47 protein-coding genes (1 of these 47 running past the window's edge) are annotated in these 57,671 nt (G+C 58.7%); 23 read left to right on the top strand and 24 right to left on the bottom strand.

Going from position 1 to position 57,671, the window contains the following annotated elements; translation table 11 throughout:
* The 7 genes from ADB02_RS10305 to glf all read right to left on the bottom strand — a co-directional run.
* Positions 1 to 473, bottom strand: partial view of an alpha/beta hydrolase gene (locus ADB02_RS10305; RefSeq protein WP_049190964.1) — the 5' portion only. 571 nt of this gene lie to the left of the window's left edge; only the first 473 of its 1,044 coding nucleotides appear in the window; the start codon lies at positions 471 to 473; its stop codon lies off the left edge, out of view.
* Positions 474 to 934: 461 nt separating this feature from the next.
* The gene (locus ADB02_RS10300) at positions 935 to 1,954 is read right to left on the bottom strand and encodes a decaprenyl-phosphate phosphoribosyltransferase (protein ID WP_048734319.1); all 1,020 of its coding nucleotides are present in this window, start codon (positions 1,952 to 1,954) and stop codon (positions 935 to 937) included.
* 29 nt (positions 1,955 to 1,983) lie between these two features.
* Positions 1,984 to 2,574, bottom strand: coding sequence for a phosphatase PAP2 family protein (locus ADB02_RS10295; RefSeq protein WP_049190962.1), 591 nt, complete (start codon positions 2,572 to 2,574; stop codon positions 1,984 to 1,986).
* Positions 2,558 to 4,618 carry a glycosyltransferase gene (locus ADB02_RS10290; protein ID WP_049190959.1) on the bottom strand — a complete coding sequence of 687 codons (2,061 nt, stop codon included), beginning with the start codon at positions 4,616 to 4,618 and terminating at the stop codon, positions 2,558 to 2,560. The genes ADB02_RS10295 and ADB02_RS10290 overlap by 17 nt, the downstream gene beginning before the upstream one ends.
* 199 nt (positions 4,619 to 4,817) lie before the next feature.
* A complete protein-coding gene (locus ADB02_RS10285; protein WP_049171829.1) occupies positions 4,818 to 5,831 on the bottom strand; it encodes an alpha/beta hydrolase in 1,014 nt (337 codons plus the stop codon).
* A gap of 182 nt (positions 5,832 to 6,013) precedes the next feature.
* On the bottom strand, positions 6,014 to 6,943 hold the full coding sequence (locus ADB02_RS10280; protein WP_241482469.1) for an EamA family transporter: 930 nt from the start codon (positions 6,941 to 6,943) through the stop codon (positions 6,014 to 6,016).
* 36 nt (positions 6,944 to 6,979) lie between these two features.
* On the bottom strand, positions 6,980 to 8,176 hold the full coding sequence (gene glf, locus ADB02_RS10275) for a UDP-galactopyranose mutase (RefSeq protein ID WP_042388989.1): 1,197 nt from the start codon (positions 8,174 to 8,176) through the stop codon (positions 6,980 to 6,982).
* 329 nt (positions 8,177 to 8,505) lie between these two features.
* On the opposite strand from glf, the gene ADB02_RS10270 reads away from it, so the two are divergent.
* Both ADB02_RS10270 and ADB02_RS10265 read left to right on the top strand, forming a co-directional pair.
* Positions 8,506 to 10,011 carry an N-acetylmuramoyl-L-alanine amidase gene (locus tag ADB02_RS10270; RefSeq protein ID WP_049190956.1) on the top strand — a complete coding sequence of 502 codons (1,506 nt, stop codon included), beginning with the start codon at positions 8,506 to 8,508 and terminating at the stop codon, positions 10,009 to 10,011.
* A gap of 85 nt (positions 10,012 to 10,096) precedes the next feature.
* Entirely contained in the window at positions 10,097 to 12,502 is a 2,406-nt protein-coding gene (locus ADB02_RS10265; RefSeq protein WP_049190953.1) for an N-acetylmuramoyl-L-alanine amidase, read from the top strand.
* Between the two features lie 53 nt (positions 12,503 to 12,555).
* On the opposite strand, the gene ADB02_RS10260 is transcribed toward ADB02_RS10265, so the two are convergent.
* Both ADB02_RS10260 and ADB02_RS10255 read right to left on the bottom strand, forming a co-directional pair.
* Positions 12,556 to 13,389, bottom strand: coding sequence for an HAD family hydrolase (locus ADB02_RS10260; protein ID WP_049190951.1), 834 nt, complete (start codon positions 13,387 to 13,389; stop codon positions 12,556 to 12,558).
* A gap of 6 nt (positions 13,390 to 13,395) precedes the next feature.
* The gene (locus ADB02_RS10255; RefSeq protein ID WP_049190949.1) at positions 13,396 to 15,045 is read right to left on the bottom strand and encodes a 1-acyl-sn-glycerol-3-phosphate acyltransferase; all 1,650 of its coding nucleotides are present in this window, start codon (positions 15,043 to 15,045) and stop codon (positions 13,396 to 13,398) included.
* Between the two features lie 429 nt (positions 15,046 to 15,474).
* Here ADB02_RS10255 and ADB02_RS10250 point away from each other — a divergent pair, with 429 nt between their 5' ends.
* From ADB02_RS10250 to ADB02_RS10225, 6 genes are all read left to right on the top strand, one after another.
* Positions 15,475 to 17,211 carry a glycerol-3-phosphate dehydrogenase/oxidase gene (locus tag ADB02_RS10250; protein ID WP_049190947.1) on the top strand — a complete coding sequence of 579 codons (1,737 nt, stop codon included), beginning with the start codon at positions 15,475 to 15,477 and terminating at the stop codon, positions 17,209 to 17,211.
* Positions 17,212 to 17,456: 245 nt separating this feature from the next.
* Positions 17,457 to 18,206, top strand: coding sequence for an MIP/aquaporin family protein (locus ADB02_RS10245; protein ID WP_193388755.1), 750 nt, complete (start codon positions 17,457 to 17,459; stop codon positions 18,204 to 18,206).
* 84 nt (positions 18,207 to 18,290) lie between these two features.
* A complete protein-coding gene (gene glpK, locus ADB02_RS10240; protein ID WP_048732791.1) occupies positions 18,291 to 19,847 on the top strand; it encodes a glycerol kinase GlpK in 1,557 nt (518 codons plus the stop codon).
* 142 nt (positions 19,848 to 19,989) lie between these two features.
* Positions 19,990 to 21,162 (top strand): alpha/beta hydrolase, encoded by a 1,173-nt coding sequence (locus ADB02_RS10235; protein WP_048732793.1) that lies wholly within the window; start codon positions 19,990 to 19,992, stop codon positions 21,160 to 21,162.
* Between the two features lie 258 nt (positions 21,163 to 21,420).
* Positions 21,421 to 21,756 (top strand): PadR family transcriptional regulator, encoded by a 336-nt coding sequence (locus ADB02_RS10230; protein ID WP_049190945.1) that lies wholly within the window; start codon positions 21,421 to 21,423, stop codon positions 21,754 to 21,756.
* Positions 21,753 to 22,595 (top strand): DUF5808 domain-containing protein, encoded by an 843-nt coding sequence (locus ADB02_RS10225; RefSeq protein WP_049190944.1) that lies wholly within the window; start codon positions 21,753 to 21,755, stop codon positions 22,593 to 22,595. The genes ADB02_RS10230 and ADB02_RS10225 overlap by 4 nt, the downstream gene beginning before the upstream one ends.
* Positions 22,596 to 22,914: 319 nt before the next feature.
* On the opposite strand, the gene serS is transcribed toward ADB02_RS10225, so the two are convergent.
* On the bottom strand, positions 22,915 to 24,186 hold the full coding sequence (gene serS / locus ADB02_RS10220) for a serine--tRNA ligase (RefSeq protein WP_048731242.1): 1,272 nt from the start codon (positions 24,184 to 24,186) through the stop codon (positions 22,915 to 22,917).
* Positions 24,187 to 24,233: 47 nt separating this feature from the next.
* On the bottom strand, positions 24,234 to 24,884 hold the full coding sequence (locus ADB02_RS10215; RefSeq protein WP_049171671.1) for a LysE family translocator: 651 nt from the start codon (positions 24,882 to 24,884) through the stop codon (positions 24,234 to 24,236).
* 121 nt (positions 24,885 to 25,005) lie between these two features.
* Between ADB02_RS10215 and ADB02_RS10210 the strand changes: the two genes are divergently transcribed.
* The 3 genes from ADB02_RS10210 (at position 25,006) to ADB02_RS10200 (ending at position 27,250) form a co-directional block, all read left to right on the top strand.
* The gene (locus tag ADB02_RS10210; RefSeq protein ID WP_241482467.1) at positions 25,006 to 26,253 is read left to right on the top strand and encodes a septum formation family protein; all 1,248 of its coding nucleotides are present in this window, start codon (positions 25,006 to 25,008) and stop codon (positions 26,251 to 26,253) included.
* A gap of 31 nt (positions 26,254 to 26,284) precedes the next feature.
* Positions 26,285 to 26,629, top strand: a complete 345-nt coding sequence (locus ADB02_RS10205) for a metallopeptidase family protein (RefSeq protein ID WP_016421667.1) — start codon at positions 26,285 to 26,287, stop codon at positions 26,627 to 26,629.
* A gap of 75 nt (positions 26,630 to 26,704) precedes the next feature.
* Complete coding sequence (locus tag ADB02_RS10200; RefSeq protein WP_049190941.1) at positions 26,705 to 27,250, top strand: DUF1707 SHOCT-like domain-containing protein; 546 nt, start codon at positions 26,705 to 26,707, stop codon at positions 27,248 to 27,250.
* Positions 27,251 to 27,284: 34 nt separating this feature from the next.
* Here ADB02_RS10200 and ADB02_RS10195 read toward each other — a convergent pair whose 3' ends face one another.
* Positions 27,285 to 28,076, bottom strand: a complete 792-nt coding sequence (locus ADB02_RS10195) for a histidine phosphatase family protein (RefSeq protein ID WP_049190940.1) — start codon at positions 28,074 to 28,076, stop codon at positions 27,285 to 27,287.
* Between the two features lie 3 nt (positions 28,077 to 28,079).
* Positions 28,080 to 29,015, bottom strand: a complete 936-nt coding sequence (pheA, locus tag ADB02_RS10190; protein ID WP_049190938.1) for a prephenate dehydratase — start codon at positions 29,013 to 29,015, stop codon at positions 28,080 to 28,082.
* A gap of 33 nt (positions 29,016 to 29,048) precedes the next feature.
* Here pheA and ADB02_RS10185 point away from each other — a divergent pair, with 33 nt between their 5' ends.
* Complete coding sequence (locus ADB02_RS10185; RefSeq protein WP_049190935.1) at positions 29,049 to 30,437, top strand: amidase; 1,389 nt, start codon at positions 29,049 to 29,051, stop codon at positions 30,435 to 30,437.
* On the opposite strand, the gene ADB02_RS10180 is transcribed toward ADB02_RS10185, so the two are convergent.
* Positions 30,434 to 31,243 carry a fructosamine kinase family protein gene (locus tag ADB02_RS10180; RefSeq protein ID WP_049190932.1) on the bottom strand — a complete coding sequence of 270 codons (810 nt, stop codon included), beginning with the start codon at positions 31,241 to 31,243 and terminating at the stop codon, positions 30,434 to 30,436. The genes ADB02_RS10185 and ADB02_RS10180 overlap by 4 nt on opposite strands.
* A 47-nt stretch (positions 31,244 to 31,290) precedes the next feature.
* Between ADB02_RS10180 and ADB02_RS10175 the strand changes: the two genes are divergently transcribed.
* Complete coding sequence (locus tag ADB02_RS10175; protein ID WP_049190931.1) at positions 31,291 to 32,778, top strand: LCP family protein; 1,488 nt, start codon at positions 31,291 to 31,293, stop codon at positions 32,776 to 32,778.
* Positions 32,779 to 32,882: 104 nt separating this feature from the next.
* On the opposite strand, the gene ADB02_RS10170 is transcribed toward ADB02_RS10175, so the two are convergent.
* From ADB02_RS10170 to ADB02_RS10155, 4 genes are all read right to left on the bottom strand, one after another.
* Complete coding sequence (locus ADB02_RS10170; protein WP_049190930.1) at positions 32,883 to 33,800, bottom strand: DUF5926 family protein; 918 nt, start codon at positions 33,798 to 33,800, stop codon at positions 32,883 to 32,885.
* A 48-nt stretch (positions 33,801 to 33,848) separates the two neighbouring features.
* Positions 33,849 to 34,727: a hypothetical protein gene (locus ADB02_RS10165; protein ID WP_049190927.1), complete on the bottom strand. Its 879-nt coding sequence runs from the start codon at positions 34,725 to 34,727 to the stop codon at positions 33,849 to 33,851.
* Positions 34,728 to 34,845: 118 nt separating this feature from the next.
* Complete coding sequence (locus ADB02_RS10160) at positions 34,846 to 36,807, bottom strand: pyruvate kinase (protein WP_049171694.1); 1,962 nt, start codon at positions 36,805 to 36,807, stop codon at positions 34,846 to 34,848.
* 138 nt (positions 36,808 to 36,945) lie between these two features.
* Complete coding sequence (locus ADB02_RS10155; protein ID WP_038627019.1) at positions 36,946 to 37,893, bottom strand: L-lactate dehydrogenase; 948 nt, start codon at positions 37,891 to 37,893, stop codon at positions 36,946 to 36,948.
* Between the two features lie 123 nt (positions 37,894 to 38,016).
* On the opposite strand from ADB02_RS10155, the gene ADB02_RS10150 reads away from it, so the two are divergent.
* The 3 genes from ADB02_RS10150 (at position 38,017) to ADB02_RS10140 (ending at position 41,730) form a co-directional block, all read left to right on the top strand.
* Positions 38,017 to 39,981, top strand: a complete 1,965-nt coding sequence (locus tag ADB02_RS10150; RefSeq protein WP_241482463.1) for an alpha/beta-hydrolase family protein — start codon at positions 38,017 to 38,019, stop codon at positions 39,979 to 39,981.
* Positions 39,982 to 40,117: 136 nt separating this feature from the next.
* Entirely contained in the window at positions 40,118 to 40,714 is a 597-nt protein-coding gene (locus tag ADB02_RS10145; RefSeq protein WP_049190924.1) for a superoxide dismutase, read from the top strand.
* A gap of 170 nt (positions 40,715 to 40,884) precedes the next feature.
* Positions 40,885 to 41,730 carry a crotonase/enoyl-CoA hydratase family protein gene (locus ADB02_RS10140; protein WP_049190921.1) on the top strand — a complete coding sequence of 282 codons (846 nt, stop codon included), beginning with the start codon at positions 40,885 to 40,887 and terminating at the stop codon, positions 41,728 to 41,730.
* A 4-nt stretch (positions 41,731 to 41,734) separates the two neighbouring features.
* Here the strand turns inward: ADB02_RS10140 and ADB02_RS10135 are convergent, their stop codons facing one another.
* Entirely contained in the window at positions 41,735 to 43,555 is a 1,821-nt protein-coding gene (locus ADB02_RS10135; RefSeq protein ID WP_049190920.1) for a ribonuclease H-like domain-containing protein, read from the bottom strand.
* Positions 43,556 to 43,728: 173 nt separating this feature from the next.
* Between ADB02_RS10135 and ADB02_RS10130 the strand changes: the two genes are divergently transcribed.
* The 4 genes from ADB02_RS10130 (at position 43,729) to yidC (ending at position 48,683) form a co-directional block, all read left to right on the top strand.
* Positions 43,729 to 44,508, top strand: a complete 780-nt coding sequence (locus tag ADB02_RS10130; RefSeq protein ID WP_049190917.1) for a DUF6474 family protein — start codon at positions 43,729 to 43,731, stop codon at positions 44,506 to 44,508.
* Positions 44,509 to 44,668: 160 nt separating this feature from the next.
* Positions 44,669 to 46,426: an alkaline phosphatase D family protein gene (locus ADB02_RS10125; protein WP_241482462.1), complete on the top strand. Its 1,758-nt coding sequence runs from the start codon at positions 44,669 to 44,671 to the stop codon at positions 46,424 to 46,426.
* A gap of 348 nt (positions 46,427 to 46,774) precedes the next feature.
* Positions 46,775 to 47,128, top strand: coding sequence for a histone-like nucleoid-structuring protein Lsr2 (locus ADB02_RS10120; protein ID WP_005510529.1), 354 nt, complete (start codon positions 46,775 to 46,777; stop codon positions 47,126 to 47,128).
* Positions 47,129 to 47,324: 196 nt separating this feature from the next.
* Positions 47,325 to 48,683 (top strand): membrane protein insertase YidC, encoded by a 1,359-nt coding sequence (gene yidC / locus ADB02_RS10115; protein ID WP_016421685.1) that lies wholly within the window; start codon positions 47,325 to 47,327, stop codon positions 48,681 to 48,683.
* A 52-nt stretch (positions 48,684 to 48,735) separates the two neighbouring features.
* Here the strand turns inward: yidC and ADB02_RS10110 are convergent, their stop codons facing one another.
* From ADB02_RS10110 to ADB02_RS10100, 3 genes are all read right to left on the bottom strand, one after another.
* Positions 48,736 to 49,356: a TetR/AcrR family transcriptional regulator gene (locus tag ADB02_RS10110; protein WP_016421686.1), complete on the bottom strand. Its 621-nt coding sequence runs from the start codon at positions 49,354 to 49,356 to the stop codon at positions 48,736 to 48,738.
* 387 nt (positions 49,357 to 49,743) lie between these two features.
* Complete coding sequence (locus tag ADB02_RS10105; protein ID WP_049190915.1) at positions 49,744 to 50,037, bottom strand: GlsB/YeaQ/YmgE family stress response membrane protein; 294 nt, start codon at positions 50,035 to 50,037, stop codon at positions 49,744 to 49,746.
* A 345-nt stretch (positions 50,038 to 50,382) separates the two neighbouring features.
* Positions 50,383 to 51,282: a universal stress protein gene (locus tag ADB02_RS10100; RefSeq protein WP_016421688.1), complete on the bottom strand. Its 900-nt coding sequence runs from the start codon at positions 51,280 to 51,282 to the stop codon at positions 50,383 to 50,385.
* A 297-nt stretch (positions 51,283 to 51,579) separates the two neighbouring features.
* Between ADB02_RS10100 and ADB02_RS10095 the strand changes: the two genes are divergently transcribed.
* The 3 genes from ADB02_RS10095 to ADB02_RS10085 are packed head-to-tail and all read left to right on the top strand — an operon-like array spanning position 51,580 to position 56,069.
* Complete coding sequence (locus tag ADB02_RS10095; RefSeq protein WP_049190911.1) at positions 51,580 to 52,611, top strand: pseudouridine synthase; 1,032 nt, start codon at positions 51,580 to 51,582, stop codon at positions 52,609 to 52,611.
* A 17-nt stretch (positions 52,612 to 52,628) separates the two neighbouring features.
* The gene (locus tag ADB02_RS10090) at positions 52,629 to 53,423 is read left to right on the top strand and encodes an ABC transporter ATP-binding protein (RefSeq protein WP_172954627.1); all 795 of its coding nucleotides are present in this window, start codon (positions 52,629 to 52,631) and stop codon (positions 53,421 to 53,423) included.
* Positions 53,424 to 53,444: 21 nt separating this feature from the next.
* Positions 53,445 to 56,069, top strand: coding sequence for an ABC transporter permease (locus ADB02_RS10085; RefSeq protein ID WP_049171715.1), 2,625 nt, complete (start codon positions 53,445 to 53,447; stop codon positions 56,067 to 56,069).
* A gap of 112 nt (positions 56,070 to 56,181) precedes the next feature.
* Here ADB02_RS10085 and ADB02_RS10080 read toward each other — a convergent pair whose 3' ends face one another.
* Together ADB02_RS10080 and ADB02_RS10075 are read right to left on the bottom strand one after the other, a co-directional pair.
* Entirely contained in the window at positions 56,182 to 56,625 is a 444-nt protein-coding gene (locus tag ADB02_RS10080; protein ID WP_016421692.1) for a DUF2871 domain-containing protein, read from the bottom strand.
* A 90-nt stretch (positions 56,626 to 56,715) separates the two neighbouring features.
* On the bottom strand, positions 56,716 to 57,471 hold the full coding sequence (locus tag ADB02_RS10075) for an SDR family NAD(P)-dependent oxidoreductase (protein WP_160310026.1): 756 nt from the start codon (positions 57,469 to 57,471) through the stop codon (positions 56,716 to 56,718).
* Between the last annotated feature and the right edge of the window lie 200 nt (positions 57,472 to 57,671).

Below are 57,671 nucleotides of genomic sequence, written 5' to 3'. Positions count from 1 at the left end.
GGCAGTTCCTGAGTCAAGAAGGTTTCCCACTTCTGGATCTTGACCCCTTCAGCGGTCACTGCCGGAGCGTTCCAGTCAGTATAGAAGGAGCCATCGCCAGCAGCCGGCGCAACCAGAGTGATGTTGTCATTGGCAAAAGTCTGAGCAATATGGCCCGACCAAATCCAACCGGACGCACCCTTATTAAAGCCCCACAGACCGTCGAGCATGTACAGGGAGGCATCGCCGCCACCAGTAGCCGCCTTGATCTGAACCGGAATATTGCGGTTCATAGCCGGCGAGAAAACCTGGCAGTACTGAACCCACCAGTTGTATGGGTCCCAATTACAGCCTGGGCGCAGTCGATCACGGTTTGGATCAGCACTCGCATCCTTCGCGGATGCGAGCATGATGCCGCCAAAGACCATTGCAACCGCTACGAGGGCAGCTACGACCTTCACCGTGAAGTTACGACTCACTGCAGTAAAGCTCATCGTTCTCCTCTTTACTTTCGGACTTACCTCCGCGCCAGACTTTTCGGAGGCAGTCGCTTGCGCGAGCTTTCGCTTTTCTGCTTCCAGTTGTGACGCGACAACTGGAGACTCCACAAAAGAATCTCGAGTATGTAACGATACTCAATCGTTTCCCTACAACCAAGTTAAAATCGTAACCATTCCGTAATATTTCTCACATTTCCCGACAAAACTATCTACCACAAGGAGAAACACTGTTTACCAGCGAGGAATTACAGAATTGTAATTTTGCCCCCGACCGACCCGTAGGACTGACTGAGACATCTAAAACACGCCTACAAGAACCCAAAACACAACCTAAGTACTAACGAGGTACAGAAAAGCCCATGCACCCCTCGATGCATGGGCTTTCAGCTACCAACCGAACCCGACGAGAAACCGACGAGAAACCGCAGTTCGCTTAATGGGAAAAGAACAAGGAACTACCCCAGAGCCGGAACAGCGTAGACAGCGATGGCAATGGACAGCAGCCACAGGACGGCCAGCGCCTGCAGCGGTCGGTCCTTGAGCGCAATCTCATCCGGGCTTCCCGCATCACCACGGTCAACGTCGGCGGCGAAGCGCAGGATGGCCACAGTGAATGGAACCATCGAGATCTCGTACCAAATAGCCGAAGTCGATGAAGTGCCCGGCGCGCGGCCCATCTCAAAGCCCCACAGCGCGTAGCTCAGCACCACGGCGGTCGCAGCGAGGGTCCACACAAAGCGCAGGTAAGTCGCGGTGTAACCCTGCAACGACTTTCGAATCTTCTTACCCGTGCGCTCTGCCAACAGCAGCTCAGCGTAACGCTTACCGGCTGCCATGAACAGCGAACCAAAGGCGGCAACCAGCAAGAACCACTGGGACAGGTTGATGTTGGCAGCAACACCGCCGGCCATTGCACGCAGCATGAAACCCGAGGACACCAGCGCAATATCAATCACCGGCTGGTGCTTCAGGCCAAAGCAGTAACCGAGCTGCAGTGCAATGTATACAGCCACAACAATTGCTAGCCCCGGCCCCTCAGAGGCAAACCAGGACACCGCAATCGAACCAATAATCAGTGCGACCGCCATAATGTACGCCATGCTCACCGGCAGTACGCCAGCGGCAATTGGGCGGAAGCGCTTGGTTGGGTGCGCCCGGTCAGCTTCAACATCGCGGGCATCATTAATCAGGTAAATCGACGATGCGGCCAAACAGAAGGCCACAAACGCCACCAGGATGTCGACGGTCAGCGTACCGATCGAACGTCCCGAGTCCATGATCTCGTTGCCGGCTGCCAGTGGAGCCGCAATGACCAGGACATTCTTCACCCACTGCTTCGGGCGAAGCGCCTTGATCATGCCGTCCAACAGATTCTTCGGCGGATGCCCCTGCGGGTGCGCAGGCTCATCGATACCGGAAGTGTGCGGCTCGGACCCAATCCTTGATTGAGAAGCTTGCCGCTGGTTGGCCGACACATTGGCCAAGTTGTCGTTCTCCGCCTGTGTCACTGTGCATTCCTTTCCGCAATGGAGGGCTGTCCACCCTGGTTATGCTGCGCCTTTTTCGGCTCGATGACCTTATCACCTATCTTGTCCACCGCAAGAGCAGTGGCTGTACCCAGCGCTGCTCCGAGAGCGACATCGGTTGGGTAATGAACTCCCAGCACCAGGCGGGAGAGCATAATCGCCGGCACGCCCACGGCCGGTGCTGCCGGGTAACCCAACTTTGCAATCCCCACCAGCGCCGCCGTCGTCGACGTCGCGTGCGAGGACGGGAAACTCAGCTTGCTTGGCGTACCAACGCCGATTGCTATACGACGGTCATGGGGACGCGGGCGACGGACAATGCGCTTAAGCACCACCGATGCCGCATGCGAGGTAAAGGCGGCCACACCGACCTTTGCCCAGCTAATGCGTCGCTCCTTATCCACCGCCGCCCCGAGGGCAGCGAGCCCCATCCACCCAAGGGCGTGCTCACCGAAATAGCTCATGGCACGCGCGGTGGGCAGCACACCCGGGACGTCGTTAAGCGTGTGCTGAATATTAACGAGAACGTCGGACTCGCCGAACGGATCGCCTTTAATTTTCGAAGACATTCGCCCAGGCCTTCCTACTGGTCAGATCGTCATAGGCTGCGCGGTAGCGTGCCTGCATTTGCTCGAACCGCTCCTCAACCTGCTTTTGCAGCTCCCAGGATTCTTCCAGCAGAGCCTTGGCCTTGTCGCGGTCACGCTGGCGATACACCACGCCACGGCCATCAGCGGTGGTGACCGTTGCGCCATCCAGACGCGACAGGGAGAACCAACGAGCCTCCAGCGGCGCCAGGTTTGCCTGCGGCACCGCATGGTGCTCGGAGTTTTCCGGGCGCACGCTGTGCAGCAGACCCTTGGCCAGCCAACCGACCTTCTTCAGCTTGCCCAGACGACCACCGACATCCTTTGTCGGAACCCCCGGAATACCGGAGGGCTTTGGCAGATCGCCTGCGCTCGGCAGCACAACCGCGTCGGGGAAGCTCTTGCGCAGGGCATTGATGCGCGGCAGCGAGGACTCGAGAATATCGAACAGGTGCTCCGGGCCTGCCAGGAAGTCCTTCATGGCTTCGTTCTGGATGGCAACAGTGGAGTACTCCAGGCACAGAAGGTGCTTGAAAGTGGCCTTGCGCATGGAACGCACGATACCGGCAGCATCGCCCTCGTGCTGAAGAGCCGCGACAATCAAGCGGTTGCGCAGGTGGAAGTACGCCTGCCAATCAATCGCATCGTCTTTGTCCGACCAGGCCATATGCCAAATTGCGACGCCCGGCCACGTGGCCGTCGGAAAGCCTGCCTTGCCTGCGCGCAAACCGTATTCGGCATCGTCCCACTTAATAAACAGTGGCAGCGGCTGACCGATTGCCTCAGCGGCGACGCGCGGAATCAGGCACATCCACCAGCCGTTGAACTCAACATCGATGCGACGGTGAAGATCCTTCGAATCGACAACCTCACCGGTTGCGTTAGTGCCGTGCTCCCCGCGATCGCGCAGTGGGTGCGCATAAAAGTCGTGGTCATAGTGGACGTGCGGAGCGGAAGTCCACATGAAGTCATGGCGGCCGATGACTTCACCCATCGAGTGCAAGTGGCTGCGCTCCTGCAGGTTCAGCATCTGACCGCCGACCAGCATCGGGGACTTCGCGAACCGGCCGACAGCGACCGCACGCAGAATGGAATCCGGTTCGATGGCGATGTCGTCATCCATGTAGAGAATGAACGGGCTATCGGTCGCACGCTTCGAATCCGAATCCGGACCGCCCAGGGCCTCATACATAATGCGGGAGTACCCGCCAGAACCACCGAGATTTCCCTGCGGGAAAATACGCAGGCGGTCACCAAAGTGCTCGGCGACAGCATCAAAGCCCGGCTCGTCTGCCGGGTGCTTGGTGCCCTGGTCAGGCATCAAAACAGCATCGATGATGGCATCGACCTCAGGATCCGAGGACAGCGCCTCAAGGGCAGCAACTGCATCGGTCGGGCGATTGAACGTCGGGATACCGATAGTGACGCGCCCCTCCGGCGCCGGATGCTCCGTGCCGTCCGGGTACGTCTGGCTCGGTGCCTCGATATCGGAGTACCAACCTGCGGAGTGGATTACCACGTCCGTCTCACAGGTGAGGTCGAACCAAATCCAGCCGCCGTCTTCAAATTGCGTCAGCGGTACTGGGATTTCGCAGACGTGCACATCCTTGCCGTCGACCTTGGCTTCCGCGCCTTCAGCCGCCGCACCCAGGTCACCGACAACTTCGCCGGTCACGGCGATGCGCGCACCGTCAATCTTCGAACGGTAGATGTCCACGCGCGCGGTACCGGACAGCTCCAGGCGCAGGACAACATTGTCCAGATTCGTCCACCGGCGCCAGTAGCTGGCCGGAAAAGCATTGAAGTAGGTTTCAAAACTAACTTCATCACCCGCCGGAATGGTGGCTGACGTGCGGGAATGTGCTTGCACACGACCGACATTCGTCTCCGGCTCAACCAAGTAGAGCGAGCGGACATCACGGGGCTCACCCAACTTTGGCAGCAAAATCCGCTGCAGGCGTTCAACGGCAAGGCTTGACGACGTTGTCGGGGTATGTGTCCGCTTTTGTTCAGGCTGTGATGCCATGAGACGTATCAACCACTTTCCGAAAGGTCTACCGGGGGTGTTGCCGCCGATAAGTTACCGACGTTTCTATCTCATAGCATCCTAGTGCCCGTGGCGGATTGCCTCTTGTTGCCACGCTAGCGACGGCCCAGAATGTGAAAGCCCCTACGCGCTGCGAACTATCTGCTGCGCATAGGGGCTTTTCGTTCAGGTTCTAGTTTTAAGCTCCGAGGAAACCTTCGATGCGGGCCTTGGAGTTCTGGAGGTTGCGATCCCAGGTCGGCCAATCGTGGATACCGGTCTGCTCGTATTCAAACGTCGCATCCAGACCGGAGGTACGAGCACGCAACTCAAACTCGCGGGTGGACAAGCGGGACAGCGACTCCAGCGCAACGCCACCGGCCTTCGGGACGACCCGGTAGAGGTTCTTCGGGTCACGAACCTCATCCGGAACACCATTTGCCGAGGTAATAACCAGATCCAGCCCCTTCATCTTCTCGACGTTCAGGTACGGATCATTGCGGACACGCTCCGCTGACATAGGCGCACCCCACATGTCGAAGGAGCTGTAGCCAGCCGACAGCTGAGCGGCCTCAATTGCAGTGGTCATACCCGGCGCAGTGGTGTGCAGGTAACCGGAGAAGGCAAGAGCCTGACCGAACTGGTCTCGGTGGTTGTATGCCAACGATAGTGCAGCAGATGCACCCATGGACAGACCTGCAATGGAGTTACCAGTGCGAGAAATGCCGAACTCACGCTCAAGGTAAACCGGCAGTTCCTGAGTTAAGAAGGTCTCCCACATGTTTACAAACGGACCGTGCACACTAACCGACGGACGCTTCCAGTCGGTGTAGAAGCTACCGCCGCCGCCACCTGGAATAACCAGGTTGACGTTGGATCCCTCAAAAGTACGTGGGGCGTTACCGTGCTCCACCCAGTCAGAGGCATCAGCCGGGCTACGCAGGCCATCTAGCAGGTAGAGAGCCTTGTTACCACCATTGGCAGAGGCCACAATCTGAACCGGAATATTACGGTCCATGGCCGGCGAATAAACCTGGCACTTCTGGGTGAAGTACTGGTACGAATCCCACTCACAACCCGGGCGCAGCGAGCCTCGGTCACCCGCCGCGCTCGCGGCCGGCGCCATGGTCAATGCAGACGCGGCCACAGCTACCGCGGACGCAACGGCTGCAACCTTTCGACGCCAACCACGGAAAGTAGAGGTGATTTTCACGTGTGCATTCTCCTCACAATGTGCGATTCCCCACGGCCGGTGGGAACTATCAGGCGTGTTTCCGCTTCAGGGAATTACCTTAAGAAACAATAAATCTTCGACAAACTTACCCGCATTCACTGTCGTTTTCCAGCAGAACACGTCGAGACCCCACTTTTCGGCGGGTTCTGGTATCCGCATTTTTACTGCGCAAGCCCCCGCAGCTCGCGCGACTCCCGCGCCCCGCGCCAGGTAATAATCGCGCCAGCCGCCGCGATTAGCACGATGCCCAGCGCCATGGACCAAGTCACTCGGTCACCGGAAAACGCCCAGCCCAGGATTGCACCGATGACCGGGTCCAGTGCAAAGAGCGTGCCGACGACCGCCGCTGAGACAATCCCCGCAGCGATGGTGTCCATCACGTAGGGAATAACAGCGCCAATAAACCCGGAAATAACGATGGTGGCCCACATCGAACCGTCGACAAGCGGTGCAGCGGAAACAGAAAATGGCGCGAGTACGATTGCTGCGACGACCACTGACAGCGCCAGGTCGGGCATGCCGCCGCCCTCGGTGCTGCCCATTCGGGCGGAGAAGAGCGTGTAAGCGCCGAAGAAGATTGCACCGATTGCGGCGTAACCAATGCCGATAATGTCAAGGTCATTGGAGGGCTGGGCAATCAGGGCAACGCCGATGAAAGCGACGATGGCCCATAGGCGGGAGCGCCACATTTTCAGCCCCAGGAAGGACACGACGCAGGGGCCGAGGAAGTCGATGGTGACGGCGACGCCCTGCGGGAGGCGCGCGATGGCTGCGTACACCATCATGCTCATCATGCCCATGGCGATGCCGTAGACCACGATGTTGATGGCGCGGGCGCGGGTCATCCCGGACAGTTTTGGCCGGAACAGAACCACCATAATGATGGCGGCGGCGGTCATGCGCAGGCCCGATATGCCCGGCGCGCCGACCGTGGAAAGCATGCCAGTGACCAGCACGGCTGCAGCCTGGGTACCAAGAGAACCGATGAGAACCAGAATGACAGGTGCCACTGGCAGGGTGAGAAACTTGTTCACACGCTGCAGCAATGGCCCCTGCTGGGGAATTCCGGTTTGGCTTTTCTCACGCGACACTCGCGCAATACTAGCGCGGGAGCCGGAAGCGGCAAATTAGTGCCCGCGCTCCTGCTCGATTGCTTCGCCGTCGTTGAAGAACGGCGCAATCTTGTTGTCGAACATCGACAGTGCGGAGCCGATGGCCATGTGCATGTCCAGGTACTGGTAGGTGCCCAGACGACCACCGAAGAGAACCTTGTTCTCCTGCGCTTCTGCTGCGGCGAGCTTGCGGTATGCCTCCAGCATCTCGCGGTCTTCCGGAGTGTTGATCGGGTAGTACACCTCGTCGCCATCGTCGGCGAAGCGGGAGTATTCCTTAACAATTACTGTCTTGTCCTTGACGTAATCGCGCTCCGGGTGGAAGTGGCGGAACTCGTGGATACGGGTGTACGGCACATCCGCGTCGTTGTAGTTCATCACTGGAGTGCCCTGGAAATCGCCGGTGTTGACAACCTCCATCTCGAAGTCCAGCGTGCGCCAACCCAGCTTGCCCTCTGCGTAGTCGAAGTAGCGGTCCAGCGGGCCGGTGTAGACGACCGGGGCGTCCGGGGAGACAGCGCGCAGTTCATCGCGCACCTCAAACCAGTCGGCGTCAACAACGACGTCAATCTTGTCGGAGGTCACCATGTTTTCCAGCCAGGCGGTGTAGCCGTCGACAGGCAGACCTTCGTAGGTGTCGTTGAAGTAGCGGTTATTAAAGGTGTAGCGAACTGGCAGGCGGGTGATGTTGCCAGCCGGCAGGTTCTTCGGGTCGGTCTGCCACTGCTTGGCGGTGTAGTGCTTGACAAAGGCCTCGTACAGCGGGCGGCCAATCAGGGAGATGGCCTTTTCCTCAAGGTTCTTCGCGTCACGTGGATCCAGGCCATCGGTCTGGTCCTTAATCAGCTGACGAGCCTCGTCCGGGCTGTAGTACTTGCCGAAGAACTGGTTGATCAGCCCCAGCCCCATCGGGAACTGGTATGCGGTGCCCTTGTACATAGCGAACACGCGGTGCTGGTAGTCGGTGAAGTCAGTGAACTGGTTGACGTAGTCCCACACCCTCTTATTAGAGGTATGGAACAGGTGCGCACCGTACTTGTGCACCTCGATGCCAGTCTCCGGCTCTGCCTCCGAGTAGGCGTTGCCGCCGATGTGGTTGCGGCGTTCGACAACGAGCACGCGCTTACCCAGCTCAGTGGCGGTCCGCTCAGCAACGGTCAAACCGAAGAAACCCGAACCGACCACGATGAGGTCGTAGGTGTTGTCCTTGATGTCCTGTAGGGACTTCGGAGCAAATTCATTGGCAGTGGTGTTCTTTTCGCTACTCACGCCTTAAAACCTATTGCATTTCCATCCGGTTTGCGGGTGTACACGCGGGCTTTACGACGTCCACGTGAGCCCAGCCCAACGTTCGTTTGGTCACATTATTTGATAATTTTCCCAAAATTAACGAGGAAACACAGATGTCTCACTAGATTTTTTTAGTCACACTGGTAACATCCTCCTCAGAATTTTCTGTTGCTTTGCAACTTTCCTTCCCTTCGACCCCGGGTAGACCTCGGGTCGATAACCCTGTACCCCATTTTTTTGGAGCTTTTACCGTGCCAACTCGCCGTCGCATCAATGCCCCGTCGATGGGCCGTCGCACCTTCCTCTATGGACTGGCAGCTACTACTGCCGCAGCTCCGCTAGCAACATGGGGTATTCGCCAGGCCCCTACTCTGGTTGAAAGCCCAGGCGTAGGCCCCATCGCGGCCAAGATCTCAACATCGCCGCTGGTTGACGCTGTCACGATGATGATTGACGACGCAGCCGTCGGCACGCATGCCATTACCGATGCCCTGCACCCGCTTCGCGGATTCGTGAAGGACATCACCCGCGACGAACCGTTCTCCCAGTTCGCCCTGACCTGGCCGGGCGATGACAATCTGCAGCTCTACGTTCGCGCCGAGCGCGAAGACGGCAGCTTTGGCCCGTGGTTCCACGCTGATTCACACGGTCCGATGAATAACTCCGGGCAGTCCGGCACCGAGCTGCTGTTCGTTGAGCCCACCCGTCGCGTGCAGGTGTCGACTGTCGGCCTGAACCTCCTCGAAGGCCTGGATCCCCGCAACATCATTGGTATCGACAACCTTGACCCCGCCACTATCGGCGATTCCCTGCAGGACCTCGTCAGCGCTACGGCCGCATTGTCCCTCAACGCTGTCCAGGCAGTTTTCATCGACGGCGTAGAGCAGGTCGGCGAGGTTATTCAGCCAGTTGCGTACGAGTCGTCGATTGCCGGCGCGCCAAATGTAATCAGCCGTGCAGCGTGGGGCGCAGATGAGTCCATCCGCAGCGGTTCGAGCTCCTACAGCACTTTCAAGGGCGCGTGCATCCACCACACCGCGGGTTCCAATAACTACTCAGAGTCCCAGGGACCAGCCATTGTCCGTGGCATTTATGCCTACCACGCAAATACGCTGGGCTGGGGCGATATTGGCTACAACGCGCTGGTCGATAAGTACGGCAACATCTACGAGGGCCGCTACGGCGGCCTGGACAAGAACATCGAGGGCGCACACGCAGGTGGCTTCAACAACGGCACCTTCGGTATCTCGGTGATGGGCAACCACGACCAGCTGGAGATTCCGGATGCGGCCGTCACCGCACTCGGCGAGATGGTCGGCTGGCGCATGAAGGTCGGTGGCGTCGATCCGATGTCCACCGCCGCACTGACCAGCGCCGGCTACTCGAAGGCACGCTACAGCTCCGGCCAGACCGTGAACCTCCCGGCCATCTTCGGTCACCGCGACACCGGCTACACCTCCTGCCCGGGCACCTTCGGCTACCAGCAGATGGATGCCATCCGCGCTGCAGCCAAAGCCAAGTTTGATGGTGCCGGTGGAGCGGATATCGCCGGCCGCTCGACGGATCCGAACAACCAGGACGGAGAGGCCGCCAGCATTCCGCCGATTCCGGGCACCGGCGAGTCGGGCGACAACGGCGGTTCCCTCGGAAACGTGGAAACGCCCACGCCAGGCGAGGTTGTTGGTGAGTTTCTAACTGAATCCCTGCCAACCAACCCTGCCGAAGCTACGCAGACCTGGTTCGCACCTCAGAACTAACCCCCCCGCTTATCTAATCCAGGCATAACCACATCACATTTGTGGTGTAACACCAGATTTTCGCAATCACCCAGGAGTTATTACCGTGTTTAGTCGCCGCCGCATCAATCGCCGCGCAGGTGCCAAGCAATCCTTGGTACTCGCTGCCGTGGCGACCCTTGCCCTGACACCCGTTGCCGTTGTCGGCGCAGGTGCCGCTTATGACCTCATTGAGGAAAACGGCGCCGGCCCCATCGACCCGGTTGTCCAGAGCAAGTCGCTTGCAGACAGCGTCTCCGTTCTCGTCGAAGATGCAGCAATCGCAACGCAGTCGCTTGCCGACGAAGCTCATCCCAACCGCGGTGTCGTCAAGGAAATTACCTCCGATACTGAGTTTTCCCAGTTTGCGCTGACGTGGGCCGGTGACCCTGATATCGCCAGCTTCGTCCGCGCCGAGCGAGCAGACGGCTCCTGGTCCGACTGGTTCAGCGTTGACCCGGACTACCCCGCTGAAGGCAATGGCAACGGCCTGAACGGAACGGAGCTCATCTACATCGAGCCAACCAAGCGCGTTCAGGTTTCCACCCACGGACTTAACATCTTCGGTCCGGGTTCCGGCGTGGATCTGAAGGACATCAAGGGCGCTGAGAAGCTGGATTTGTCCAAGCTCAACCTCGACGAGATTAATGCCGAGGGCGCCAAGAAGGCCGTGGAGGATGCAAAGGATTCCGCTACGGATGCGGCCAAGGATGTCGCCGAGGCCGCTTCCGACTACCAGCAGACTCCGGATGCAGCTCCTGGGGACGCACTCGATGACCCGACTGCTCCGAACGCTAACGACGCTGCAAATCTGGACTCGCCGAACCTCCCAGTGAAGTGGACGGACATCGAGCCGGTCGCCGATGAACTGCCGATCGACCAGGTCGACGCAGTGCTAATCGACGGCCAGGCTGCTGCATCCGGCATCGACCCAATTGTGGATGCCAAGAATGTCACGGGCATGCCGAAGGTCATTACCCGTGCCGGCTGGGGCGCCAACGAGAATAACCGCTGTAAGGGCGCGGACTACGACAGCAAGCTTGTCGGTGCCACCGTGCACCACACCGCCGGTTCAAACAACTACTCCGAGAGCCAGTCCGCTGGTATCGTCCGCGGCATCTACCAGTACCACGCACAGACTCTGGGCTGGTGCGACATCGGATACAACGCCCTTGTCGACAAGTACGGCAACATCTACGAGGGCCGCTACGGTGGGCTGGATAAGAATGTCCAGGGCGCACACGCAGGTGGCTTCAACACCGGCACTTTCGGCATCTCCATGATGGGTAACTACTCTTCGGTTGCTCCCAGTGAGGCTGCACTGAACTCGGTGGGCAATATGATCGGTTGGCGCCTGAAGGTCGCCGGCATCAAGCCGACCGGCCAGATCCAGATGACTTCGGGTGGCACCAGCTACTCCAAGTACGGATACGGTAAGCAGGTCACTCTGCCGACAATCTTCGCACACCGCGACGTTGGTAACACCACCTGCCCAGGTGATGCTGGCTACACGCAGATGAGCAAGATCCGCTCGATTGCCGAGAAGAAGTACAACTCTCTCACCAGCGGAAAGATTGATAATGAGGGCCCTGACGGCTTGATCGACCTCCTCGTTCCGCAGGATGAAAAGGACGATAAGACCGCCGAGGACACAGACTCGCAGTCGAGCACGTCGACCTCGACCACTTCGACCACCTCGGCATCCACGGGTACGTCCACGACCTCGTCCTCCGAGAAGTCCTCGAGCGCATCGAGCACCACTTCTTCGACAACGTCGAGCTCCGACTCGACCACCTCGGGTACTTCGAATACCTCGGAGCCAACCGACGCCACGAACACCGGTGACACTGCTACGGCTGACTCCTCCGCACCGTCGGCAAGCGAGCAGAGCAACTCCTCCTCGCCGAGCGCATCCGACGAGCAGCAAAAGGCACAAGCTCTGGAGACAGTCTCGGGTGCACGTTCGATGCTGGCCTCGGCGCTGGGCATGCTCGGCGCACCGGGGCTCGGACAGACCGCCGATGCGATTCTGGGTGCCGTTGGACGCTCGATTGAAAACGGCCCATCGATTGCTGACCTGCCGGTCCTGATTGACCAGATTATCACTATCAATGAGCAGAACGACCTGGCTGCCGAATGGCGCCAAGTCTCCGAGGAAATGGGCTCCGTTCTCGGTTACGCAATGTCCGGTATCCAGAGCGGTTCTACCGTAGCGAACAATGCTGGCCAGGCCGATGCCCTGCGCTACGTGAAGTTCTCCAACGGCGTAATCACCGACTCCGACACCACCGGCGCGCACGCTATCTGGGGCAAGATTGCTGATGAGTGGGCCCGCCAGGGCTTCGAGGTCGGCAAGCTGGGCGCTCCAACGAAGACCCAGGTGGTCGATGGAAACATCGAGCGCGCTGAGTTCCAGAACGGTTCAATCACCTTCGACCGCACCACCGGCGAAGTCAAGACCGAGCTGAAGTAAACGCCCTCGAGCGCTGGGTGAGCTAGCTGGCGCGGGAAAAACCTCGAGGCTAGCTAGAACCAGCGCTCCAGCACACGAGCAACACCGTCATCATCATTGGTGGCGGTGATTTCGTCTGCAATCTCCTTGACGTTGTCAGCCGCATTGCCCATGGCCACACCCGTGCCCGCCCACGACAGCATCTCGATATCGTTCGGCATGTCACCGAAGCAGACCACATCTTTCGCGGTCGCTCCGACCAGTTCAGATACGTATTCAAGCCCGGCGCGCTTAGTCACGCCCGGCGCGGACACCTCCAATAGCCCGTCCGGCATGGAGTAGGTCACGTGCGCCAGGCTCGCGTCAATTGCGGGGGCGACCAGTTCATATAGCTGGGCACTGTTCACATCTGAGTTTCGCAGCAAGAGTTTCGTCGCGGGTTCTGACAACACGGCCTCTTCAGCAAGCTCACCGTGCTCATCCGATTCCCACGCATGGTCATAGGACGGCGCCACCACAAAAAGCTCATCGATGGCATCATTCGCCGACGTCCCAGCGCGCTCTGCCGCAATGCCGATTCCACCGATGGATCGCGCCGCTTCGCGCGCATGCTTGACGACGTATCGCAGCGTCTCCGGCTTCAGTGTGTTGGCGGCAACCACTTCATCACGGCCGGAGTCGTAAATCACGGCGCCATTGGCACACACGCACAACGGCTGAACCGGCAGCTGCTCGAGCACTGGTTGCAACCACCGAGCCGGCCTTCCCGTGGCCAGCACCAACGGGGTTCCGCGGCGTAGCATTCGCGTGACGGCCTGTCGCAGGCGGGGAGTTACCCGCTCCCGCGAGTCGATGAACGTCCCGTCAATATCCGAAGCTACGAGTAGTGGGTGTAGTCTCTCGGTCACTTCGAACTACTTGCCGTCCTCACTGTTGTCATCTTCACCGTCATCGCAGAACCGGTCGTGCAACAACTGCAGCGTTGCGGCTACTCCCCCATGCTCGACCGTGTCGATTACCCAATCCGCGTTCTTCAGCAGGGACCAGTCCGCATCGGCCGTAACTACCGGCATGCCGACACGCTGTGTGGCTTCCTCAAAGTTCGAGCGACCGGCAAAAAGAATCGCGGTTTCTTCCTTGCGAGCCTGCTTGCGCAGCGTGCTAACCACCGCATTTGTGACGTCCAGTTTGCTGGCGCCCTCCGGGAGTTCCACGACCTGCAGGTCAACCGACTCCAAAGCCGATAGATTCGGCTTATCTCCCGGTTCGTGCAGAACAACGATTGTGGCTCCGGCATCGCCGAGCTGCTGCAAGGCCTTCATGGTTTCTTCGCTGATATTGCCCGCGTCGTCGGCAAGCGATGCGGGGTAATCGAAGATGAACGTCTCCGGCTGAGCGGTGATGAGCCTGTTCAAGCGCTGTGGAAGCTTGTCGCGAATCATCATCGACTGGCCGATAAGACGGTAAACGGTCTGCTGCGTCTGCTCGACACCGGAGGCGGAGGCTTTCTCTAGCTGCACGTACGCTTCGCGGAACGTCACGCGCATCGAATCCGTGGCCGTACGCACGGACTCCTTGCTCTCCTTAGCACCGGCGACGACATCATCAGCCATCTGTTCCACAGACTGACGGAACTGCGCCAACAAGGCGGTCGTCTGTTCCCTTCGGCGAGCAGACTCCGCGCTCATAGTTTGCGAGGCATCGAGGAACTGCTGCCTGGTCTGATCGCCGAACTCACGCGCACTATCGCCGAATTCACGTGCCGACTCGGCTAGCTTTTCCTTGAATGCGGCCAGATCACCGCGCAAATGACGGATACGCTGACGCTCTTCTTCGACTTTCAGGTCCTCTGCCTGGGCCTCTTCGAAAGTCGGTGCGCCGCCGCCAAGGCGAGCCGGTACCCAGTAGGCGCCCTTCGGCAGGGGACCTTCTTCAGCTGCATACTCGTCCCAGAGCTGACGGACACCCTGATCCATGATTTCGTGTAGCTTTTCGGTGGCTTCTGCCGGATCGCCCTCCGGGGTCCACGGCGGCAAAACCGTAATATGAATCGGAGTATTGCTGCGGCCGAGATGCTTGGGGTGCCCCTTCGTCCACACGCGCTGGGATCCCACAATCAGCACTGGGATGATGGGCTTGCCGGTGCGCTGCGCCATACGCACCGCACCCGACTTCAGATTCTTGACTTCAAAGCTGCGCGAGATAGTCGACTCCGGGAAGATGCCTACCAACTCGTCGTTTTCCAGCTTCTCGCAGGCCTCTTCGAAAGACTTGGAGCCGTCGGTGCGATCGACCGGAATGTGTTTACAAGCACGCATGATTGGTCCTGCGATCGAATGGTCGAAGACTTCCTTCTTCGCCATAAAACGGACAAAACGGCGGTGCTTGCGGAATGGAAGACCGACATAGGTGAAGTCCATGTATCCGGTGTGGTTAGTAACGAGAACGGCGCCAGAGTCTTTCGGCACGTTTTCCCAGCCCTTAACGGTGAACTTCAAACCTTGGGCAAAGAAGACGGTGCGCGCCAATCCGATAATCGTTAAGTACACAGGATCCTTGAACATGGCCTTTACTCTACAATCTTTCGCACCCCTTAGCGGGGCGATATGTACTGGTATCTGAGAGCCATGAATAAATGTCGTTACAGGCCCATATCCATGTGTAAAACCAGGTACATCCCCCTTGCGCGTACTGCGCACCTGTCATACAGTCCCGGTACACCCCATAGTCGCTTTTACTACCCCCGTTATGGGGTGGGCTCCGCCGGTGGGTATTCATTCTAAAAGTAGTAAACCTCTATTAACATACCTATCTACCTGCGGAAAACCAGACAACATTTTGGGGCGGGCTTTCTTGGCTTTTTGACCCATTGTTTATATCTACGTAACCGTAAGTTACCGCTTACAAGTAAGCCGATTTTTGGTAACCTGAGCCGTGAGCCGAGAAATTCTCTTCGACGAAAAATCAACGCCCCCACCGGGAAGGATTGGAAAATGTCGTCCTCTTCATCTCTCGCCCCATCTGCAGTTCTAAATAAGGAACAGCATGAAAAGACCTGGGAGAAATTCGGCACCGAGCAATACGACGTCGTCATTATCGGCGGCGGTTCTGTAGGCGCTGGCGCTGCGCTCGATGCCGCAACCCGTGGTTTGAAGACTGCGGTCATTGAAACTCGTGACTTCGCAGGCGGCACCTCCAGCCGCTCCTCCAAGATGTTCCACGGCGGTCTGCGCTACCTGCAGATGTTGGACTTCCGCCTGGTAGCTGAATCCCTGCGCGAGCGCGAACTGTCCATGTCGCACCTAGCACCGCACCTGGTTAAGCCACTGCGCTTCGTCTTCCCGCTGACCCACCGCGTGTGGGAGCGCCCGTTCATGGCATCGGGCTTCTTCCTTTACGACGTCATGGGTGGCGCCAAGCAGGTTCCGATGCAGAAGCACTACTCCCGCAAGGGCACCCTGAAGCAGGCTCCGGGCCTGAAGGAAGATGCCGTGGTCGGCGGCGTTCGCTACTACGACACCCTGGTTGACGATGCCCGTCACACCATGACTGTCCTGCGCACCGCTGCTCACTTCGGCGCTGACGTCCGCACCTCCACTCAGGTTGTCGACTTCGTGAAGGAAGGCGAGCGCATCGTCGGCGCGAAGCTCCTTGACACCGACACCGGCGCCACCACCACCATCCGCGGCAGCGTTTTCGTCAACGCCACCGGTATTTGGTCCGATGAGATTGAGAAGCTGGCTGGCGTCACGGGCAAGTTCCGCGTCCACACCTCCAAGGGTGTCCACATTGTTATTCCGAAGTCCGCTCTTGAGGGCTCGGTGGCAATGACCTTCGTGACTGAGAAGTCCGTCCTGTTCGTTATCCCGTGGGGTGAATACTGGATTATCGGTACCACCGACACCGACTGGACCATGAACCTGGCCAACCCGGCAGCTACCCGCGCTGATATCGACTACATCCTCGATCACGTCAACGCCAAGGTTCGCCGTCCAATTACTTACGACGACATCGTCGGCGTCTACTCGGGTCTGCGTCCACTGGTGGAAGGCGACTCCGACTCCACCACCAACCTCTCCCGCAACCACGCTGTTGCCCACGTTGCCCCGGGCATGGTTTCCGTCGCAGGCGGTAAGTACACCACCTACCGCGTCATCGGTGCTGACACCATCGACGCTGCAGTCCAGGACGTCCCACGCAAGGTACCGGAGTCCGTCACTGCAGATGTCCCGCTGCTCGGCGCTGACGGTTACCACGCACTGAACAACCAAAAGCCAGCACTGGCCAAGCAGTTCGGTATTACCGAGAAGCAGGTCGAGCACCTGCTCAACCGTTACGGCTCCCTCATCTACGAAGTGCTGGCTCCTGCAGCCGAGGATAAGTCTCTGCTCGAGCCGCTAGAGGCTGCCGAACAGTACATGCGCGCTGAGGTTCTCTACGCAGTGACTCACGAAGGCGCAATGCACCTCGACGACATCCTGGAGCGCCGCCTGCGTGTCTCCATGGAGTACGCACACCGCGGTGTCGACAGCGCCCGGGCCACCGCTGAACTGGTTGCCCCAGCTCTGGGTTGGGACAAGGACACGATGGAGAAGGAGATCAAGGTCTTCATCGAGCGTGTCGAAGCAACCCTGGCAGCTGAACGTGAGCTGACTGACAAGGCCGCTAACGAGATTGCTGCTCATGCAGTGGAAACTCGCGCGGATGTCGACGTCAGCCTCGACCGCTAGTTCGCCCCTCCCCTCCCCCGGTGGCCGTACGAGTTAGTGCTCAAATGGCCACCAACGCTGTAGCCACAACGAAATAGGTTTCCCTCTTGGGAAAACGGCTTCGCACTTCAAGGGACTGATGGGGTCGAAATAAAAGTGCCGGCGAAAAATCCGTTCTCGCCGGCATTTCTTATACCCAAAGAATTTACGTTGCACGATTCCTCGTGGCCTTTCTCGGTCACGACGCACAGAGAGTTTCACATCCCATGGAGACAATCACAGGATCCCAGGCATTCCTCTGGGAGTTTTTCGGAACCGCCATTCTAATTCTGCTCGGTAACGGAGTCTGTGCCTCTATCAACCTCCGGACTACTCGCGCAGCAAACGCTGGCTGGATGGGCATCGCCTTCGGTTGGGGTATGGCCGTTTTCGCTGGCGCATCGATTGCCGACGTATCCGGTGGTCACTTGAACCCAGCGGTAACCGTTGCCCTAGCAATCAAGGGCAGCCTGGCCTGGAGCCTGGTCCCCTACTATGTCGCAGGTCAGCTGTTGGGCGCATTCGTAGGTGCAATCCTGGCATGGGCCGCGTTTAAGCAGCTATTCGATGCCAATGGTGTCGACGACAACGGCAACCCAACCAATGCGAATGCCGAAACTGGCGGCAACTTCTTCACCGCGCCGGTTCACCCAAATAACTTTTGGAATGCCGTCACCGAGTTCATCGCGACGTTCGTTCTGCTCGCATTCATCCTGTTCGGCCCAGCCGGCGGCGAGCTTGGCCCGCTGACCTACTTCGGTGTCTCGTTCATCATTGTGTCGATTGGTCTTTCCCTTGGTTCCCCGACCGGATACGCCATCAACCCTGTTCGCGACCTCGGCCCGCGTTTGGCCTACGCTTTCGTGCTCCCGATTAAGGGCAAGGGCGATGCGAACTGGGCCTATGCATGGGTTCCGATTGTCGCACCGATGCTGGCAGCCGTGGCTGCAGGCGCTCTTGCCTTTGCCATCGGATAGCGGGAATATGAGAGCTATCGCACAATAAAATATCGCAAGCCTGAACACTCACATTTACACACAATTTCGCTAGGAGTATCCCCCATGACGCACAGCAAATACGTCCTCGCCATTGACCAGGGAACTACTTCCACCCGCTGCATCATCTTCAACCATGACGCAGAAATCGTCACTGTTGCACAGATGGAACACAAGCAGATTTTCCCGGAAGAGGGCTGGGTCGAGCACGACGCTCAGGAGATTTGGACCAACACTCGTCGAGTAGTCAGCGAAGCTCTCGCCGATGTCGACATTGCTTCCCAGGATATTGATGCCATCGGTATCACCAACCAGCGTGAAACCACTGTCGTCTGGGACAAGAACACTGGTGAACCGGTCTACAATGCCATCGTCTGGCAGGACACCCGCACGAATGAGATCTGCAAGGAACTCATGGGGGATGAAGGCGCTGACCGCTGGCGTGAGACCACGGGCCTACGTATCAACTCCTACCCAGCTGGCCCGAAGGTGCGCTGGATTCTCGACAACGTCGAGGGAGCTCGCGAAAAGGCTGAGGCTGGCGATCTACTCTTCGGCACCATCGATACTTGGCTGCTGTGGAATCTCACCGGTGGTGCAGAGGGCGACAACGGCGAAGACGCAGTTCACGCAACCGACGTCACCAACGCCTCCCGTACTCTCCTGATGGACCTCAAGACCCTCGAGTGGGATGAGGACATTTGCCGTGAAATTGGCATTCCGATGTCGATGCTGCCTGACATCCGACCGTCGGTAGGCGACTTCGGCCGTATCCGCGCCCGCGGTTCTCTTGCGGAGCGACCGATTACTGGCATCCTCGGCGACCAGCAGGCCGCCATGTTCGGCCAGGGCTGCTTCGGCGAGGGCGACACCAAGAACACCTACGGCACTGGGCTGTTCATGCTAATGAATACTGGTGAGAAGCCGAAGTGGTCTGACCACGGACTCATCTCCACCGTCTGCTACCAGGTCGAGGGAGAGAAGCCGGTCTACGCGCTCGAGGGCTCCGTCTCCATGGGCGGCGCACTTGTTCAGTGGTTGCGCGACGAGCTGCAGATGATTCCGAATGCGGCATCCATTGAGAACAAGGCAAAGAGCGTCAAGGATAACGGCGGCGTGTACATCGTGCCGGCCTTCTCCGGTCTTTTTGCTCCTCGTTGGCAGCCGGACGCTCGTGGCGTCATCGTCGGTTTGACCCGTTTCGTCAACCGAAACCACATTGCCCGTGCTGTGCTGGAGGCTGCTGCGTACCAGACCCGCGAGGTCCTCGACGCCATGGTCGCAGAATCCGACACGGACATCACAACGCTGAGCGTTGATGGTGGCATGACCATGAACGAGTTCCTCATGCAGTTCCAGTCCGACATCCTGAATGTCGCTGTCACACGCCCGAACAACATTGAAACCACGGCCCTTGGTGCGGCATACGCTGCGGGCCTTGGCATTGGCTTCTGGTCGAACCTGGATGAGGTCAAGGCTCACATCACGATTGACAAGAAGTGGCGTCCGAAGATGGAGGCCGAAGAGCGCGATCGCCTGTTCCACCAGTGGAACCGTGCCGTTGAACGCACCTACGGTTGGGTCGAGGATACGGATGCTGAGGAGGCACCGAAGCCTGAATAAGTCCTCGTAAGAGCCGAAAAATAGCCCGGAAAACCTATTCGGTTTTCCGGGCTATTTTTATTATAAATTCAGGGCTTGTTTGTTATAATAAAATTATTATAACTATCATCCACTCCTCGATTGAAAACAGAAAAGAGCAATCATGCGTCGCGCATCAATTTTCACTGCGAGTGTGACCACCGCCCTGACTTTGGCCCTGGCCACCCCGGCAGCATCAGCAGCCCCAACGGACTTCATCAAGAACCCGCTGGAACCAACTCCCGACCCGCAGTCCACTGCAATGGTCGAGCTGCCCACCACCCCGGCACCAACCACTACGGTTGACGGACGCCACGTTACGGTCACCGACGGCTACATGACCTCACAGGATGGCAAGGGCACCCAGATTTACTGGAAGTCCAACACCATCCCGAATGCCAAAGCCACTGTCGTCGTCGTGCATGGCGCTGCAGAACACCTGGGTCGCTACGAGTGGGTAACCGGCAAGCTGCTGAACGCCGGCTACAACGTTTACCGCATTGACCACCGTGGGCACGGCCACTCGGGCCAGGTCGAAGGAACCCCAGTTGCCCGTGGCCATATTGATGATTTCCACTCGCTTGTCGATGACCTGCACATGCTCGTCGAAAAGGCCAAGGCGGAGAACCCGAGCACGAAGACCTTCCTGCTCGGCCACTCCATGGGCGGCCTTGCCGTGGACTTCCACGGCATCAAGTACCCGGGCAGTGTCGATGGCATTGTCGCCAACGGTGGTGGCGCTCTTTTCAACCCCTACGGTGGCACGGACGAGGGCGAAACCATCACCCCAGAGGCCATGACCGATGTCCAGCGCGAGGCGCAGCCGACGATTTACCAGCGCCTGCCATTCCAGGACATGACCACATTCAACACTCGCATGCTCAAGGAAGTGCCGAACCGCACCGAGATGCGCGTGCCATCACTACCCGGCAGCGACTTGATTCAGCTTGGCAACCCGCTGGGTTCGAAGACCTCTTCTTCGCAGGCAGTGCGTGATGAGTACGAAACTGATCCGTACAACAACTCCAAGCTCTCGCTCGGCATGGCTCAGCAGATGGCTTTTGCCGCCACCTACAACGGCACCAACTCCGTCGACTTTGTTGAGCCGACCCTGGTCATGATGGGCGGCCAGGATGAGATTGTGCCGCCGTTCTTCTCGCGCGACTGGTACAACGGCATCTCGTCCACCGACAAGCAGCTGATCGAGTTCGAAGGCCAGTTCCACGAGACCTTCAACGAGCCGGCACAGCACGAGGCCATTGCGACGGCTATTGCCTGGCTTGATGCGCGTATCTAATTGAACGCTAAATAGGAACCGAACCGCTTCCTAGCAGTTACGAGTTCTCCATAGAGCTAACCCGGTGGAATGAGGGGCGATTGCCTTCTGGCAATTGCCCCTCATTTTCTTTGCCCTGCCCTCTCCGCGCCGTATAAAGCATGCAGTACTTGGCAATACAAACTACTGTGCGTATAGTTGGTATTACAAGGTACTAGGTATGAAAAGTATTCTGCCTGGGCAGATTCCTCCATACCGCCGGAAAGAAAGCACAACGCTATGCCCAAACGTCCACAGACACAACTGAAGAAAGGGGTACTTGAGCTCGCCATTCTCAAGCTGATTTCTCGCGAAGAGCTCTATGGCGCGGCACTCGTCGCAAAGCTCAACGCCTACCCCCACCTCAGCGCGCCCGCGGGAACCGTCTACCCCCTACTCTCGCGGCTGACCACCAACGGCTTGATTAGCAATCGCTGGGAGGAATCCCCCAAAGGGCCGCCGCGCAAGTACTACTCACTGACAGCCAAAGGAAAGCAAACACTCACGCAACTGCATCAGGACTTCATCGACCTATCCGCCGACATGACCGCACTATTTTCCGAGGAGCCCCAATGAACACCTACCTCACTGCCATTGACCACAAACTGCGCGAAATCGGCATATCGCACGCACAACGCAAGGCGATCATCGCCGAGCAGGAGAGTCTTCTGCAAGAGCTTAACGACGTCCACGCGGACCTGACCGAAGAGCTGGGAACGGCGACCGACTACGCAAATTGCGTAGCCGAACAAGTTGGCGAACCAAACACCTTGCGCAGGTACCTCTCCAAACCGCTTCGGGTATTTACCAAAAGCGGTCGCGCTTCCCTGTGGAACATGGACGACCCGCGGATCCTCCAACCTCACCTGTTGGGTTTTGGCTGGTCTATCAACTGGGCCGCAGTAGCGACCAAGCTGGGGATTGTCCGACCGGACGATATTGACGGTGAGGTTATCTCTGAAATTCCAGCTCGCACACTGCAGGCGACCGCTCTTCTCCCCGCGGCCGTGACGGTTGCGCACGGAGTCGCACTGGCTATGTCCTGGAAGCAGTTGCCTGCAGAAGTCCACACCAAATGGAAGCTAAACGGCGAGGCAGTTCAGAAGACAGCACCGAAGGAAACTCTGCTTCTTCCCTTCGTGGTTTCTACGGTCGGAGCTGGATTTTCAGCTGCTTCGCTGCTCAAGGCAGATGACCGTGAAGACGCGCTGCGCGTTGCGTCCCTAGGCGCGCTCGCAAGCACAATTGCGCCATCTCAGCTGATCGGCATTCTCACGGAAGAAAACTCCAAGACCAATCCGGCATTAGTCCAAGCTGGTGTTGCCGTGGCATCGGTCGCAGCTTCGGCCGCATGCCTTGCCCTTCCTCTCTTCGCTGGGCTGAAGGCTACGTGGAAGAAAGCTGGGGTGGCCTAGATCACGGTGCAGGAGACATCAGCAGGTGAAAGACTCATCAGAAAGATTGTTGTAATCCGAATGTTGTAAACAACCTCTACCACCTCGAGTGAGGCTATCCCCCTGGTTCAGGTGTGTTTTCGGTTGTGTTTCTACACTCAACCTTCCCGGTGTTTTTACCTTCTCAATCCCCCAATTAATTTTTTAGCGCAATTACACGACTCACGCCCGAAAAAGCCACTTCACGACACCTATGTCACCTCGTGCCAGCTGTGGAGGTGGCATGAGGTGACATAGGTGTCGTGAAGTCGCGGATGAACTGGGGCGGGGCCGCACCTGCTTAACCGGCTCGCTTAACCGGCTCGAGAACTTCCTTGCCCATCATGAACGGGCGCAGCGCCTCCGGAATCACCACAGAACCATCGGCCTGCTGGTGGTTTTCCAGAATGGCGACCAGCCAACGCGTCGTGGCCAGCGTGCCATTTAGGGTGGCGCAGTACTGAGACTTGCCATCGGCATCGCGGTAGCGGGTCTTCAAACGACGAGCCTGGAAAGTCGTGCAGTTCGAAGTCGAGGTCAGCTCGCGGTAGGTGTTCTGCGTCGGCACCCATGCCTCGGTATCGAACTTGCGGGCAGCCGATGCACCCAGGTCACCACCAGCAACATCGATGATGCGGTATGGAACATCGACCGCGGCCAGCATCTCGCGCTCCATGTTCAGCAGCTTCTGGTGCTCTGCCTCCGCCTGCTCCGGCGGACAGTAGGAGAACATCTCCAGCTTGTCGAACTGGTGTACGCGCAGGATACCGCGGGTGTCCTTACCGTAAGAGCCCGCTTCACGACGGAAACAGGAAGACCAACCAGCGTAGCGACGCGGCCCCTCCGACAGGTCAATAATCTCGTTGGAGTGGTAGCCGGCCAGCGCGACTTCCGAGGTACCGACCAGGTAGAGGTCATCTTCCTGCAGGTAGTAGATCTCATCGGAGTGCGCACCGAGGAAGCCGGTACCCGACATGGTCTCCGGACGAACCAGCACCGGCGGCACCATCAGCTGGAAGCCATTCTGAGTTGCCTTCTGAGCAGCCAGGTTCATCATGGCCAGCTGCAGCATGGCACCGTAGCCGGTCAGGAAGTAGAAGCGGGAACCGGAGACCTTGACGCCACGCTCCATATCAATAAGACCCAGCGACTCACCGAGGTCCAGGTGGTCCTTAGGCTCAAAGTCGAACTGCGGAATCTCACCGATTTCCTCCAGCACGACAAAGTCATCTTCGCCGCCGGCGGGCGCACCCGTAACGATGTTGCCAATCAGGTACTGCAGGCGCTCGACCTCAGCCTCGGCTTCCTTCTGCTCCGCTTCGGCTGCCTTCACGGCGTCGGAAAGCTCCTTGGCCTTCTCCAGCATGGCCGGGCGCTCTTCCTTCGACGCCTGACCAATCTTCTTACCGAAGCCCTTCTGCTCTGAACGCAGCGCGTCGGTGGAGGCAATAACCTCACGGCGCTTAGCGTCAGCTTCCAGCAGCTGATCGACCAATGCCGGGTCCTCACCACGGGTGCGCTGGGACTCGCGGGCTACTTCAGGGTTTTCGCGGAGAAATTTGAGATCAATCACGTCCCCTAGAGTACCTGGTTTACGTCGGCAAGCAGGCACAAGGCTTGCTAGAGTGCCGCTTCCGCTCCTGAGGCGACCAGCAGCGCGCCGAGGACGAGGAAGATCACGCCGGCGACAGTGTCAATCCACGGCCCTGCCAGCACCATTCGCTTGACGACGGCATCCGTCGACACCACGATTGCGATAAATAGGAAGAAAGCGATTTGGGAGACGATTAGCACCAACGTACAAAGCACAAGCGTCCCCACGGATGCGCCTGCGGGAATGAACTGTGAAAGCACTGCCGTGAGGAAGAGAACAATCTTCGGGTTCGACATATTGGTGAAAAAGCCCTGACGGAATGTCGCCTTCGGCGACCGGAGCGCCTCGCTTCCCAGCGCTGGTGCGGCACCGGCGCGCAGTTCGCGGAGGGTATTGATGCCTGCCTTGGCCATGCTGATGCCCATGTAAATGAGATAACAGCCCCCGACGAGCTGGATTACGCCCATCAGCAAAGGATTGGCGGTGATGACAGCTGCGAACCCAAAAACTGTGAGGGTCATCCAGATAGTGGCACCAGTACTGATACCCGCAACCGCTGCGATGGCGTGCTTTCGGGATTTGGTGGCAAGGCGCAGGATTAAGAAGACGTCAGGCCCTGGTGAGGCCATACCAATAATGTGGACGCCCAGCAGGCTGAGTAGTGCAGTCCAGGTCAAGACTCGTGTCCTCGGGTAGCGAACAAATACCGGACTATTGTAGTGCCTGAAGTTATTGAGCAAACTCGGACAGAGCGTTACCTTGTCCACAGGCTCATTGGCGGTGCACAATGGGGTCACTATGGCTGATGACAATATGAACCAGAATCGCGAGCACGCTGCCGCCACAGACACTGACTCCGGTGCAGGTACTGGCGCAGATGCCAGCGCTGGTGCATCCTCCGCAGCCAGCAACGATGCCAACGCTTCCCGTAACTCGCGTGGAAGCTGGGGAATGCGCGCTTTGTCGACGGCAATGCTGGTCGGCGCCGCGGGAATGGCATTCGCGCTGCAAGCGGGAGTCATCGAGCCACCGAGTGGGCCACTTGGGGGCAAGGGCTCGTCGGCAAGCGCGTCATCGTCGACAACGACGACCATCGTTGACAAGGAGACGACGGCGTTCACCAGCGCAACCGCGGGCAACTGTCTGGACTGGAATCTGGCAGAAGATTTGAATGTTTCTGACTTCCGCGTCGTGCCCTGTGAGCAGCCACACGCTTATGAGGTCGCCAAGAAACTGAACCTCGCCGACTACGAGGAACATCCGGGGCAATACGCAAAAACTGCCAACTACCCGACAGCGGACAATTTGGTGGCTCTGCAAAATGGCGTGTGTCGCAACACCGTGACTGAATACCTGGGCGGCCAGTACGATCCGGACGGTCGATTTATCACGGCGCCAATCATTCCTTCGCCTAGCCAGTGGGAAAAGGGTGATCGAACCTTCCTGTGCGGTATCCAGGTCGTCGATGAAGACGGCAACACGGCGCACATGTCCGGTCCTGCGGCCGGGCAGGACCAGTCCCGCGTGTTCGAGGGCGGCCGCTGCGTGACGTTGGACGAAAGCGGCGCCATCCGCCAGGTGCCTTGCGTGGAAGATCACCTGATGGAGTCGACGGGAATTGTCAATCTCCGCGACCATTTCGGTGACAACGTCCCCACTGACCAGGAGCAGAATGATGTGCTCGCGGAACAGTGTGTGACTCTCGCGCAGAATTACCTCGGCGGTGACGACCCGCTGTATAACTCAACGCTGTTGCCATTTTGGACGTCCCTGTCGCAGGAGTCGCTCAATGCTGGCTCGCGCAGTGTGAATTGCTGGTTGATTAAGGACAATGGCCAGGGCGGATTCTCCACTCTCAACGGCCACGCTAACGAGTCCTTCACTATCGACGGCCAGCCGCCCGTGGCTCCACCACCGCGCAATCCGCTGCGGGAGGAGCAGGGTGACGCTGGCGCTGGCACAGGTGACGTCGGTGAGGTCGGCGCCGACAGTACTGGTGCTGAAGCAGGCGCTGTGGATAACGCAGTCGCTCCCGCAGGACAGTAGAACAACAGGACATTGCGAGGCAGCACCATAAATGGTTGACGTTAGCCCTGAGCGGTTCGATGCGCTTGTCGATGAGGCCATCGACCGCATTCCCACGCAGTTTCTCGATCAGCTCGATCAGGTCATCATCCAGGTTCACCCGTATAACCTCGACGAGCCCACACTGCTGGGACTCTACGAGGGGATACCTCTGACCGAGCGTTCTAACAACCACTGGGGTCCGCCTGACCAAATCAGCTTGTATCGCGACATGCTCTGCCGCATCAGCCACACCGAAGAGGAGCTGGTGGAGCAGATTCGGGTCACTCTCCTGCATGAAATCGGGCATTATTTCGGCCTCGAGGAGGAAGATCTGGACCGTCTCGGCTACGGATAAGTGTGTCCCGCCCTGCGAGGTCTCGTTCCTCTCGGCTTCTTCACGGCAGCTTTCTTCCTTGTAACCTTAATAATCATGAGCGACAACTCGAGCGAGAAGCCAGAAATCAGGGTCGGCGATAGGGAGCGCAACGCTGCCATGGAGCGTCTCGGCAATCATTTCGCTGACGGCTACTTGGATGTCGATGAATTCTCCAAGCGCGCCGAAGCTGCCGCAGTCGCTAAAACCCGCTCCCAACTACAAACACTCTTCGCAGACCTGCCCGCTGAGACATCCCCCGAGAGTTCACAGGGCACCCCGGCTAATCCGCAGCATCAAAGTGTCGATCAAGAGCTGCAAAACCTGATGAAAAAGGGCCGCCAGCTCAACATTGTTGATTCTGCTGCAGGCGTTATCGTATGTGTCACTATCGTTCTGATGTTTTTCACCAATATCGATAACGCGTGGCTCGGCTTCATCGTCGCTGCGGCCGTTGCCCTTATCGGGCGCGCCGCCTTGAACATCAATGATGACGAAGAAGAGCTCCTCAACGAAATCAACGAAGAGGAATCCAAGCGTCGCACGGAACGCCTACGCCTGGCAGCGCAGAAGCGCCGCGAGATTCAGGAAGGCCAGCAGTAACGGTCAGCAGTAACGGTCGCCGTTTCGCTCCCTTCTAGGGCAACTCGCTGTCGCCCCAGCGACGCACATCCCACGCGCGCGGTTCAATGCCAGCACGCTTGCCGACGGCCGCTGCGTTCGGAACCAGCTCAATTCGCTCGGTATTGGCAATGCGGTGCCGCAGTGCGTATTCCGGATTCACCCCGGTCAGATACTGCCCAATCAGACGAATAGCCGCGCCGTGGCTGACAATGACGACATCCTTGTTGCCGCCCTCCTTCGACTCCTTGGATTCACCACCTGTCGCTCCTGTCTGCTCCAGCAGCTGCTGTATCGTCGGCAGGTAGCGATTCAGCACGTCAGCACCGGATTCACCGCCGGGAAGGCGGTACTCCAGCTCCCCATTGAGCCACTGGTAGAAGGCGCGCATGTACTCCATGTGCGCATCGCGATCATTGCGCCCCTCCAGGTCACCGGCCTGAACCTCGTGGAGGCCACCCTCATGGCGGATGCGAACAGAAGTCTCTCCCAGGTGGTGCAGACTTGCGACCGCGCCTGCGCCAGTCTGGCGGGCACGCAGGGCATGGGATGTGACGATGTCACCGATTCTGTGCACGTCGGGAAGCAAAAGACGTCCCAGACTGCGCGCCTGCCTCACACCGAGGTCGGTGAGCGGTGCGCCCGGCAATGCGGTATCCAGACGGCGGTTGATGTTGCCGGTGGTCTGCCCGTGGCGGATGAAAATGATGCGCTGGGAATCAACCGGCATGACAGATTCAGGGCGGTCTGGGCGGTCATCGAGGAAAGGCAGCTGTCCAACTGGATTTTCGGGCGCGGCGGGTGTCATGTTTTACCTTCGTCCTTCCTTAAGCGCGTCGACCCACTCAATTGACTGGGAAATATCCGGTGGCGGGGTCATAATGCTGCGCCGACCGCCCTCAGCGACTGGCCAAGATCCCAGATAGCGCAAATCTTCGGCGTATTCGTGCAGTGCCGCGAGAGCCGCGGCAACCTGTGCATCATCAACGTGGCCGTTGCAGTCGATGTAGAAGCGGTAGAGGCCGAAAAGCTCGCGTGTCGGCCGTGACTCGATGCGGGTGAGGTTGACCTGTCGCACTGCGAACTCATTCATGGCACGCATTAGTGTGCCGGGCTGGTTCGGCAGCGTGAAGGAGACCGAGGTGCGGTCGGCGCCGGTGCGCGGCGTCGGCACGCCGGGGCGCCCCACCAGCAGGAAACGGGTGCGGGCACCGCGCACGTCGGCGACCTCAGTAGCCAGCGCCTCCAACCCGAGCAGTTCACCCGCGCGGGCCGGGGCAGCGCAAGCGTCGCGGGTGCCCTCGGCGACCTGGTGGGCCGCCGCCGCATTGGAGCTGGCCTGGTGAACTTCCACGCCCGGAAGGTTGGCGTCCACCCACTGTTTGACCTGCGGATACGCTACGGGATGTGTCGTAAAAGTACGCACCTGTTCCACCGTCGTACCGGGACGGACCAGGATAGAGAACACCACCCCGACCTCGGTTTCGCGGAAAACCTGCAGCTCTGGCCCAGCGGCGAGGGCATCAAAAGTTGGTGTAACGGGACCGTCCACGCTGCTCTCGATAGCCACGCAGGCAAAGTCCGCTTCCCCTCGGCGCACGGCTCCAAGCGCAGCCGCGGGGCTATCCACCGGCACCGCATTGACCGCGGATTCCCCTGCCGGATCAATCTCGCCAGCACGCGCCATGTCCCACAGCGCCTGCTCGGTGAATGTGCCCGCAGGACCCAAATAAGTAACCGTCGTCATAAGCTCAGAGTAGAGGGCTTCTACACTTATTGCATGACCTCTTCTTCCGAGATGCCCGCCCGCGCCCTCACTGAAGCCGTGCGCAGTGGCGCAATCTCGGTATCGGAAATCGTTTCGGAATTCGCCACGCTTGCCGACGACGCCGCGACCAATCCCGCCCGTTTCGGTATTGCCACGTCCTTGGCCGAGCACGCTGTCGACCGCGCGCGCAGCCTCACTGCCGAATCCGAACCCGCCCGGCGCGCTAGCCACGGACTCCCGCGTGACCTCCTAGGTCTGCCAGTGGCAATCAAGGACCTATTCACCATCGCTGGTGTCGAATGCACGATGGGCTCGACCAACTTGGCTTTCACCGCCACCGAAACCTCGGAACCCGTGGCGAAACTGCTGGCTCGCGGCGCGGTCCTCACGGCGACAACGCACACCTCCGAGGTCGGGATGACGGCCTACACCGAGCCGATTGGCTACCCGGCCCCAGAAAACCCCTACTTCGCCACGCCCAATCAGCTGTCCAATCAGCCGGATACCACGCCACGCACTCCCGGCGGTTCCTCGGGCGGCAGCGCGGTGGCTGTCGCAACTGGTGTCGTTCCCGCAGCTCTGGGCTCTGACGGCGGCGGTTCTATCCGTGTGCCCGCCGCCTGCTGTGGCCTCGTTGGGTTGAAGCCAGCACACGATATTGCGGGTGGAAATCTCTCCACGCCCGCCTTCCTCACTCGCACAGTTGATGACGCAGCACTGCTGGCCGGGGTGCCACTTTCCGCAACCCCGCATGCTTTCCGACGGCCCCAGCGTCCCCTTCGCATCGGTGTCACTGTCAGCCCTTTTCATGCTGAGGTGGACGTCGATAAGCGCTGGGCAAACGGTGCGTGGGCGGCGGCTGACCGTCTTGCCGACGCCGGGTACGACGTGGTGGAAGTGCCCAGCCCCTACGATCCGGCAGGTCCGGACGTGTTCGAGATTTTTCGACGGACCATCACGCGAATGGCCACGAAATTGCCGCGCGCGGACTACTCCGAGATTGTGCAGTGGATTCGAGCCTGTGGCCAGGAGATTTCCACAGCAGAGGCGGCGGCGACACATCAGCAGCGGATGGCTCTGCCCGGCGCGATTCGGTCGCGTTGGGAAGTCGATGCGGTGATTACGCCAACGCTGGCGTTTGATCCTCCGCGTATTGGGCATTTCTCTGCGTTGGCGCCGTGGGAGGACTTTGACGAGCAAACCCGGTGGACACCGTGGTTGTCGCTGTGGAATCTGACTGGGTGGGCAAGCGTGTCCGTGCCCATTGCTGTGCCGGACACTAGCGGCAGCACGCCCAATGCGAAGCTCCCCGCCACCAGCGTCAACATCGGTGCGGTGCGCTGCGGCGAGGCAGAGCTACTGGAGATGGCTAGCGTGCTGGAGGCTGCTAACGCCAACTAGCGCACGTACTTCGCCGCCATTGCCGCCGCCTGTCCGGCGTATCCGCCACCAAATAGCACCGCGTGCATGAGCACGGCGTAGAGCTGATGGAGTTCGCAGCTCTCGGCGAAATCCGGCAGCGGATGTACGGATTCGTAGCCACGCAAGATCTCGTCGAAATGCGTTGCCCCGAATAGCGCCAGCAGTGCCAGATCTTCCTCGCGGGCTCCGCCGTGCGCCGCGGGGTCAATCAAGATCGCGCCGTCTGCATCCCACATAAGGTTTCCCCACCACAGGTCACCGTGGACACGCGCAGCATCTGGCTCGTTGTCGAAATCCCCAGCCAAGAGGCGCTCAATGAGCTGGTCAAAGATATCTAGCTGACGGTTATTGTAGGAGCTTTCCAACTTTCCCAGCGCTGGCAGCAGACGCCCTTTCGCCCAGTATTCACCGAAGCTCTCCCGTGGAGTCAGGTCCATCTGCAGGGGCTGATCCAGTGGACCGAAGTAACCGTGCCCCTCCCACCCATCGGGGCCGGCACCCCAGCCAACGGCGCCCAGATTGTGGGTAATGGCCAACGATTTTCCGAAATCGTACGCCGCCTGTGGAGTCGGCGCTTTCGACTCAATTCGACGCAATTTCAGCGCATGCCCGCTCACGCCCAGCACCTCCACTACGCGCGCACCGCCGTCAGATTCGCCCTCGCGCAGCCAACCCAGCCCCGCCGCCTCACAGGCGAAGAAATCCCTAGGGACACCATGCCGGCTCTTGACGTAAACATCCGAGTCGTTGACTGCACGTTCGTTGTTCTGGTTCATTGCGGACATATTTCCAGCATATTCTTCTTCGTTCCCAACCCCTTTCAGCACGTCGCATGCAGGGTAACGCCAGCGCTACCAAGACTTGTATTGCTGTCTCGGTTCTCTTAGTCCACTGTCGTTGCCTATTCTTTATTGGTATGGAAGGCAACTTCGACGACTCGCGCATTGCCCGCGACCGATACGGTAGGCCGCTTAAAGATCGCTATGGCCGCCCCATCTACCGCCGTGTGGACGAGGCGTCGCCGAAGCATGCCGGCCCCCGTGAGGCCGATTCGCGTGGCGCTTCACGACGCCCCATCCCGCCCCGTTCCGACCGCCCATCTAGGGCAGGGGCAGCCCGCCCAGCGCCTATGCCTCCGCGCAGGTCTAGGCCGCAACCGGAACGTCGGCAGGCGCCACTGAACGAAACGCGCATTGAGTCCCGTCCACCAATGAACCGGGCCGGTAGCGGACGCGCTGGCAGCGATCCGCGGTTTCCCCCACCCGGATATAATCCGGATGCGGATTTCCAATCTTCCTCGCGCGGCTCGTCACAGGACTACTACAGTGCCCCACAAGCAGCGAGTTCTGGCCGTGGTGGACGCCGTGGCAGTCGTGACGGCGCCGGCGTCAGGTCTGGGTTCCGCATGCCACGCTTGCGACTGCCACGCTTGCGCTTTAAATCCATCATCCTGCTTCTCGTCATCTTCCTTGTCGTCACGATGGCACTTGTCGACATCCGCCTGACCAGGGTCGATGCGTTCTCCGGTCTGGCAGATCGCCCTGCCAATACGATGTCCTCCAACTGGTTGCTTGTCGGTTCGGACTCTCGTACGGGCTTGTCAGAGGAAGATGCCGCCAAGCTGTCGACGGGCAGTGGTGATTTCGGCCAGCGCACCGACACCATCATGATTGCCCACATTCCGGTGCTCGGTAAGCCGAAGTTGGTCAGTATCCCGCGTGACTCCTTCGTGGATATCCCGGGCAATGACAAGAACAAGATCAATGCGGCATTCGCATTTGGTGGCCCCCAGTTGCTCATCGATACCGTAGAGAAAAACACTGGAATCCACATCGACCACTACGCCGAAATTGGCTTTGGCGGTTTCGCCGGTGTCGTCGATGCTGTCGGTGGTATCGAGATGTGCCCTGAAGAAGCCATCGACGATCCGCTGGCGGGCCTGAATATCCAGGCCGGTTGCCAGAAATTCGACGGCGCGGGCGCCCTGGGTTACGTGCGCACGCGTGCTACCGCCCAGGGAGACTTGGACCGCGTAGAGCGGCAGCGTGAGTTCATGAGCGCGCTGATGGGACGCCTGAAATCACCTGCGGTATGGCTCAACCCCTACCGCTGGATTCGCCTGGCCAATGCTGGCACTAAGGCCGTGTTCGTCGGCGATGGTGACCATGTCTGGCATCTGACCTGGCTGATGTTGCGCATGCTCTTCGGTTCCGATTCCCTTACCGTGCCCACCTCAGGCGCCATGGATACCGGTTATGCGGGCAATGTGCTGCTCTGGGACGAAATCGAAGCGCCAGCACTTTTTGCGGAGCTGAGATAGTCAAGAAGGTAGCTAAAACAGCTTCAGATAGCTTTCGAGACAACTAACGCGTGTGACTTAGCGTTTTGCTGAGCCACACGCGTTAGTTTTTAAACCAGCTACGCCTAGTTCCGAATGGTCACCTGACGGGACACGATGGTCTCACGGGACTTACGCTCCTCGGCGGTCAGCGGCTCTTCGCTGGCCAGCGCCTCAGCGATACGCTTATCGGCCTCTTCCACAGCAGCAATCCAGTGGTCGTGCGGCTTGGTGTTATCCAGGTCCCAGACCGGCACCAGCAGGCCATCGGTGCGGAAGACACCAGCGAACTTAGTGCCCTCTCCCAGCGAAAGGTTGTCCGCAGCGTGCACGCGTGCCAAGGCATCCAGCAGTGGCTTCTCATCTTCACGGCGCACCCAGCGGATGTGAGCGCGCTCGCCCGGATCAATCCACCACACAGCGCCAGCGACCTTCGCATCCAGGCGGTACGACGGGAGAATCGCGTCGTTAGCCACGGCCAGGTTCTGCTCGATCATCGGGGTGCGTTCAATGCCCTTGGGAATCCACCACTCGAAGTCCTGGTGGACCTCCAGGTTGTCGAGATCCACGGCGGTCAGGACGTCGGTAAGCGGTGCGGCCTCGCCGTCAGTGGCGGCGGAGAGCTGCTGGCCCGGCTCTGCGTCACGGGCCCATGCCAGCGCACGGGAGAGATCCGCAGCGCCATCATTGGTGCGCGCCTGCGTCTGCAGCGCGACGAAAGCCTCATTGCCCTGGTCAGCGGCACGCGTCAGAGCAGCAACGCCACCTGGCAGCACGGTGCAGAGCTTGATGTCGCGCTCGGCGTCAGCGACCGTGACCGGAATGACCACAGCCGGAGCGAACTCGCGGACAGCCACGATGTCAGCCTCTTCGTCGAAGTCCTTGAACGGACGCGGATTGCCCAGCAGCGCTGCACGCTCAGCAGCGCGGGCTGCCAGCTTCGCCTGACGGCGGCTCATGCCCTCCGGGGCCTGATTATTCTTCTTACGAGATTTCTTTCCCACAAGGCCACAGAATACCTATTCGCAGTCCGTAATTCGCGACTGCCTGGGCTACTTATAAAAATCGTCGACGAATTCGCTCGCCGTTCCTTCGAAAAGCTGCTTGTCGACGGCCAACGCGCCCGCCTCCCCCTGTTCATCGGTAGCTTCGCTGGGGATGAAGCCCTTGGACCAAAAACCGGGCTGGGTGCGCTCGCGACCTGCCCCAACGGGAATGTTGCGATGCACTTCCTCGGGAGCCAACACGTAGCGGAGTAGCCGCGCCGTAAGGGCAGTTGTCACACAAGCTAAAACAGTGATGATTCCGGCCTGGAAGTACGTCCTGGACACGTCGGCAGCGATAAACCAACCCGTTGCAAGGGGCCACAAAACGCAGGCCAGATACCAGATAAAGCGACCTGGCCCCATTACGGCAGTGACTCCTGTTTCAGCCAACGCGACCACGGGCCCCGTGATGTTGCGCACTGGCCACATGTGCATCGTGCGCACATCCGTTGCCGTGCGCGACAGCAGTGGGCGGGCATACGTTGCGCGGTCACGCAGCACCTGGAGGGTCTTGTAGACCGAAAAACCCAGCCCAATGAGGGAAACCATTCCGCAGAGACCGAAAGCCCATGCTCCCAGTTCGCCGAGGAGGGAAACCACCAGATCCTGACCTGGACTCAGAATGCTCATCCAGATGAATACGGTAAATGCGGCGAATACGCCAGCGCCGCTCATTGCCCATCGAAAGACACTGTCCGCACGCTTGCGAACAATCTCATCGGCCTTCCAGCGCGGCGTCGCACCTGTGATGGCCGAATCCGAGACAGTCGGCTGCCAGCTCTGCTGCGGTGGCAGCACCACCTGAGGTGGGGACTGCTGTGGCTGCTGTTTTGGAGACTGCGGCGGCACAGCCCACCCCGCGTTTTCTGCCTGTTCATTAGACATTTTCCGCAGGGCTCCTCTCGTACGCGCGGCCGGCTTCTTCCGCAGTCTTTTCTCCCACGGTGTTTTTAAGTGCGCTCCCCCTAACCTACCTAAACTAGCCCGGCCCCTACCCCAGCCACTAGTCCGACCAGCTGCGAATCTTCCGCAGCATGATGCGGCTCTTACGCTGCGAACGTCCCATCTTCCGGGCCAGGTTGTTCAAAATCGCGATGGCCTCGGTAATGTGCGGCCCCTTGTTCAGCATCACGCACTCGGCACGCAGGGCGAAGGCCGCATCGGTAATCTCCGCGCGGGACGGCAGGCCGGCCTTGGCCATGTTCTCCAGCACCTGAGTACCCAGAATGGTCGGCACACCGGCTGCCTGCGCCAGCGTCAGAATCTGGCCTGGGACCTCACCCATACGGTCGAAGCCCAGCTCCACAGCCAGGTCACCACGAGCAATCATCAGACCGGACTTGGCGCGCTTCATGCTGGCGATGATGATTCCCGGCAGATTCTGGAATGCCGGAATAGTCTCAATCTTCAGCACAACACCCAGGTTCCGAGCCTTCGACGCCAGGTCCTCGCGGCCCGCAGCCTCATGTTCCGCCGCAATCTCATCGAGCACCTTGTAAACGTACTCAGCATCCCCCTGCGTGCGAATAAAGCTCACCGCAGCAATATCCGCATGCTCCACCACAAAGCGCAGGTGCTCAATGTCTTCGTCGGTAAGCGAATTGAGTGGCAGGTCGGTGTTCGGCAGATTGATGCCCTTATGCGCCGCCAGCGGCTGACCATTCGGCTTCGTACGCAGGACACGCAGCCGGGCATCGACGTGACTATCTTCGCTTGACGACGTCTCGGAGACCTCAACCACCTCAGCGCCGAGCGCACCGTCGTCGAAAAGCACCGGATTGCCCGGCTTCAGAGCCGCCACGGCAGACGGCAGCGAACAGGAGACGCGTGGAATTTCATCGTCAGTGCGTGGAATGGTGGTGATTTCCTCGCGGCTGGTGAGAATAAACTCATCACCGGTGTGGAAGCGCAGCTTTTGCACGGTCGGTGGCACGCCACCAGCGCGCGTGACCTCGTAGTTGCTGCGCAGGTGTGTTCCCTCGGCAATCCAGGCGTTCTTTTCGCCCTCGGCGAGGACAGCCTCGACCTCGCCCTCGGAGTCGGTGTCGATGCGCACAACGGTGAAGTGACGCTTCGCCGAGCGGGAGTCATGCAGCGTAATGACATCGTCAAGCTGCAGCTGTTCCAACCACCCCTGATCTGCTTCCAGCGGCAGTGCGGGACGCCCCGGCAAATCGCTCGGAGCTGGCTTGGGGTGCTCATCCAGCCGTGGAGTCAGCCAAATCTTGGACTTGGAGATGACCGTGCCGGCGTCGTCACGCACAACACGGGCGCGCCCCACACGCGGCCCCGGTTCGATATCACCCGTGCGCAGCTTCGGGCCAGCCAGATCCATGGACACGAAGATGCGGCGACCGGCCTTCTCAGCTGCAGCATTGACGTTGTCAATCATGCGGCTCCACTGCTCAGGGCCGTCGTGGGCGCAGTTGATGCGAGCGAGATCCATGCCAGCGGCAGCGAAGCTCTCCACCAACTCTGCATCGTCGGCGGCCTCGGCGGGCAGGGTCACCATAATGTGCGAAGTGACATCCGCGCGCTCCTGACCGAACAGCTCGGTGGCGTTGTTATCCAGGGCAATATCCGCGCGCTCATCGTCGGCAATAATGCGGGCGACATCGATGTCTGAGGTGCGCCCCGCCAGCGCCAACAGCGCGTTGAGGGCCAACTCAAGGCGCCCCCGGGTGAAAGTCTCCACCGTGGTCAGACTGGTCACGCCGAGGTCGTGCAAGCTGTTTTGCAGCTCACGGATGTCAATTGTGCGCAGGTGTGCGTAGTGCAGCAGGTTTTCCGCGTGCCGACGGCGCTCTTCCGGCACCTCTGCGAGCAGTGCAGAAGCCTCCACCGAGACGTCGTCCAACTCTGTGATCAGATCAGTGACCTTGCTGATGAGGTCATCCAGACGCGGTACGGCCGCGCCGCTTTCAGTGTTGTCAGTTGCTGTGTCTTGAGGGCTCTGCGCTGCCATAGAGAAGGCACTCCTGTGTTTAAGACGAAGCGTTGGCCAGAGTCGGCCACGCGGGCCAATAGAAGGTGGGCATTCTCATTCTCAAATGAGACGGCCGAAAGCGCATGTCGAGAAGACATCTACTCTCGCTACCAGCAGTTACTTCCAGAATGGATCCTGCACATCTCGGAGCGTCTGAATGGACTTGTCCAGCTGCTTCTTTTCGTATTCGTCCAGTTCAAGCTCGATAACGCGGCGAATTCCTCGGCGGTTCACAATGGCTGGTGTTCCGATGAACACGTCCTCATGACCGTATTCACCTTGCAAGTACGCGGAGACCGGCAGAGCCACCTCTTGGTTCTGGAAAATGGCGCGCGTAATGCGGGCCAGACCCATACCGATTCCGTAGGAAGTGGAGCCCTTGGCATCGATAATCTCGTAAGCGGCATCACGGGTTCGGATGAAGATGTCCTCCAGCTCGTCGTGAAGCGCGGGGTCGGCGGCGAGGCGCTTGGACAGACTGACGCCTGCAACGTTGGCGCTGGACAACACCGGCAGCTCGGAGTCGCCGTGTTCACCAATGATGTATGCGTGCACGCTCATCGGGGAAACATCGTAGTATTCACCCAGCATGTAACGGAAACGTGCGGAGTCCAAGATGGTGCCGGAGCCGAAGACACGGTTGTGTGGCAGCCCGGAGTACTTCCACGCGGCGTATGTGAGTACGTCGACGGGGTTGGAGGCGATCAGTAGGAGCCCATCAAAACCGCTGGCCATGACGGAATCGACGATGGACTTCATAATTTTCATATTCTTGTCCACCAGCTGTAGGCGAGTCTCGCCGGGCTTTTGTGCTGCGCCTGCACAGATGACTACCAGCGCGGCATCGTCACAGTCGGCGTACGTGCCCTGAGTGACTTTGGTGCGCGACGACGCCCACACGACGCCATGGTTTAAGTCCATGACGTTGCCCATCGTCTTCTTTTCGTCGATGTCAATGATTGCCAAATGGTCGACAGTGCCTTGGTTGACCAGCGAGTACGCATATGCCACGCCGACGTCGCCAGCGCCGATCAGCACGACCTTATTTCCTGTGGATAGCTTCATAGCCCTCGGATCCTTCTCAACCGATTCGGAAAACGTTGCGACACCCCACAGGCTACGCTTTGTGCGGAAAACTGGCGCGAGATGAATAAACCCCGTGGAAAAAATTTTGCCATGATGGGATTTATGAGATTCCTGCGTCGCGCATTTACTTCGATTGCGCCCTCGATTGCGTCTACGGGCAACACACCTGTAGCTCAGCCAATCGAAACCGCCAGGACAGTGCGAGCTGCACGAGCAGCGCGAACGGGAATTGCAGGAGTCGCTGGCACAGCTGGCATGGCCAAAGCGCTGGGCGCAGTCGGCACCGGCAGTCTGATGGCTACCAAAGTCTTTCGCGAACGCCTCCTAGGTACCGGCCCTGGCACTATCCGCAGCGCACTGCGGGCGGGCATCCCCTCCAACCCCGGTCTAATTGGTGCAGAAATTGCGTCATGGGCTGCCTTTAGCCCCTCGCTGATGCCGCGTACTCGGACCGCCACCGTTACTGTGACCTTCCTGGCACAGTTGGCGGGCCATGTCACCGGGGTGGCTATCGGCTATGGCTACAACACGACGATGCGGCGTCTGGCCAGCACTCCGCTCAACCGCTTTGCGCCGGCACCTCGACACGAGCGCGCACTGGCCGTGACCTGGCATGTTGCCACCACGGCCACCACCGCGGCGCTGTGGCTGCGCTCTATTTCCCAGCAGCGCGAAATTGGCCGACTGGTGGGCAAGGATGAGCAGGAATCCGCACGCAGCCAGTTCGCTTCCACAATGATTGCCAGTGGTCTCTACCTGACCACTCGGGGGCTCTCCGCGCTGGCCAATCGCGGCTATGACTTACTGCGGGACAACCTCCGCCCCTGGCTGCCGCGCGGTCTCGCCCCGGTTCTCAGCGGTGCCATCGTCGGTGGTGCCGTGGCCGCCAGCATTGACCGACTGCTTATCCGTCGGACTTTGGAGTCCATCGCCAAGAAGTCCCGATACCTGAATACCCTGGTAGTTCCAGGCCGCATGCAGCCCTGGGAGCCGGAACGTTCCGGAAGTCCATGGTCTTTGGAGCCGTGGTACGCACTCGGCGCCGAGGGGCGCGTCTTCGTCGCCGAAGGCCCCCGTGCCCGAGATTTGGCGGTGGTCACTGGCAAGCCGCTCTCCGAACTGCAGGAACCCATCCGCATTTATGCGGGCAAGGTGCCAGGTCGTTCTCTGCGGGAACAGGCGGAGCTCATCATCCGCGAGATGCACCGCACCGGCGCGTTCCGGCGCGATCATCTGGTTGTCTTCACCACCACCGGCACCGGTTGGGTGCCACCGTGGTCGGCGCAGGCTGCAGAGTTCTTGACCCTTGGCAACTGCGCCACTGTCGCTCTGCAGTACTCTGACCTCCCCTCCCCAGTGGCATGGCTAACGGACCACGAAACCCCAATCGCGGCTGGCCACACCCTTATCCATCGGGTGTTGCAGGAAGTCGACAAGATGCCGGAGAACGACCGGCCAAAGGTCTACGTCGCCGGTGAATCCCTCGGCGGGTTTGGCGGTCTCGGCGCATTCGAGAATTCCGCTGACATGCTCGCACGCGTCGACGGTGCTGTCTGGACGGGCGCACCACAGTTCTCCGCGATGTGGAAAGAGCTGACGCACCGTCGGACAAAGGGGTCTCCGGAAATCGCTCCAGTCATCGACGAGGGGCGAAACATCCGCTTCGCTACGCGCCCCGACGAGCTGTACCACTCCTTCTATGGCACCAAGTTCGGGCCGTGGGAATTCCCGCGCGTCGCATTCCTGCAGCATGCCTCTGACCCCATCGTTTGGTGGGATTACCCACTGGCCTGGCGCCGCCCCGACTGGCTTGCAGAGCGCGTCGGCCGCGATGTTCTCCCCTCCATGCGCTGGCATCCGTTCGTCACCTTCTGGCAGGTGCTTATCGACGGCCTCGCCTCCGTCACCGTCCCCGGTGGTCACGGCCACCGGTACGAGGAAGAAATGTTGCCAACGTGGGCTTCCATCCTCGACATTCCGCTTGACGACGACCTGGGTGGCGCAGCCGGAATGCGCTTCAAGCGCGTGAGTAAGTGGATTCGCCGCACTCAGCCGCCGCGTTCATAAACTTGTGACAGATATCCCTGAACAGCATTTTTTATGAATTTCGCATTAATTGTATTGCTTAAATGGTTGCGCATCCACTCATCTTGAGTACCATCGACGGCACAACCTAAAAACGTGTTGAGGAGGAATTTTCCTAATGACTAAGTACGAACTTCCTGAGCTGGATTACGCTTACGACGCTCTGGAGCCGCACATCTCCGGCGAGATTATGGAGCTGCACCACAGCAAGCACCACGCTAATTACGTCAACGGTGCCAACGCTGCACTGGAGAAGCTCGCCGCTGCTCGCGAGTCCGGCGACTTCGCAGCTGTTACCGGCCTGTCCAAGGACCTGGCCTTTAACCTGGGTGGCCACACCAACCACTCCCTGTTCTGGAAGCTGCTGTCCCCGAACGGTGGCGGCCAGCCGACCGGTGAGCTGGCTGAGGCTATCGAGCGCGACTTCGGTTCTTTCGAGAAGTTCCAGGCTCACTTCAACGCTGCTGCTCTGGGTCTGCAGGGCTCCGGCTGGCCTGTTCTGGGTTACGACACCATTGCAGAGCGCCTGGTTATTGAGCAGATGACTGATCAGCAGGGCAACCTGTCCATCAACCTGAAGCCGGTTCTGCTGCTGGATATGTGGGAGCACGCTTTCTACCTGCAGTACAAGAACGTCAAGGCTGACTACGTCAAGGCTGTCTGGAACGTCTTCAACTGGGATTACGCTGCAGAGCTGTTCGCAGCTGCCAAGTAATTTCAGCTAACAGCGCGCGGCTTTTTACGCGTCCCTGCCGCGCGCTAAAGATGGCTTACCGGCTCGCTGACGGGGCTTACCCTCAGCGGGTCGGTTTTTTGTGTCTTGTTTGAGACCACTTTTGGTATTTCCCGGGCGGCACACGTAGCCGTCGTTTAGCGTTAGTGCCCATGAACACCAGCAACAATGTCAACGTCGCCTATGAATACCTCGCCGTAGCTGATTCAGAGGTGGCGAAAATCGCTGTCGTCAGTTTGGACCGCGGAGACAAACTCAACGGTCTAACACTTGAGATGCTGACCGAGATGTCCACCGTCGCCCGGAAACTGGCAGCTGACCGTGATCTGCGCGGCGTAATCCTCCGTGGCGAGGGCAAATCGTTTTGCGCTGGGCTCGATTTCGCGTCGGCATTTAAGAAGCCCTCGCGCATTCTGCGCTCATTCGTCCCCGATATCCACGGCACGAACCTGTTCCAGCGCGCCTGCTGGGACTGGCGAGGCCTGCCGGTGCCGGTCATTGCGGCGGTGCATGGGCACTGCTACGGCGGTGGTCTACAGATTGCACTAGGTGCTGATTTCCGCATTACTACGAGCGATGCCAAGTGGTCAATCCTCGAAGCGAAGTGGGGACTGATTCCGGATATGTCCGGTATGCGAACCATCCTCGATGAGGTCAGCGCCGATACTGCACGTTGGCTGACCATGTCTGGCGAAGAACTCAACGGCAAGGAAGCAACTGAGATCGGTCTGGCGACGTGGGCCGTGGACACGGAGGACGCTGCACTCAAGCTGTCCAAGGAGAAGTTGGCACAGCTGGCGACACGCTCGCCGGATCAGCTGGCGGCGACGAAGCGGCTTTTCCGCGATGTGCACCGCTCTCCTCGCGCAACATTCCGTGCCGAGCGCACACAGCAGCTGCTGCTGTTAGCCCGCAAGAACACGGCCATTATTCGCAATGCTGCGATGAAGAAGGTCTCACCTAAGTTCGCCCGGCGCGGCACGTGGGCGCGTGGTTAGCGCGCTAAGGAACCGGCAGGTCATCCCCATGCGGCAGGTCCGCGGCCGCGCGCTGTGAATCCAGCCAGTCGCGGACGTGGGCTACCGATCGGCAGTCATCGCCGTTGTAGCGCAGCAGCATGGCGCGAGCCTCGGCTTGCGTGAGCTTTTCAAAGGACTGTTCCGAGACAAAGTCAAGGTCAGTGGCCGTCGCAATGCGATACAGATCCAGCGATGCCTCGCCGTCAACATCGGCGTCGCGCCAGTGGAAGCCCGACCACGGGGCCACGACTTTAAGCCCCATGCCGACGGTGGAGAGGATTTGGCGACGGGCGACCTTCAGCATGTCCACCCAGTCCTCCGAGGCAATGAACTTGTCCACTTCTTCGCGGGTCGGCACCCGCACAATCTTTGTCGGGCCAGCTGCCTCGGAACTGGAACCAGCCGCATCGCCTGTAGCCAGCTCCGCCGAATCTGCGGGCACCACAAATTCCTGGCCGCCGAACCGGGTGGCGCTCTGACGCAGCCAATAGTTCTCACCCTCTGCCGCCCAGCAATAGGCGCGGAAGGTCTTGCCTTGTTCATGCGCCGCATTTCGACGACGCATCAGGTAATCCCAGAAAATCGCAAAGTTCCTGGCCTCTGCCGTGCCACCGAGCCCTTCTGGCCCCGGTGGCTCCCAGGTGATAAACCCGCGGTAGTCCTCCCCAGGCACCCACGTTCCCCACAGGTAGGCGCCATCGTTGGGGTACGCCTCCATATCGATATCCATCTCAATATCGCCACGCGGGGCCGATGTCTTAGCGGCTACCCGGAGCGCGTCGACGTCGGCAAGCCGCGCCCTCGCCATCCACACCTGCTCCTTGCTGACGTGCGGAGTGTTGGTACTGGCCTGCGCCAGTGCCGTGACTGTGTCGATGCCCACACTGCGCAACCGCATGGACTTATCGCCAGGTAGGAGGAGGGAAATATCGTCACTTGCGGTCAGCTCATCCAAGCAAAGGTCGTGGTGACGGCAGGTTCGGCACTCCCGGATGCGCCGTGGCGCCAGCGGCCAGGTGCCTGGCGTAAACCGTGACGGTCGCCCCTGAGTGGCAGCGACGGCATCACGCGCATCCCGCAACGCCATCCGGTACGAGGCCACGCGCGAACCTTCATCGGCAATGACAATATGCCGTGTATCCAGGTTCATCCCGGTGGCGCTAATCGCCCCCACCAGGCCACAAGATACGCCCAGGCGGTGCAGTATCGCCGCTGCCTGCCCAAGCTTCACAGCATCGGGTCCGTAATGCCGTAGCTTCCACTCGTCCGTGACAGCCATCGCCTGACGCAGGGTCCGCCCCATCACGCCAGCACGCCCGAGCCGGTCAACGCCCAACAGTCGCACCTGCATCGCCGCCGCACGCGCCGCATTGCTTGACGACGGCTTACGCCGCCGGCCCGGTTTGCGCGCAGAGAGCAGGTGCCGTGTGACAACCAGGACCGGCATATACGTCGGGGAGGTCGTCTGTGGTGAATCATCGACCTTGACCAGCAGATCGGGGTGGCAAATCTCGTCGATTCCCGAGTACACCCCACCGGGAATCGGACGCTCATGCATGAGCACGCCACCGGTGATGACGCTTTCTCCGCGGGCGATGGCCTCAAGGGTATCCAGGTGAGCGTCCGGTCCCGAGGCCACTGTGTACAGGCCGGGGATGGACGCGATGGACGTCGGCAAGCGGTGCTCATGGTGAGAAGCAGGTTCGACTAGCCGCCCCTCGCGGAGGTCGAGGCTCAGCCGGTAGCGGCAGCCGATGAGGTCGCTCGCGTGGAGAAGCGGGCGCGAAACGGATGAATCAGTCACAATGAGAATTAGCGTATCGCCACTCGGTAGGAAGTTTCACGTTAAGCTTGGATAGCAAGAATCGTGATGCAGCCACTGCATCTGGCAAGCGCACTCCGGCGCGGTGGGGTTTACGGGTTTTCCGCCCCACTTTTCCGGAGGGACTATCTGCGAGCAACTAGGCGAAGGAAAAAATGAGCTTCTTGGGTGACATCCGTGAGCGTCGGCGCGAAACCGCCAAGCAGGTGAAGGCTGCCAAGGCGAAGGCTAAGGAAGAGGCTCGCCACGCAGCTCGACTTAATCGCAAGGCACATAAGGCTGAGGTCAAGGCCGCTAAGCGCGACCAGAAGCACCAACACAAGCTGGAGCTGAAGGAGGCCGCTGGCCGCGTTCGTTCTGAGGAAAAGCTCGGTAAGAAGGAACTCAAGCTGGAAAACCGTGCTCTGAAGCGCGCGGAGAAGATTCGCAAGGCGAGTGCCAAGGACGAGAAGAAGGCGCTGGCCGCCAAGCAGCGCCACCAGACCAAGATGGCCGAGAAGATCCTGGCACAGCAGCGCAGCCAGGGCTTCAACAAGGACAAGGCAAAGTCGTGGATCGGTGGCGCGCGCCTGCTGGTACCGGTGCTGGTTCCGCTGGCCTACCGCGCTATCACTGCCATTCAGCGCCGTGAACACTCGTCGGCCGCGCAGAAGTTCGGTGTTTCCGCTAATGATGCCGCTCGTTACCAGGGGCACGGTGCACCGCTGCTGGCCCGCATTGAGGCTACTCGCGGTTCGCTGACGGAGCTGCGTAAGTCGGGCGCCAAGGGCACCGATGGTTTTATCAAGGACGCCAACTCGCGTCTGGATGTCATGACTGATGCTATTAATACTGCCGAGAAGATGACCCCGGAGCAGCGTCGTCGCGCGCACCACTCCATTACCGCAGAGCTGGATTCTCTGGATCGCCAGATCATTTCGGAGCTGGGCGCGTAAACCTGGCCGCTTCGGGTTAAGGCCACTCGCCGAGATTCGTCGAACTAAGCGCGACTGTTGTTGAGCAGCAATAGTCGCGCTTTCGCTCTTAGTACCCCCGTATCGGGCTATTTTCTCCCTCCGATGGCGCTACGGACTGAGAACTACTGTAATGAGGGCTATGCCATCTTCAGATAAATCTCAGACTGCAGCCTCGGATCTGAACGGCGCAGTCTCGAACAGCGACGCAACAGCCCAAAAGCCATTCACCCCTACTCGTCGTGCCGTACTGCGTGCCGGCGCTACCGGTGCTGCTGCTGGTGCCATCGGCCTGGCGACCGCTACTAGTGCGGGGGCCAATCCTGAGTCGCAGTCCTCAGCTAATGCTGGCGGTTCTGGTGGTTTTCAGGTCTTCCAACACGGTGTGGCCTCTGGCGATCCACTGCCGGACTCCGTTCTTATCTGGACTCGTGTGACATCGCACCCTGGCGACACCGCAGGTGCAAACCAGGGCCGCCCTGTTGCACTGAAGTGGGAAGTCGCTTCTGATGAGGGCTTCGGCAACATCGTTGCCTCTGGTGCCCTGAACACCGACCCGGATGCTGACAACACCGTCAAGATCGATGTCAAGGGTCTCTCCGCTAATTCCTACTACTTCTACCGCTTTACCGTCACCGCTGGTAATCACGCGGGCCAGGTTTCCCCGATTGGCCAGACTCGCACTGCGCCGCCGGTGAACTCCTCGCCAGATCACCTGGGCATCGCGCTGACCTCCTGCGCTAACTGGGAAAGTGGCTTCTTCTCCGCTTACCGCGATATGGCGGAAAATGACCGCATCGACATCATTATGTGTGTCGGTGACTACATCTACGAGTACGAGGCCGGTGGCTACTCCGGCAAGGGCCCGGTTCGTGACCACAAGCCGGCTCACGAGATTATTTCTCTCGCTGACTACCGCCTGCGCTACGCCACCTACCGCACCGATGCGGACCTGCAGGAAGCTCACCGCGCAAAGCCGTGGATTGTGACCTGGGATGACCACGAGGTCGCCAACGATGATTGGCACAGTGGCGCTGAGAACCACGACCCGGAGACCGAAGGCGACTACGTTGCCCGCCGCGACGCCGCTATCCAGGCTTACCTGGAGTGGCTGCCGGTTCGCGCTGTCCCCTTCTCCCAGGGCGGCAAGCTCTACCGCAGCTTCCGTTTCGGCGATCTCGCCGACCTGACCATGCTGGACCTGCGCACCTACCGTGACCAGCAGCTGAAGTTCATCCGCGCTGGCGAGACCGATGATGAGAGTCGCTCCATGCTCGGCTCTGAGCAGTTCAATTACCTGCTCGGCCAGTGGCGTTCCTCGAGCGCAAAGTGGCGTGTCGTGGGCAACTCCGTCATGTTCACTCCAGTGCTGGTTCCGCCGCTGGATCCGGAGGCCACTCACGCTGTCACTGAGCTGCTGAGCTTGCCTCAGGACGGCCTGCCGTACAACTTGGATCAGTGGGATGGCTACGCTGCTGAGCGTCGTAAGCTGATCGACATCATGGGTAAGGAGGGCTACGACAACGTTGTCTTCCTCACCGGCGATATTCACTCCTCCTGGAACTGCAACGTACCGAAGGTCCCGGGCCAGTACCCGAGTGCCGGTATTGCCGCCATTGAGATTGTCTGTACTTCCGTCAGCGCCCCGAACATCGATGACATTGTGAAGCTGCCTCAGGACAACCCGATTTCCTTGGCTGCTACCGCTGGACTCAAGGCTGCGAACCCGTACGTCAACTACCTCGAGTTCGACCGCCACGGCTACACCGCTGTCTACTTCGGCCGCGAGGACGTTACCTCTGAGTACCGCCTCGTCGAGGTCAAGGAGGAACCGAACCAGCCACTTTTCGTCGCCGCTACCTACCGAGGCAAGCCTGGTGAGGGCATGACCCAGGCTTAAGCGCCTTCTCATCCTTTCGCTTTCCGACGACCACTGAGAGCGCACCCCGCATTGCGCTCTCAGTAGCGTAGTTGCTGTTCACGACGGCCCTGCACAACATGCAGGGCCGTCTTTTTATCACCCCAAGTTCTTGTGCACAATTAATCGAATTATTAACAAACCATGTATTCGATATAAGTTGCACAATCTAACTCAATTATCGTCAATAGACATTAAATTTCTTTGCACTTATACTGTGGGGGAAAGAAAACAGGGCTTGATATTAATTTGAAATTTCACCGTATTGAAGTTTCACCGTAAGCCTTCTTCATTATTACAAGTTCAGCACCAAGCTTAGGCAGGGATTCTATGGCACGCCGCGAACTAATTCAGTACATCGACGACCTCGATGGGACTCCGCTTGATTCCACAGATCACCAAGTCGTTCGTTTCTCTTTCCGCGGTAAGAACTACATTCTCGACCTCTCTCAGGAAAATGCTGAGAAGTTCGAGCAGGTATTAGAACCGTATATTGCGAACGCTTCTATTGATCACAGCACGGTTGTAGCTCCGCGTAAGCGCTCTTCCGCTAATCCCAATGCCGCTGAGGCCCGTGATCGCAATCGCAAGATTCGCCAGTGGGCACGAGAGAATGGCATGGATGTTGCAGACCGCGGTGCGCTGCCAAAGCACATTATTGAAAAGTACGAGAGCGCTAACTAGTTCTCACCCAGGTTCGTTTGCCTTCCACTGGATGTCATCCAGCTTCACTATCTTAAAGACAGGGTCCCGCCACAGCGGGGCCCTGTTTTAAAGTTGGGGCAGGTGATTCGAGTCGCTAGGATAGCGGCTGGAATTGGCACACCGGCCTAATCCGGTTGTCTTACTTTTCTTATCCTTGACATGGAGGAGTCGGCCCGTGGTTATTTTGGAACCATTTGTTTGGCTGGTCTCGTTTGTCCTTAAGGCGTGGCACCTTTTACTGGCCTCAGTGTTTCACCTGCCATCTTCTCTGTCCTGGACGCTTTCTCTCTTCCTGCTGGTGTTTACGGTGCGTGGCGCTCTGGCGTTTCTCGCGTTCCAGCAATTTATCTCGGCGCGCAAGACGGCCAACCTACGGCCGCAGCTTTTTATACTCAAGGAGCGCTACCGCAGGAGCATCGAGCCGAACTCGCCACAATACGTAAACTTTGCCAGCAAGGAAATGCGCAAAGCCGAAGGTATTAAGACCTCCGTAATGCTGGCGCCCCTCTTCGTCCAGATTCCCGTGATTATGGGTCTTGTTCGCATGCTGAGGCACATGCTGCGGGCGTCTGAGGGGCCTGGACTGCCTGCGTCTCATAATGTCGGATTCATCTCTAAGGATGAGATTTCCGACTTTCTGAGCGCGACATTCTTGGGGCAGCCTCTACCCGCGTATCTGCGCATGGACCCGGAGCAACTACAAATCCTTGGGGGCAATCATGATTCGCTGTTAGCTTTCTGCATTATCGGCATCGTGGCAGCGGCCATTTTCACCGGTTTTAACTTGGTCATTTCCTACCGCCGGTTGCAGCGCACTCTCGACTATTCCAATAGCGTCAGTGTATTCCTCAGCAAATTCATGCGCGTAATGCTTATCTACGCACCGCTGATGATCCTCTTCGCGGGGTTCTTTGGCCCAACACCTGTGGCTCTAATTGTCTACTGGGTCACCAATAACTTCTGGACACTGACCCAAAATATTATTCTCACCCGCTATGTAGAAAAGACCTACCCACTCACGGACGATTTCCGAACTCTGCAAAACCACCAAAAGGGTGAATACGAATCGGAGCGGGAAGAAAAGAAGAAGTTAAAGCAGGCCAAGCGTCGCTTTTATATCAAATCCGCATTCGCTCCGTGGAAAATAAAGCAGTATAAGAGCGAATATGCCGCTATTGAGAAGGAATCGCGGGACCGTCGTAAAGCAAAGCAGGACGAAGAATATGCCCAGGCTTTGAAAATTGCGAAGGTTCGCTACATGGTGACCCAGATGAGGCCTGGCGCTCAGGACAATTTGCCGTCCCTGACGCAGGATATGAAGATTTCCTCGGGTATAGTTCCGCCGCTTCCCGGCCTGGCTAAAGTGCGGGCAGACATGAAACGACAAGCCGAGAAAGCACAAAAGGCGCAGAAGCGGCCGAAACCAATTCTGATTGCAAAGAACCTGGGAATGCTGCTCGGCCAGAATACGAAGAATATGGTTAAGAAAGCCACCGGCTCAAAGGAGTCGGACTGGAAACGCTTCCGGGATTAGCCCGTGAGCAAAAGGCGAGAACTAGGGCGCGTTAAAAAAGGGAATTAGGTATTTACGTGACCAAGTCACGGGCCAGGTCGCGCGCCATCTGCAGCGGGTTCAGATCCTTGGACATCTTGGCACCCGCGAGGCCGCCGTCGAGGTAGAGCAACAGCATATTTGCGTGAGCAGACGGCATACTAGATTCATTTTCAGTCAGCAGCGTGTGTAGCTGTTGCCAAACCCAGGAGCGGTGATCGGCTGCGGCCTGGCGGATGTCCTGCTCCGACTCCGTTTCCGGCCGCGGATATTCACTAGCCGCATTCTGGAAGTGTGAACCACGGAAGTCGATTGCCGGCTGCTCCGCAATACACTGATCGAAGAAAGCGAGAATCTTCTCCGCCGGGGTATCCAACGAGGCCACTCGCTGCTCCCAAGCCTCCCGCCATTTGGCATCGAGGTCTTGCAGATACGCGATGACCAGCTTGTCCTTGGATCCAAACAACGAGTACAGGCTGGCTTTGGCGACATCAGCTTCCCGCAGGATGCGGTCAATGCCGACAACGCGGATGCCTTCCGTTGTAAACAGAGCTGTCGCTGATGTCAGGAGGCGCTCCCGCGGACTGGGGCGGTTACGACGGCGAGAGGAAGCGCGGCCGCCTTTTGCGCCCTTGCCCGTTGTCGCTTCTGCCACGGCAGTACCTCTCGTCCTTCCAAAGTCACACCCCGTTATATCAGCTGCTTACTCGCAAATCTCGGCGTTCGCGTCATTGCTTTCGCAACACTGAGCAGGGCGTTTATAGTTTGTGATATTCCATTGTAGGCGCATCTGCGACTGTGATTTTGTAAAAGAACAAACTAGTCAGTCTTTCAGCCTCTAGTCCTACTTTAGCGTGCGATGATTACTGCCCCCAACAGATGTCGCGACAACCGCAGAACGCCAACTTCACGACAACCGCACAACAAAAAGGGCATCTCAATGTTAATGAGATGCCCCGCGCTCTAGCTCACTATCCAGTAGATAGCAGCGTTACGACGCTTTGTGCTGAGCTGTGCTGTTTTTCTTGGTTGTTTTCTTGGTTTACTTACGCTTCTGAATCATGCCGACAATCCACAGCAGAATCACAGCACCAATCAGACACGTGAGGAAGCTGAAGAACTTATTACCGCCGGCGACATCAACGCCGAACTGGGTGAGCAGCCAACCGCCCAAGAAACCACCGACGATACCGACGACGATATTCAGGACGACGCCCATCTGTTCATCGGTGTTCATGATCTTAGAGCCAATCCAGCCGGCAAGACCACCGATGATAATCCAACCAACGAAGCCCAGAGTAGGACTAAAGGAGGCAGCAAGAAGAATCTCGTTCATGATAGATATTCCTTTCCCGAAATCGTTCTGACTCAACTATAAGTCTTTCCAAAATATCTTGCACCTACTGCAAGCACTATCAGGCCATTTCGGCCACTGGGAAACTAGCGAGATAACAGTCGGATAACCATAGGAAAGCCCTTATAGAATCTGTACTTTCTGCATGAAAACGGGGTTTATGCAGACGAGAGGCCCCATTTATATAAACCGAAGCCGATCTCCGAGACATGTCGGAAACCGGCTAGGTTCTACTTATAAATATTCGGTAACGGTTTCTGTTCTCGGCGCTAAACGCACGTCCACGACCGGCACCGGCGTCTTTTTTCAGCCTCCTCGAAGGGCGCTTTAGGCGTCAGTCTCCGGGCGGACGACCATCATCGGGCAAGCAGCCGCCTGCAGGAGTGCACGCGAGGTGGAGCCGAGCAGCATGCCCTTGAAACCACCGCGGCCGTGGCTGCCGACGACCAGCAGCTGCGAGCCTTCCGAGGCATCAGCCAGAGCACGAACCGGGCGGTCGCGGGTAACGACCTTCTTGATGGCCACGTCCGGGTACTTCTTAGCGTACTTCTCCAGTCGGTGGCCGAGCAGAGCCTTCTGCTCCTCTTCCACAACCTGCCACTGGCTCTGAGCTGCAGAAAGACCGGCCAGAGAAGCCTGTACCTGCATGTCCATCCAGGTGTGAACTGCAATCAGCTCTGCACCACGGGCATCGGCCTCACGGAATGCGTACTCCGTTGCCTTTTCGGAAATATCGGAGCCATCGACGCCGACAACGACCGGGCCGTACTTGGTCTCATCGGTGACCAGGTTGTCCTCGCGGACAACAACAACCGGGCACGATGCGTGGGAAACAACAGCGGCGGAAACCGAACCCATGACCATGCCAGAGAGCCCACCCAGACCGCGAGAGCCCATAACCACCATGGTTGCCTGCTCAGACAGGTCGAGCAGCATGTCAATCGGGCTGCCCTCTTCAATCTGGTGGCTGACATCTACCGATGGTGCGAAGTCGAGGGCAATCTTCTTGGCCTCGTTAATCTTCTCCAGGGTTTCGGCCTCAAGATCGTCGTAAAGCTCCTGCGGCGGAACCATGCCCTCTGCGTAGAGGAACTGTGGCATGGAGTAGCTGCTGACCAGACGGAGTGGCTCACCGCGCTTCACTGCGGTGTTAGCGGCCCACTTGACGGCGGTCTTGGATGCCTCCGAGCCATCGACCGCGCACACAATGATGTTCTGCCTTGGCATTGATTGCCTCCTTATTATGCGATCCATAAAAATTGGCTCTCCGCGGCCCGACCGCAACGCAGCTACACCTATCGCACCTGCTTGGACGCCATTTTAATGGACAAGCTTTGCTATTTAGTCAACTCTTCCGAGCCAACCTTTTTATTACTTTCACCTCCACCCTACCCCCATTATGTTGCGACCGACAGGGCAGAATGTTGTCCACCTACGCCATTAGGGGCGATACCAACACCGCTCTGCCACAGCAGCTCCGCTTGCCCGCCAGATGAATCCGGGGCACCTGTTAAAGTCAGCCGTATGCGTCGCATGCCACTGCCCATTCGCAATGGGCTCAACCCATCCCGCATCGCCGCTCCCGGGCGTCGTGGCGATGCCCCCACCCGTGCGTGGGATCTGCTCGCAGGCGCTATCGCAGGTCAAACCTACCGCCACCCAGACGATGATGAAGCGGCTGTGGCCAAGCGTTTTGCAGATGGGCTCGTCGTTCGCGCCAACTCAGTGCCCTACAGTCCAGATGACATGGTGAAGCCCGGCGCGGAAATGTGGTTTTACCGCACCCCGGCACCGGAGCGCACAATCGCGGGGCCGATGCCGATTGTCTTTCAAGATGACAACCTTGTGGTCGTCGACAAGCCGTCGTTTTTGGCAACGATGCCGCGCGGCCGACACATTACGGAAACTGCTGTGGTTCGCCTGCGGCGGGAGCTGGGTAATCCGGAGTTGGTTCCCGCGCATCGCCTCGACAGGCTGACGTCGGGGTTGCTCATCTTTACCGCCCGGCGCGAGGTTCGCGGCGCCTACCAGGGGCTTTTCGCATCGGGGGAAGTCACTAAGCGCTACCACGCACTGACGTCGCCTACACCCATCGCTGGCGCGGCCAGCGAAGCCCTGCCCGAGACCCCACTGGAATTGCGCACACGACAGCACAAAATTGCTGGCCAGATGCAGGCTTATACTCTCGAGGGCGAGCCAAACGCCCACACCATCATCGAGCGCATTTCGCTTGTCGACGTGCCTTCGGACGCCGACGGCCTCGCTGCCGACAGTGGTCGCGTTGCGCTGTGGCAATTGAAGCCCATCACCGGACGCACTCATCAGCTGCGGCTGCACTTGAGTGAACTGGGCTTTCCCATCCTGGGTGACCAGTACTACCCGGAGATTCTGCCGCTGGAGGCCGAGAATACCTCGGAGCCCCTGCACCTGGTCTGTGTTGAAATGAGTTTCGCTGACCCCGTGACTGGGGAACAACGAACGTTCCATTCCCGTCGCAGCGTTTTCAATCCGCTTTCGCTGCCGGATATTAATTCGCCGTTGATCAAATCTAATTAGAAGAGAGCCCCTCCCCCATGTCTGCCAAGCATGCAAAACGCCCCACCAAATCATCCGCTGAGTCTTCTTTGAAGCATTCCGCCCCACCAGCGGCGGCCTACGCTGAGGGGCTCACCAAGAAGTACGGTGTCGGCAATGCCGCTGTTACTGCACTGGACCATGTCGATATCTCTTTTGCCGCTGGTGAGTTCACCGCGATCATGGGGCCGTCCGGGTCGGGTAAGTCGACATTGATGCACTGCATGGCCGGCTTGGACTCCGCGACGTCGGGAAGCGCGTACATCGGCACGACGGAACTGTCGAAGCTGTCGGACAAGGAGATTACGGCGCTGCGGCGTGACCGCCTGGGCTTTGTGTTCCAGTCCTTCAACTTGGTGCCGACGTTGACAGCGGCGGAGAACATCACCCTGCCTATCAATATCGCTGGTCGTAAGGTGGATAAGCAGTGGTTCGAGGAAATCACCACGCGCCTCGGGCTTAAAGAACGGCTTACGCACCGCCCCTCGGAACTGTCCGGTGGCCAGCAGCAGCGTGTCGCCTGTGCGCGTGCCATTGTCAGCCGGCCGGAGATCATCTTTGGAGATGAGCCGACGGGCAACTTGGACTCGAACTCATCCCGTGAGGTGTTGACGATTCTCCGCGATGCGGTTGATGACATCGGCCAGACCGTTGTCATTGTGACGCATGATGCCACCGCCGCGTCCTACGCAGACCGTGTTGTGTTCCTCGCGGATGGCCGCGTGGTTGACGAGCTTCGCAACCCCACGCCCGCCGATATTTTGGCGCGCATGGCAGATATTGAGAATCTTTAGGAAGGCAGGTCATCTCTCCCCATGGCATCATCGTCTTCCACGCTAAGCCGCGTCGCCTGGCGTAATATCACCTCGCACAAGTTGCGCCTCGTGCTCACAATTATTTCGGTCGTGCTGGGCACAGCCTTCATCACCGGCGCATTTGTGTTCACATCATCGCTGGACAAGGCCTTTAAGGGCGCAATGAGTACCGCTTATGACGGTGTCGACGTGGTGGTGACGGCCCCAGCTGACAATCCCGGTGCTCTCACCGAAGAAACCGCGCAGGAAATCGAAAGCTTCCCCGGGGTCCGAGCCCTCAACATTGGCGATCCCAACAACAGCATTACGGCCACAGGAGCCGACGGCAAGCCGATTCAAACCAATGGTTCGCCATCGATGGGTCTTCCCTACTATCCAGCGGCCGAAGCGGTGGGCAACAAGGTCACGGTTACCGAGGGGCACGCGCCGGAAACACCAGGTGAGGTGGTCGTCAACTCCACCACCGCCGAACTCGGCAACCTCCACGTCGGCACTGAAATCAAAGTGGCCACCCGCCTCGATCGGGCGACGGTGAAGGTTGTCGGCATCGCTGATACCTCCATCGACGAAACCGGCTACCTCGCGGTCTTTTTCACCCAGAATCAGTGGCGCAAGCTCTACGGCGCGGACAGCCATATGGACATGTTCACCCTCGCCGCCGATTCCACCACTGACGCTGCCACGCTTACCCGTGATGTCGCAGAAGCATTCCCCGAGCTCAAGGTAGAGGCAGGCTCTAAGCTCGCCGAGGAGGCCTCCGAACGTGTCTCCTCTGCCTTAAGCTTTGTCAACTACTTCCTCATCGCTTTCGGGCTCATCGGGCTGCTTGTGGGCATCTTCATCATCTCCAATACTTTCACCATGCTGGTCACTCAGCGCATGAAGGAGTTCGCTCTCCTCCGCGCCCTCGGTGCTTCACGACGACAGCTCACTGCGTCCGTCCTCTTGGAGGCATTCATTGTTGGCCTCATCGGTTCCGCACTAGGTGTCATCACGGGATTTGGGCTGAGCCAGGGGCTATTCATGCTTCTCGATGCCATGAGTATCTCCATGCCCGGCGATGGCCTGACATTCGAACCGGTGGCAGTCATCGTTCCTCTCCTTGTCGGCGTGGCCATCACCATGATCGCCGCCTGGACGCCGGCCGCCCGCGCTGGCGCGGTCCCTCCTGTAGAAGCCATGCGCTCTGGGGATCAAACAACCAGCAATAGCCTCAGTGCTAGGACGTGGACCGGTACTGTGCTGGCGTCCGCCGCGATCGCAATCATTGCCTGGGCATTGCAGTGGAACGACGCAGAAACCAAGATTCGTGCCATCTTCGTTGGTGTCGGTGCAGTGATGGCCGTAGCCTCCGTCTGGCTTGTCGGCCCCGCGCTGTCCATGCCTCTGATCGGAGGACTGGGGCGCGTCGTAGGTGCGCCTTTTGGAACCGTCGGCAAGCTTGCGGCGACGAACTCCCACCGCAATCCGCGCAGAACGGGAACCACATCGTTTGCACTGACGCTCGGGCTTGCGCTGGTGACTGTGATTGGCATGTTCGGTGTGTCCATGAAGGAGGCGGTCAATGAGTGGTCAGAGACCAATCTGACGGCTGACTTCGTGCTCTCGCCACCTCTGACCGCGCATTCGGCCCTGCCACTTGGGGTCGAGGATGCGGTGAAGGATATCGATGGTGTCGACGACACCGCAACCTTGTCGATTGGCGCGCTACTGGTAATCCCACCTGAGGAAGCCGCCACGATGATAGCTTCCGACGGCGAACAAACTGAAGTCGGACCGGAATCTAGTAATGCGTCGGTTTTCAACTCCAACGTCGGCAAATGGTACGGCACTCGCGCCATCCAGGGCTCCCTGGATCTGGCCAAGCCGGATGCGGGAATTGTCATCAGCGAATCAACAGCGAAAAAGAATAGTTGGAACGTTGGCACTGAACTCGCAGTTGTTTCCAAAGGCGGCATAACACGGCTCCCCGTCACCGGCATTTTTGCTGACACAAGTGATCCCGGCCAGTCGATTATGGTCTCCGACGAAGCCGCCCATAAATATGTCAAAAGCAGCCACCTGTTGCCTTTCCAGACCTACGTCGATATTTCTGATTCCATCGCGGCAGACAGCGGCTCCATGGATGAAATGAAGCAAAAGCTTAGCGACGCAGTTGCGGACTACCTCGTAGTACAGGTGATGACTGCTAAGGAGTTTGCGGGTCTGGCTAATGCCTCTATCGATGTCATGCTGGGAATCGTCTACGCTCTGCTGGCCCTGGCGGTCATCATTTCGATTCTGGGAATTATCAATACTGTCGCACTCTCAGTTGTCGAGCGCCGCCAGGAGATTGGCATGCTTCGGGCCGTCGGCCTGCAACGCTCGGGGATTCGCCGGATGATTCGCCTGGAATCTGTGGAAATCTCCATTTTCGGCGCGGTTGTAGGTATTGTCCTCGGCTTGTTCCTCGGCTGGTCACTTCTGACCGTGCTGAAGGATGAGGGCCTGAATACTATCGCGGTACCGTGGCTGCAGATCGTTCTCATGCTGCTTGGGTCTGCGCTTGTGGGCATTATTGCTGCTCTCGGCCCTGGTCAGAAAGCCGCGAAGACACCGCCCCTGGCCGCTATCGCAGACGAATAGTCGCCGTTATATGAAAGCGCCCCGTGCAGATATTGTTTCTGCACGGGGTTTCTATTTCGCCTTATCGCCTACGCCGAATCAGCAATCCAGCTCACGCATTTCCACTGGAAATTCACACGGCCGCGTTGGCCTTGCGAACCTCGCGTTCACGATTCTTCAGCGCCTTATTGAGAAGCATAAAGAACCACACAAAGCCGACCGTCAGGATAATGTGGCCGAGTCCTGCAATTCCCGAGTACATCGCACCCCAGGCCTCCGGGCCTGAAACAACGTGCACGATACCGTTAGCCACCATCATGCCAATCGTCCAAACAATGCCGACATTCTGAACGATGAACCAGCGATCAAAGCCCTTGACAGCTGAAATATTGAATTGACCATCCAATGCCAGCGCAACCAAGAAAAAGATTGTGCCAAGAACAAGGAAATGCGTGTGCAGCGTATTGAGCTGCGTTTTATCCCCGAAATCCATCGCACGGGTAAATTCACGATAGAAAACGCCAGAAAACAGACCAAGACCGAGATACACCGAAGCAGCTGTGAATAACTTACGCATACTTCGTAGCCTACTCAGATAACGCTGGCTTCTAAACGGACCAAACCCAGGGGGTTAAACGAAAGTTTGATTCCGCGAATCTAGACGGCCTCAAACTAACCGCGCGAATCGAGCCACCACACGTTTCGGCACAGTTTTGGATAGGGCCATCACCAGGCCATATAGGCCGGGCGCTACCTCCGCCCGACCCCTCTCCGCTCCACGTAACGTGCGCTCCACTAGATAACTGAGATTCTGCTCCGGCATGAGACGCAACTTCACCGACTTCGCCTGCTTCACGACGTCCCGTAGCGCCTTGGTCTTAACCTTTCCCGGGTAGCAAATAGTTACAGTTACACCATTAGGTTTCAATTCCTCTCCAAGGCAGATACCCCAGTGCCGAATAAACGCTTTCGATGCTGTGTACACCGCCAGCCCTGGAGTTGGTGCTACAGCTGAGATCGATGAAACGAAAATGATGTGGCCGTTCTTTTCGAATAAATCGTTTAGCGAGTAAACCGCTGCGACCGTACCGCGAATATTCGTCTGTATCATTTGATCAGCCTGCGAAAAATCCTGGGTTTTAACATCGCCATAATTCGCATACGCGGCATTGAGGATTAAATAAACTATCGTCGCGTGATGGCGGTCAACATGATTCCGGAGTTTATCGCCAAAATCATCATCGGACTGATCTAGACAAAGATATCGAAGACGAGGACCTTGCCTCTGCGAGAACTCAGCGTCTTCACCGGAAGAATCATCGTTGTAGCTACGAGAAACACACCAAATTTCATCTAGGTCTGGACGTAGCTGCCCAAGTCTATCGGCAAAGACGGCGCCTATGCCCCGAGATGCTCCAGTCACGATTCCCACTCGCATGAATTCCAAGATACAGCCGACTGAGTCGAGCAATTAAAACGGCGCCGACGTAGCGCGCCGCATAGGAATAAGCATACGAACAGCAAAATGCAGCACTAAAACGCTAGTTAATTCTGTTTACCCGTAGGTACAAAAGTGGGCCGCAGCACCCAACCCCACACGGGAACTGGCTACCACGACCCACA

Source organism: Corynebacterium sp. 212_CJEI (assembly GCF_001055915.1).
In the GTDB taxonomy this organism is placed as follows: domain Bacteria; phylum Actinomycetota; class Actinomycetes; order Mycobacteriales; family Mycobacteriaceae; genus Corynebacterium; species Corynebacterium jeikeium_D.
The sequence above is the reverse complement of the archived record's forward strand: the minus strand, read 5'-3'. Positions and strand labels throughout refer to the sequence as shown.

Excerpts from the sequence above, each read along its gene's own strand:
- ADB02_RS10295 (WP_049190962.1), bottom strand. The coding sequence starts at position 2,574 with ATGTCTTCGAAAATTAAAGGCGATCCGTTCGGCGAGTCCGACGTTCTC.
- ADB02_RS10290 (WP_049190959.1), bottom strand. The coding sequence starts at position 4,618 with ATGGCATCACAGCCTGAACAAAAGCGGACACATACCCCGACAACGTCG.
- ADB02_RS10255 (WP_049190949.1), bottom strand. The coding sequence starts at position 15,045 with ATGTTCAAGGATCCTGTGTACTTAACGATTATCGGATTGGCGCGCACC.
- ADB02_RS10250 (WP_049190947.1), top strand. The coding sequence starts at position 15,475 with ATGTCGTCCTCTTCATCTCTCGCCCCATCTGCAGTTCTAAATAAGGAA.
- ADB02_RS10245 (WP_193388755.1), top strand. The coding sequence starts at position 17,457 with ATGGAGACAATCACAGGATCCCAGGCATTCCTCTGGGAGTTTTTCGGA.
- glpK (WP_048732791.1), top strand. The coding sequence starts at position 18,291 with ATGACGCACAGCAAATACGTCCTCGCCATTGACCAGGGAACTACTTCC.
- ADB02_RS10235 (WP_048732793.1), top strand. The coding sequence starts at position 19,990 with ATGCGTCGCGCATCAATTTTCACTGCGAGTGTGACCACCGCCCTGACT.
- ADB02_RS10230 (WP_049190945.1), top strand. The coding sequence starts at position 21,421 with ATGCCCAAACGTCCACAGACACAACTGAAGAAAGGGGTACTTGAGCTC.
- ADB02_RS10225 (WP_049190944.1), top strand. The coding sequence starts at position 21,753 with ATGAACACCTACCTCACTGCCATTGACCACAAACTGCGCGAAATCGGC.
- ADB02_RS10210 (WP_241482467.1), top strand. The coding sequence starts at position 25,006 with ATGGCTGATGACAATATGAACCAGAATCGCGAGCACGCTGCCGCCACA.
- ADB02_RS10205 (WP_016421667.1), top strand. The coding sequence starts at position 26,285 with ATGGTTGACGTTAGCCCTGAGCGGTTCGATGCGCTTGTCGATGAGGCC.
- ADB02_RS10200 (WP_049190941.1), top strand. The coding sequence starts at position 26,705 with ATGAGCGACAACTCGAGCGAGAAGCCAGAAATCAGGGTCGGCGATAGG.
- ADB02_RS10195 (WP_049190940.1), bottom strand. The coding sequence starts at position 28,076 with ATGACACCCGCCGCGCCCGAAAATCCAGTTGGACAGCTGCCTTTCCTC.
- pheA (WP_049190938.1), bottom strand. The coding sequence starts at position 29,015 with ATGACGACGGTTACTTATTTGGGTCCTGCGGGCACATTCACCGAGCAG.
- ADB02_RS10185 (WP_049190935.1), top strand. The coding sequence starts at position 29,049 with ATGACCTCTTCTTCCGAGATGCCCGCCCGCGCCCTCACTGAAGCCGTG.
- ADB02_RS10180 (WP_049190932.1), bottom strand. The coding sequence starts at position 31,243 with ATGTCCGCAATGAACCAGAACAACGAACGTGCAGTCAACGACTCGGAT.
- ADB02_RS10175 (WP_049190931.1), top strand. The coding sequence starts at position 31,291 with ATGCAGGGTAACGCCAGCGCTACCAAGACTTGTATTGCTGTCTCGGTT.
- ADB02_RS10165 (WP_049190927.1), bottom strand. The coding sequence starts at position 34,727 with ATGTCTAATGAACAGGCAGAAAACGCGGGGTGGGCTGTGCCGCCGCAG.
- ADB02_RS10160 (WP_049171694.1), bottom strand. The coding sequence starts at position 36,807 with ATGGCAGCGCAGAGCCCTCAAGACACAGCAACTGACAACACTGAAAGC.
- ADB02_RS10155 (WP_038627019.1), bottom strand. The coding sequence starts at position 37,893 with ATGAAGCTATCCACAGGAAATAAGGTCGTGCTGATCGGCGCTGGCGAC.
- ADB02_RS10150 (WP_241482463.1), top strand. The coding sequence starts at position 38,017 with ATGAGATTCCTGCGTCGCGCATTTACTTCGATTGCGCCCTCGATTGCG.
- ADB02_RS10145 (WP_049190924.1), top strand. The coding sequence starts at position 40,118 with ATGACTAAGTACGAACTTCCTGAGCTGGATTACGCTTACGACGCTCTG.
- ADB02_RS10140 (WP_049190921.1), top strand. The coding sequence starts at position 40,885 with ATGAACACCAGCAACAATGTCAACGTCGCCTATGAATACCTCGCCGTA.
- ADB02_RS10130 (WP_049190917.1), top strand. The coding sequence starts at position 43,729 with ATGAGCTTCTTGGGTGACATCCGTGAGCGTCGGCGCGAAACCGCCAAG.
- ADB02_RS10125 (WP_241482462.1), top strand. The coding sequence starts at position 44,669 with ATGCCATCTTCAGATAAATCTCAGACTGCAGCCTCGGATCTGAACGGC.
- ADB02_RS10120 (WP_005510529.1), top strand. The coding sequence starts at position 46,775 with ATGGCACGCCGCGAACTAATTCAGTACATCGACGACCTCGATGGGACT.
- ADB02_RS10105 (WP_049190915.1), bottom strand. The coding sequence starts at position 50,037 with ATGAACGAGATTCTTCTTGCTGCCTCCTTTAGTCCTACTCTGGGCTTC.
- ADB02_RS10100 (WP_016421688.1), bottom strand. The coding sequence starts at position 51,282 with ATGCCAAGGCAGAACATCATTGTGTGCGCGGTCGATGGCTCGGAGGCA.
- ADB02_RS10095 (WP_049190911.1), top strand. The coding sequence starts at position 51,580 with ATGCGTCGCATGCCACTGCCCATTCGCAATGGGCTCAACCCATCCCGC.
- ADB02_RS10090 (WP_172954627.1), top strand. The coding sequence starts at position 52,629 with ATGTCTGCCAAGCATGCAAAACGCCCCACCAAATCATCCGCTGAGTCT.
- ADB02_RS10085 (WP_049171715.1), top strand. The coding sequence starts at position 53,445 with ATGGCATCATCGTCTTCCACGCTAAGCCGCGTCGCCTGGCGTAATATC.
- ADB02_RS10080 (WP_016421692.1), bottom strand. The coding sequence starts at position 56,625 with ATGCGTAAGTTATTCACAGCTGCTTCGGTGTATCTCGGTCTTGGTCTG.